This is a genomic window from Zoogloea sp. (assembly GCF_028689785.1).
In the GTDB taxonomy this organism is placed as follows: Bacteria; Pseudomonadota; Gammaproteobacteria; order Burkholderiales; family Rhodocyclaceae; genus Zoogloea.
Genome location: NZ_JAQVCN010000003.1, coordinates 55,818 through 110,968 on the forward strand (window position 1 = coordinate 55,818; position 55,151 = coordinate 110,968).

Consider the following 55,151-nt stretch of genomic DNA (forward strand, 5'->3'; position numbering starts at 1 on the left):
TATGGGGGCGCTTAGGGCGCGGACGGGGTCCTGCTCGGCCATGATGGTTTCCTCGCAAAAATCGTGTTTTTGATCCGCTCGCGGGAGGCGCCTTGTGGGTGCCGCCGCGGAGGTGTTGCAAGGCGAGTCTGGCCGCCGGGGGGTGGCAGCTCAATACTTGGATACCCTGATGGCCTGCCGGTTCCGGTGCGTTCGGGGTATGTCGGATGTCAGGTGCTCTTGTCGGTCTCCGTGATCGCGTAATATAGGGCGCTGAAAATTGTCGATTCACGCTGCGATCTACAATCTGCCGACTCTGCCTGGAGCGCGATCCTTGGAACCACACCCGCTGCCGGTCGATGAGCCGGCGTCCCGTGCCGTGCCGGAAACGGCCGACGATACGCCACGGCTCCTGGCCCGGATCGGCGCACGCCTGCGGCATTGGTGGTGGTTCAAGGGCCTCGGCACCAGTCTCTTCATGTATGTGTTCTTCCAGGCTTACCTGGAGTTGCTCCATCACCCGCTGAGACCGGTGTTCGAGATGCCTCTGACCTGGGTGGATCGACAGGTGGGCTTTCAGCCCTGGGCGCTGGCGGTATATGCCTCCCTGTGGATCTACGTGTCCCTCCCCGCGGCATTGGCCCCGGGCTTCAAGCGTCTGTTCAGCCTGGGCCTGCACATGGGGTGCCTGTGCGGGGTGGGGCTGCTCTGTTACGTTTTCTGGCCCACAGCTGTACCGCCAGCCGACGTGGACTGGGGGCTCTACCCGGGCTATTCGCTGCTCAAGGGGATCGACCCCGGGGGCAATGCTTGCCCGTCCCTGCACGTGGCGGCAGCCCTGTATTCAGCGGTCTGGCTGGGGCGTGAGCTGCGTGAGCTGCGCTGCGGCCTGGCCTGGCACTGGGGCAACTGGCTGTGGAGCGGCCTGATCGTGTTTTCGACGCTGGCAACGAAGCAGCATGTCCTGCTGGATGTGCTTGCCGGCAGTGTTCTTGCCGCGGTTGCGGCGGCCCTTTCACCCGGCCTGTGGCGCGGCAGCCACGGTGGCGGGAGGGGAAGGATTACGGTATAACCGCGCCGCCGTCCTGGCGCTGGATGCGAGGAAACGAAATGGTGGAGCCTGCACGCGGGGAAGACCCGCAGACTGCAATGGGCACGTGCGATGTGCTGGTGATTGGAGGTGGTCCGGCGGGCAGCACGGTTGCGCCGCTGCTGGCCCGCCAGGGCTACAAGGTGGTGCTGCTCGAGAAGGCCCATCACCCCCGCTTCCATATCGGTGAATCCCTGCTGCCGGCCAACATGCCGTTGCTTGAGACCCTGGGTGTGGCTGAAGAGGTCAGGGCCATCGGCATGGAAAAGTGGGGGGCGGAGTTCGTCTCCCCGTGGCATGAGCACGGCCAGGAATTCCGCTTTGCCGACGCCCTCAACAAGTCGCTGCCCATGGCCTATCAGGTCAAGCGCGCCGACTTCGATCATGTCCTGATCCGCAATGCGGCCCGCGAGGGCGTCGAGGTTATCGAAGGCTGCAAGGTGGGGGCGGTGGATTTTCAGTCGGACACGCAGGGCGCGGTGGTCCGGGCTACCCATGATGACGGGCGAGAGCAGCGCTGGCAGGCGCGCTTCGTAGTCGACGCGTCGGGTCGCGACACCTTCCTGGCCAACCGTTTCCAGATCAAGCACCGAAATCCGCGCCATAACAGTTCGGCCATGTATGCCCACTTTGCTGGCGCTCGCCGTCACCAGGGCCAGGCGGAAGGCAACATCACCATTTTCTGGTTCGACCACGGCTGGTTCTGGTTCATCCCCCTTTCCGACGGGCTGACCAGCGTGGGTGCCACCGTGTGGCCCTACTACATGAAGACCCGGGCCGGGCGGAGCCTGACCCAGTTCCTGCTTGACACCATCGCCAGCTGCCCGGCCCTGGCCGAGCGCTTGAAGGATGCGCAGATGGTCACCGACGCCGAGGCCACCGGCAACTTCTCCTACGTGTCGGAGCGTAACCACGGTTCCAACTACCTGATGCTGGGCGATGCCTTCGCCTTCATTGATCCGGTGTTCTCGTCCGGGGTGATGCTGGCCATGAACAGCGGCTTCGCCGGGGCCAAGGCGATCGACACCTGTCTGTCCCGCCCGGCCGAGGCAGGTGCTGCGCTGGCGGAGTTCGACCGGGTCGTGCGACATGGGCCCGAGGTGTTTTCCTGGTTCATCTACCGCATCACCAACCCCACCATGCGCGATATGTTCATGGGGCCGCGCAACATCTTCCGGGTCCAGGAGGCGCTGCTCTCGGTGCTCGCCGGCGATATCTACGGCAGCACCCCGATCTGGTGGCCGCTGCGCATCTTCAAGGTCATCTACTACCTGTCTTTCCTGGGCAATCTGCGCCAATCCCTCCGGGGCTGGCGCAACCGCCGGATCAACATCCGGCCCGTGGATGAAGCCGGCCTGGGGGCCGGCCAGTGACGGGCATGCAGCATGATCTGCACCGCTTTCTTTCCGGTGCCGTGCTTGCCGGCGGGCAGCCCGATCCGGCCCTGCTCGGCCTGTCCTGGATAGGGCTGGTCGAGCCCACCTGCGTGCCCCAGGGCCTGCCGTGCCAGCAATTGCATGCCCCCTGTCTGCTCGGTGAGCCCGTCGAGGCCTGGTTTGGTGCCAGGCCGGCCGAGGCCGGGGCCCTTCACGGCGTGCGCTACCGGCACGACGGCGAGCTGATGTTCGGCGTCATTGAGGTCGTGGAGGACGTCGCCGCCCTGGACTGCAGCAGCGGCCCGGGGCTGCAGCGGGCCGGCCAGCATGCCTATGAATCGGTGTTCAGGCTCCTCGCCGACGAGGGCTACCCCCATCTGTGGCGCATCTGGAACTACCTGCCTCGCATCAACGAGGAGACCGACGGCCTGGAACGCTACCGGCAGTTCAACATCGGGCGCCACCTGGCCTTCGAAGCGGCGGGGCGCCTGGTGATGGACAGCATCCCCGCGGCCAGCGCGCTGGGGGTGCAGGGCGGGCCGTTGAGCGTGGCTTTCCTGGCCGGGCGCGCACCTACCCGCTCCATCGAGAATCCGCGTCAGCTCAGCGCCTTCCGCTATCCGGCGGACTACGGCCCGTGCAGCCCGACCTTCTCCCGGGCTGCACTCGGGCGGCACGCCGACTCCGAGTGGCTGTTCGTGTCGGGGACGGCCAGCATCGTCGGTCACCAGAGTGTGCATCCCGGCGATCCGGTGGCCCAGACCCGGGAGATCGTGACCAACCTGGACGCCCTTCTGGCCGAGGCCAGCCGCTGCAGTGCCGGCCCGGCCTATCACCTGTCCGAGCTCGGCGCACGGGTGTATGTGCGCCACCCCGAGCACCTGGCCCCGGTGCAGGCCGAGCTGACCCGGGCCCTGGGGGCCGCGGCGCAGCTCGTCTATCTCCAGGCCGATGTGTGCCGTGCCGATCTGCTGGTCGAAGTCGAGGCCCAGGCCTGCCACCTACTGAGTTGAGTTTTTCATGAGATTGTTTTCATCTGCCTGCGTCGTGCTGGGGTGTGCGGCACAGCTGGTCAGTGGCGCCGCGGCCGCCGCCGACAAGCCCCTGTGGGAGGCCGGTGCCGGCCTGGGGGTAATGCATCTGCCGGCCTGGCGCGGTGCGGCGGAGTCCCGCGAGCTGGTCTTGCCGGTACCTTATTTCATCTACCACGGGCGTTACCTGCGCGCTGATCGTCAAGGCGTGCGCGGGGTGCTCTTCGATTCCGACCGCGTGGATCTGGGGGTCAGTCTCGGCGCCTCGCCGCCGGTGAGCAAAGACAGCAGTACCGCCCGAGCCGGGATGGCCGAGCTGGACGCCACCGTCGAGATCGGCCCGCAGCTCGACCTCACCCTGTGGCGCAGCCCGGACCGGGCCAGCCAGCTCAAACTGATCCTCCCGGTGCGCAGCGCCTTCACCCTGAGCAGTAGCCCCCACCATGCCGGCTGGGTGTTTTCGCCGGCCTTCAACCTGGATCTGGTCGATCCCCCCGGCCTGGCCGGCTGGCGCCTCGGCCTGCGCAGCGGCCCCATTTTTGCAACCCGCCGCCAGCACGCCTACTACTACCAGGTGAGCCCCACCGAGGCCCGGCCGGATCGCCCGGCCTACACGGCCAGCGGCGGCTACAGCGGCACCCAGGTGCTGGCTTCCCTGTCGCGGCGCTATCCGCGCCATTGGGTCGGAGCCTTTGTCCGCTACGATATGCTGCAGCACGCGGCCTTCGACGACAGCCCGCTGGTGGCCCGTGACCACTACCTGGCCGCGGGTGTGGCGGTGGCGTGGATCTTCGGTGAGTCGAGCGAGCGGGTGAATGTCGATGACTAGTCCGCTGGCCCGCTGTGGCAAGCTGCTGTGGACCGCCTACGAGTATGTGGCGATGGTGCTGGGGCTGGGGGCGCTGGCGCTGATCTGCCTGGTGTGGCTGCCGTTTGCGCTGCTCTGCAGCGTGCTGCCGCGCCGCCTGGGCAGCTTTGTCGGGCGGCTGGCCATCATGATCGGCTTTCGCCTGTACCTGCATTTCCTGACCGTGTTCTGTGCCTGCCGCTTCGATCTGAAGGCACTGGACGCCCTGCGCCAGGGGCCTTCCCTAGTGGTGGTGGCCAATCACCCGTCACTGCTGGACGTGGTGCTGATCGCCTCGCGCCTGCCCAATGCGGTGTGCATCATGAAGGCTGCGCTGATGGACAACATCCTCCTGGGAGCCGCGGCCCGGCTGGCCCGCTACATCCACAATGACAAGCCGGTGCGGATGGTCCGCCGGGCAACCCGGGAGCTGCACGCCGGTGCGCACCTGGTGATCTTTCCTGAGGGGTCGCGCACTTCGAACTTCCCCTTTGACGGCTGTACCAGCGCGGCAAGCCTCATTGCCCGGCATGCGCAGACTCCTGTTCAGACCCTGTTCATCGACTTCAGCTCTCCCTATCTGGGCAAAGCCTGGCCCCTGTTCCGCAAGCCTGAGCTGCCCCTGCGTTTCGGCATCCGGCTGGGGCGGCGTTTCGACCCGCCGACGCGGGTGCTGGCCTTTACCGCCGAACTGGGCGACTACTACCGCAGCAGCCTGAGCCAGCCTCCGGCGGCCAGCGCAGGCACAGCCCGCACTCCCGAAGAAAGCACGGCATCGTGATGCAAGCCTCCTCGTCCCACCTGGTCATGATCCCCAGCTACAACCCCGGCCCGAAGGTCGACGTCACCGTCCGGGAGGCCCGTGCCTGCTGGAATCCGGTGTGGGTGGTGATCGACGGCAGCACTGACGGCAGCGCGGCCCGCCTGCACGCCATGGCCGCGGCCGACCCCGGCCTGCGCATCATTGAACTGCCCGAGAACCGGGGCAAGGGGGCGGCGGTGCTGGAGGGGCTGCGGGCCGCTGCGGCCGCGGGCTTCACCCACGTGCTGACGATGGATTCCGACGGCCAGCATCCGGCGCACTGCATTCCCGAGTTCATGCAGGTCTCAGCCCGCAATCCGGGGTGCATGGTGCTGGGCAAACCGGTGTTCGATGCCGCGGCGCCTCAATTGCGGGTAAAGGGGCGGGAGATCTCCAACTGGTGGGCTAACCTGGAAACCTTGTGGATGGGCATCGGTGACTCCCTGTTCGGCTTCCGGGTCTACCCCGTAGCGCCGCTGGAGCGGATCATGGCCCGTCAGCGTTGGATGCGGCGCTTCGACTTCGACCCCGAGGCGGTGGTGCGCCTCGCCTGGGCCGGAGTGCGCCCGATCAATCTGCCCGCTCCGGTGCGCTACTTCCGCAGCGACGAGGGCGGGGTGTCCCACTTCCGCTATTTTCGTGACAACCGCTTGCTCACCTGGATGCACACCCGGCTGTTCATCGGCTTTCTGCTGCGCTTGCCGCGCCTGGCCGTACGCCGCCTGAGTGGCCGGTGAGCGGCCCGTCGGGCTCTGTCTCAGCGGCCGGCCAGGCCCATGCGGGGTAGCCAGAGGCGCAGCCCCGGCGTGGTGACCACGGTGCTGACGATGGCCATCAGCACCAGCATGGTGAACATGTCCTGGGAGATCACGCCCAGGTCGTAGCCCACGTTGATGACGATCAGCTCCATCAGGGCCCGGGTGTTCATCATGATGCCCAGCACGCTGGAAGCCGCATGATCGAGCCCGCAGCTGCGGGCCGCCACATAGGTGCCACCGAACTTGCCCAGGGTGGCCAGGGCGATGGTCAGCAGGCACCAGCCCCACAGCACGAGGCTGTCCAGCCCGCCGATGTTGGTGCGCAGGCCGGTGTAGGTGAAGAAGATGGGCAGGAAGAACACGGTCACGAAGTGGCCGATGCGCTCCTTCCAGGCCTCCACCAGCTCCGGCTCGTCGTGTACCAGCACCCCCATCACGAAGCCCCCGAAGATGGCGAAGATGCCGAGCTTGTAAGTGATCATCGCGCACAGGAAGATGGCCGCCAGCAGCAGACCCATCAGGTGCGGAGAGAGGTGGCCGTCATGGCGGGTACGCCGTATCGCCCATTTGATGAGGGGGCGGATGAGAAACCAGGCCGCCAACATGAACACCATCACCAGCACGACTTTCAGGGTGAAGTCGGCCGGGTTGAAATGGGACAGGGTCAGCGTGGTCACCAGGGCCAGCAGCAACCACCCCACCACGTCATTGACGGCGGCAGCGCTGATGGCGATCACGCCGATGGGGCGGCGGGTAAGCTCGAACTCGATCATGATCCGCCCGAGAATGGGGAGGGCGGTGATCGAGAAGGCCGTGGCGATGAACAGCCCGGATGCCACGCGGTTGGCCTGGGGTGACAGCTCCGGTGCGACCAGCCAGCCAAAACCCAGACCCAGGATGAAGGGCGCCACCAGCCCGGCGAAAGCGACCCGGCGCACCGTCTTGCGGTGCTGGCGTTCCGACAGGTGGGAGAAATCGAACTCGATCCCGATCTGGAACATCAGCAGGATCAGGCCGACCTGGGACAGGATCTGCATGGGCTCCGGAGGGCCGGAGCGGAAGACGTGGTCGAAGATGTCGGGAAACAGCAACCCGAAAAGCGACGGCCCCAGCAGGATGCCGATGATGATCTCGCCAACGGCAGATGACTGCCCCACCCGGCGTGCGGCAATGCTGCCGATACGGCCCGCCAGCACGATCACGGTGAGCTGCAGGAGGGCGAAGAAAAGGACGGCCTCGGCCTTATGGACCGACACCTGGCCGGCCAGTTGGGAGGTGGTGCTCACGCGGGGCTCCTGTTGTTGCGTGTCATGCCGGGCCTGGTGAGCCCATGCAGCGGTGATCGGATGGGGGCGTGCTCAGACCATGCCACCATTGACCGAGATGATCTGCCCGGTGATGTAGGTGGCCTGCTCCGAGGCCAGGAAGGCCACGAGATCGGCGACCTCTTCGGGTCTGCCGGCCCGCTTCATGGGGACCAGGCGCTCGATGCTGGCCTGATCGAAGCTGCCTTCTATCATCCCCGTGGCGATGATGCCGGGTGCCACCGCGTTGACGGTGATGCCCCGGCTGGCCAGCTCAAGGGCGAGGGACTTGGTGGCGGCGTGCAGGGCACCCTTGGCCGCGGCGTAGTTGACCTGCCCCCGGTTGCCCACCAGGCCCGCCACCGAGGTGATGGTGATGATGCGGCCCCAGCGGCCGCGGATCATCGGCATGGTGAGGGGCTGGGTGACGTTGTAGAAGCCGTTGAGGTTCACATCCATCACCTGCTGCCACTTTTCCGGGCTCATGCCGGGAAACACGGCATCGGCATGGAGGCCGGCATTGTTCACCAGAATGGAGACCGGGCCGGCTTCGAGCATGGCATTGACTGCGGCGGCGGTGGCGGCTGCGTCGGTGAGGTCGAAGCACACGACCTCGGCCGAGCCGCCCGCCGCCTGGATGTCCGCCTGCACGGCGGCGGCGCGCTCGGGGTTGCGGTTGGCGTGGATCAGCACATGGTGGCCGTCTGCACCCAGCCGCCGGGCGATGGCCGCCCCGATGCCGCCGCTGGCGCCGGTGACGAGGGCGCGCCTCATGACAGGGCCCCGGCGTCGAGGATCACCGCCGCGCGGCCGTCCAGCACCGGCGTGTCACCGCTGCTGAGGGTGAAGCGGTAGAGCACCTGGGTGGCATCGCCGGACAGGCGTTCGGCGGCGATCTGCAGCGCGCCGGGCAGATCGTCCAGCCGGGGGACATGGAACTGCACCTGGCGGACGCTGGCCAGGTAGCCCTGGCGTGGGGGCGTTGCCTGTTCAGCCAGCAGGCCGCCATGTACGGCCATGGCCTGGGCGGCGTACTCGATGCCTGCGGCCACGCCCAACTGTCCGGCACTGCGCAGCGGGTTGTTCGCCTGCCGGTGGCTGACGGCGGTGCAGCGGATGTGGGTGGCGTCCCACTCAAGCACGGTGTCGAGCAGGCTCATGTCGCCCTGGTGCGGAATGCGGGCAGCGATGGCGTGGCGGTCTAGCATGGGGTCAGGCGGATGTGGAGGCTGAGAGGGCTGAGGTATTCGACGGCGAACTCGCCACCGCTGCCCGAGGCCAGGGCTTGCAGCAGGGGCAGGCCGCGCAGGGCCGGGATGGTGGTGCGCAGGGTTTCCAGGGAGGGCGTGCCCAGCGTGGTGACAGGGCCGTCACCGAGGTGGATGTCCACCCGCGCCACGCTGCGGGGGCCGGCCTGGGGGCTGAGGGCCAGGCCGATGCCGGCGGCGTCTGGGATGGGACGCAGGCTGGCGATGGGCTCCGGGTACTCCGCATCGTAGGCGATCAGCACGCAGGGGGCGGCGGTGGCGTGGATCTGCACCAGGGCCTCAAGCAGGCCGGCGGCAAAGCTGGCGTCGTAGGCGGCCAGGGACTGGCTGGCCGCCATGGCGCCGGTGGCAATGCTCCAATAGCCCGCCGGGGTGTTGTGCAGGGAGTTGTGGAAACGCGTCGGCGACACCCGTTGATCGCTGGAAGCCAGGGTTTCGCACAGGGCATGGCAGTTGTGGCCGTCGGCCGTGGAGGCGGCGAAGACCGCCGCCACGCTGGATGGGTCGAGGCCGGCCTGTTCCAGGGCGGCCAGGCCGCTGGCCAGGGCTACGCGTACCACACGGCTGGCGCGGCGGCGTTCGTTGGCCGGCAGCACCATGGGCGCCGGCAGCACGGTGGGGGCTGGCACGTGGGGCTCCCGGCCGGCCAGCACGGCCCGACCATGGGTCCAGTCGGGCAGGCCGGGGGCGAGCAGACCGATGCCGTCAATCCATGCACTCAGAGACATGTCGGTGCTCATCCTGCCCTCCCGAGGATTACGCTGCAGTTGCTGCCACCGAAGCCGAAGGAGTTGCTCATGACATGGCGCAGAGGGGCGCCGCGCGAAGTCAGCACATAGTCGATGGGGATGGACGGGTCCGGGCTGCGGGTATGCACGCTGCCCGGCAGCAGGCCGTCGGCCATGGCCACGGCACTGATGCTGATTTCCAGGGCTCCTGCGGCGCCCAGGGTGTGTCCGGTAATGCCCTTGGTGGAACTGGCCGCTACCCGGCTGCCGAACAGGCCGGCCACGGCACAGCCCTCGGCAGCGTCGTTGTTGTGCGTTGCAGTGCCATGGAGGTTGATGTAGTCGATGTCGGCGGGGCTCAGGCCGGCCCGGGCCAGTGCGCCTTCCATGGCCATCCGGGCGCCTAGGCCTTCCGGATGGGGGGAGGACATGTGGTAGGCGTCGCTGGATTCGCCGTAGCCCAGTAGCAGCACTGCATCGGCATCGAGGCTGTCGGTGGTGCGCTCCAGCAGGCCGAAGGCTGCGGCCTCACCGATGGATATGCCGGAGCGGGCGGCGTCGTAGGGGCGGCAGGGCTCGGCGGAGGTGAGCTCAAGGGAGGCGAAACCGTGCAGGGTGGTGAAGCACAGGCTGTCGACACCCCCGACCACCGCAGCGTCGATCAGGCCCGCGTGGATCAGCCGGGCCGCGGTGGCATAGGCCTTGGCGGAGGATGAACAGGCTGTGGATACAACACAGGCCGGGCCTTCGATGGCCAGCCAGTGCCGTACGAAATCGGCCAGGGAATAGGTGCTGTGGGTGCCCGGGTAGTTCAGCCCGGCGGGCAGCGGGCCGCCTTCGGGCGGGCGCTGGCGGTAGGCCAGCTCGGTGCTGAGGATGCCCGAGGTGCTGGTGCCCAGCACGACCCCCACGCGCCGGGCGCCGTGGCGGGCGATGCGGCTGCGAACGGCGTCCTCGAAGCCGTCGGCGGCCAGGCCGCGTCGGGCGAGCCGGTTGTTGCGGCAGTCGAAGCCGGCCATGACGGAAGTGAGTGCCGTGTCGTCGAGCCCTGGGACCTCGCCGATCCAGGTATCGATGCCGAGCCCTTCGATGCGGTGGGGGCGCAGGCCGCTGCTGCCGTTGCGGAGAGCTGCGCGCAGAGGTGCCAGGCCATCGCCTGCACAGCAGCTTACGGTGTGATGGGCAAGGTGGAGTGGTGTCACGGTGCGGTCTTTTCGGGCGGTTTCGGGAGTCTACCAGAGGGGCCCGTAGACCGATTCATCCCGTTTCATGACGCAGGCGTCAGAGCGGGCGGGCGTGAAGCAGAACGTTGGCAAAGCCTGCTCCGACCATCGGCCATGGTTCGGTGCGGAAGCCCACTTCGTTCAGCAGGGCCTGCCACGCGGTCATCGGGCGGCAGTGCAGGCGTGGCCAGGCGCCGCCCTGGGCCCGGACCACCAGACTGTCGACGATGCGGGATAGGTGGTGGGGTAGCCCGGCGGCTCCGTCGCCGACCCGCAGCAGCAGCCTGCCGCCCGTCGGCAGGCTGCGGTGGATGCGTCGCAGCAGCTGTTCCTGGGCACTGGCGGGGAGGTAGTGGAGCACGTCGAAGAGAGTGATCACGTCGGCCTCGGGCAACACGCAGTCGCACAGGTCGCCCAGTTCGAGATGGACTGGAAAGTCGCAGCCGGCCAGGGCCTGCCGAGCGTGCCCGATGGCGGCTGCATGCATGTCGAGCCCATGATAGGCGCTGATCCGCGGCGGGGCGGCCTGCGCCGCCGGCCAGTCCGGGCCGGCGTGGAGGGTGTTGGCGGCGTGCAGCCAGCTGGCCAGCAGGCCCTGCCCGCAGCCCAGGTCCAGGTAACGGCCGTCGGCCGGGAGCAGGCCCGGGCCCAGCAGGGCCGCAAAGAGGGGGTCGCCGCCGAGCTTGCCCCGGGCGAAATGCCAGGCCCATGGGCCGGCTGGGCGGTAGGGCGCGCTGGCCTGGTGTACCAGCCTGCGCTGGATGCTGCGGCTCACAGGCACACCGGGCGCAGGCCGGCCGCGCGGATGCGGTCGAGGAGGGCCGGCAGCACCTCCAGAATCACTGCCTGGCCGGCGGGAGTGCGGGCCGCATTGCCGTCATGGAGGAGCAGGATGTCGCCTCCGGCGAGACCCCGGGTGAGCCGCGCCAGCACGTTGGCCGGGTCGCCGTTGCGGGTGTCGTAGGCGCGGCGGGTCCAGCTGGCCAACTGCAGGTCGAGGCGTGTCAGCACCAGGTCGAGGAAGGGGTTGCGCAGGCCGGCAGGGGCCCGGAAGTAACGGGGGCGCCGCCCGGTCAGGGCGGCGAGGCTGGCCTGGGCCGCTGCCACTTCCCGGGCCATGGCGCCAGGGCCGAGGGTGGAGAAGCGCTTCCAGTGGTGTTCGCTGTGGTTCTCGATGGTGTGGCCGCGGGCGATGATGTCGCGCACCAGGCCCGGATGGGCGGTGGCGCGCTGGCCGATGCAGAAGAAGCTGGCCCGGGCGCCGGCGGCGTCGAGTTGGTCCAGCACCCGGGGGGTGATCTCCGGGTCGGGGCCGTCGTCTATGCTGATGACTACCTCGCCACGGGCTGCTGCATCGGCGGGCAGGCGGGTCAGGTTGGGGCCGAGCAGGGTGCTGCGGGGCAGCAGGCCGGCCGCTGTCAGGAGCACATGATTGGCAGCCAGGGCACCGGCTGCGGTGGGCCAGCTGCCGGGCTCGAACAGCATGCCGGCGAGGGCGCCCGCATGCACGAGGGCGCTCGCTTGCAAGGTCGGGCTGGGCCGCCAGTTGCGCATTTCAGCGGGAGATCCGGCGCGCCAGCATGGCGGAGAGGACCAGGGTGAGTACCGCACCGGGCCCTACGGTGATGCCGATCGCCTGCAGCACCGGCACGGGCGAGAAGGCCAGGATGCCGAAGCCGATCACTGTCGCCAGGTTGGCGAGGAGCAGCGAGGCCAGGGTGCGGGGGTCGTCACCCGGGTTGCGGTCGGCCTGGTTGAAGAACAGCGCGTAGTTGGTGCCCACTGCGACGATCAGCAGCATGCCCACCAGGTGCAGCAGGGTCAGGGTGTGGCCGGTGGCGACAAGGCCGGCCATGACGATGAGCTCGGCGGTGACCACCGGGACCATCACCCGCAGCAGGCGCATGGGCTCCCGCAGCACCACGCCCATCAGCACGATGATGGCGAGGATGCCGGCCAGGGACAGCAGGATGGCCTCGTCGAGGTAGGTCCGGTAGAGGTTGTTTGATTCACCGAAGATGTCGACGAAGAGGGCGTCGCTGCCGCTCAGGGCCGCTTCTACCCGCGCGCTCTGGAAGGGGGCATCGCCCTCCGGGGTGCGCAGGGGGATCAGCACGGTCCAGCCCTGCGGGCGTTCGAGCAGGAGCGAGTCCACGGCCAGCGCCAGCGTGGAGCCGCGCAGGGTTTCGGGGGTGAGAAGGGGCTGGCTGCGGGCCGTGTCCACGTCGTCCAGGAAGGCGTTCAGGCGGTCGGCGCGGAGGGGCAGGTCGGCGAGGGCGGTTTGCAGGTTGCGGGCCAGGGTGTCCCGTTCCGGGAGGGCGTTGCGGCGGGCCTGCTGGGTTGCGGTGCTGGGCAGGAAGCGTGCGGGGCTCTCGAAGCCGCTGAGCACGCCATCCGCCACCAGCGCCTTGAGGCGTTCCCCGACAGACTCGGCGCGCTCCAGGGCGGCTTCACGGTTGGCGGCCTTGAGCACCACCAGATAGCGCAGGTTGGGGGCCCCGAGGTCGGCGCGCAGGCTTTGGTCTAGGGCCTGGTCAGCGGCGGAGACGGGGCTGAGGCCAGACAGACTGGCGCTCCACACGTGATCCTTGTTGGCAAACAGGATGAAAGCTGCCGCCAGCCCCAGCACCGGCACCACCAGACGCAGCCGGGAGAGCCAGGCCCAGAAGCCCGCCAGGGCCCGGCCGATGGGGGCGATGTCATGGATGCGCAGCCGGGCCGGGCGCAGGTGCGGCAGCACGAAGCGCGTCACCATGGCCGCGGTGATGAGCCCGGCGATGGAGTACAGGCCGAGCTGGGCGAGGCCGGGGAAGCCGGAAAACAGCAGGGAGGCGAAGCCGAAGATGGAGGTGAGCACGCCGAGCCGGATGGTCGGCCAGAAGCGCTTCATCCAGCCACCGTCCTCGTCGTCGTCGGACTGTACGAAATAGTAGATGGAGTAATCGACGGCTTCGCCGATCAGGGTGGTGCCGAAGCCGATGGTGAGCCCGTGTACGTTGCCGAAGCCCAGGGCCACGGCGGCGATGCCGGCGAGAGCGCCGCTGGCCACCGGCAGCAGGCCGAGGAAGACGGCGGTGAAGGAGCGGTAGATGAGCAGCAGCAGCAGGATCACCGCAGTGGTGCCCAGGGTGCTCAGGCGCACCGCCTCGGATTCGATGGCGGCCCGGGAGTTGACTGCAAAGACCGCCGCGCCGGATACCAGCATGCGGGCGTCGGACAGCTTCGCGTCACTGGACAGGGCGGCGAATTCGGAGCGGATCCGGGCGATGGCGAGGGCTTGCGCGTCGGTGTCGGAGCCCGATGCACGGGTCTGCAGCATCAGGATGGCCCGCTGTCCATCGCGGGACACCCACACGCCGTTTTCGCTGGCGGGGCTGCCGCTGGTGTCGAGGCTGCCGATCAGCTCGACCAGCTCGCCGGTGGGGTCGCGACCCAGCAAGCCCTTGAGCATCATCCCCATTGGCGAGGCCAGGAGGTTGATGCTCTCGCCGATGGCGGCGTGGAGCCCTTCTGGGGTGAAGCGCTCGGGGCGAACCGACGGGCTGAGGAGGTAGCGGTGGGTGAACAGCAGCTCCCGGTCGCGGGCCAGGGTGGCTGCGTCGCCATTGCGCACGGAGAGGAACAAGCCCCCGTCTTCCAGGCGTTTGGCCAGGCCACGGGAGAGTTCGGCACGGGCTGCCGGCGTGCTGCCTTCGATGCCCACCAGCAGCAGCCGGGACAACACGCCCTCGGTGAGCTGGTCCACCAGCAGCTGCTGGGCCGGCGTCGGGCTGCGCGGCAGGAAGGCCGACATGTCGGCGGTGTAGTGGGCGCGCAGGGCCACACTGGCGCACAGGGCCAGGCCAAGCAGCCAGAGCAGGACGGGCAGGGCGCGGAGGCGCTTCATCGGGCGTCCACGGGGTCGATGGACATGACCGAGCGGTCTCCGTCGGCCTGCAGGTACTCGATGCTGCGGACTTGCTGGCGGCTGCCGCTGATGGTGATGCGGGTGACCAGCTCGGCGATGCGCGGGTTGCTGGGGGAGAGGTTGAGGGTCCAGTTGTCCCGCTGGCCCGACAGGTGCAGGGCGTAGTTCTGCTCCAGCGCGGCGCGATTGCCCGACAGGGTGCCGCGGATGCTGGCCACGAAGGCCAGCACTTCCGGCTGCTCGCGCAGGCGCAGGGTGATTTTCTGTTTGCCCCGCTCCAGGCTGATCTCATCCTTGTCCAGCACCATCAGTTCAAGACGTGGCGTGAGGGTGCGCTTTTCGAGGTAATCCGGTGCCACGTAGCGCATTTCGCCCGATGAGACGACCGGCTTGTCGAGGAGGGCGATGTACTTGCGTTCGGTGAACAGGGCCTTCCCGCCCTGGTTGCGGGCGAGTTCGGTCATCAGCTGGGGCAGGTCCCATGCGGCGAAGGCCGGCATGGTGGCGAGTGTCAGGAGGCAGGCGGCGAGGCGCAGAGCAGACTTCATGGGGCTGGACGATCGGAGCGGGCACGGGGATCGCTCCAGAAATCGAAGAAGTTGAACCAGTTGTAGGGGGCCCTGCGGCAGTGGTTTTCGAGCAGGGCGGCGTAGCTTTCCTGGGCCCGGGCGATGGCGGCGGCGCGCTCGCGGGGCTCCACGCCGGTGAAATCGGCCAGGGGGGAGAGCTCCACCCGGTAGCGTCTGCCACCCTGCCAGGTGCCGCTCATGAAGAGCACCGGCCGTTGCAGCAGCGCGGCGAGGCGGAAGGGGCCGTTGGGGAAGGGCGCCGGGCTACCCAGAAAGGGCAGGTTCCGGACGCCGCTCTCGCCGGGGTTGCGGTCGGCCAGCACGCCGACCAGCTGCCCGCTGTCGAGCCGGTCGCGTAGCTGCAGCATGGAGTCGAGCTGGCCGAGGGGGAGGATGTCCTGGCTGGCGGCGGGGTTGATGGCGGCCAGCACCTGGTTGATCTTGCGGGCGTTCTCGGCGTGCATGAGCATGCAGACCCGCTGGGTGGCATGGCGATGGCCGACGGCGCGGAGTACCTCGAAACTGCCCAGGTGGGCGCCGAACAGGAGGGTGCCGCGGCCGGTGGCCATGTGCGCCTCCACGTGCTCCAGGCCGTGTACCTCGACGTCGAACAGATCGAAGCGGCCGTTCAGGAAATAGACGCGGTCGTGGATGCTGGTGGCGAAGGTGAGGATGTGGCGGTAACGCTCGGCCAGACGGGGGGGGCGCCCGAGAATGCGTTGCAGATAGGCCCGGGAGGCCCGCCCGGCCTTCGGCGAGAAGAGCAGGAAGTAGGCGGCGATGCCGTGCAGCACCGTGCGGCTGAGCTGGCGCCCCAGGGTAAGGGACAGCCACACCATGAAGCGCATGACCGGCACGCTGCTGCGCTCCGCCTGGCGGGCCCAGCTTGCAGCGGCTGCGGCGGACGGGGGCGGACGACTCACGTCTGCTGCCCGAGGGTAAGGCTGCCGGAGGCGACCACCCGGTCATCAGTGCGGACTTCGAAAGCCAGGGCCTTCGCGCTGGCTGGCGCGTAGTTGAAGACGAGCTGGGTGCCCGGGCCGACAGGCTCGAAGAACTTGGCGTTGCCCAGGCCGCGGATGACGCAGCCGGCCGGCAGCAGCCCGTCGGTCAGCTGGATGGCCTGATCGATCAGTACCACGCCGGGCAGGATGGGCCGGCCGGGGAAATGCCCGGGAAACGCGGAGTGCGCGGCGGGCACGCGCCAGTGACGTTCGCGTGTGCTGGCAGGGGTGTCGGCGGTGCCGGTGCCGGCCGTCGTGCCGGGCAGCAGGGCCAGCAGGTCGGCGCGGGGCAGCTTGCTGGCGGCGTTGCGGGGCAGGCGCTCGACGAACACCAGCGGGCGCGGCAGGAAAGCGGTGTCGATGCGGCTGCGCAGGGCGGCGAGCAGGCTCTGGCGGGTGTGCCCGGGTGCCACCACGCAGGCGCACAGGCGGGTGGCGTGGTCGTCGGGCTCGGCGTCGGGCATGAAGAACACCCCGTCGGTCACGCCCGGCACATCCAGGAGCTGCTGGTTGAGGTAGGCAAGAGAGGTGCGTTTGCCGGCGATGTTCACCTGGTCGGCGTTGCGGCCGTGGAGCAGGAAATGACGTTCGTCCACGAGTTCGATCACGTCGCCGATGGGGACCGTTCCTTCCACATGACCGCCCTGGGCCGCATGGCCGGTTTCGGTGGCGCACAGGGTGACTTCACCGAGGAGCTGCCAGGCACGGGTCTGGGTGGAGCGGCGGCTGGCCAGCTGGCCGGTCTCCGTGCAGCCGTAGATCTCCAGCAAGGGGGCGCCGCAGGCGGCCTCGGCACGGGCGGCGAGCTCTTCGGAAAGGGGGGCGGTGGCGGACAGGAGGAAGTCCACCGGCGGCAGCCTCAGGCCGGCCTCCAGCAGGGTGCGCAGATGGAAGGGGGTGGTGACGAGGGCGCGGGGGGCCGGAACGGCGTCGAGGGCCGCGCTGATGTCTGCCGGGTAGAAGGGGCGCCCGGACCAGCAGGCGGCGCCACCGTGCAGGCAGATCAGCACGGTGGATTCGAAGCCGTACATGTGCTGGGGTGGCACTGTGCCGACGAGGGTGCAGCCGCGGGCACCGAGGCGCTCGGACTCGGACAGGGCGTTGATCACCAGGCTGCCCCAGGTTTTGCGATGAACCAGGGCCGTGCCGGTGGAGCCGGAGGTGAATACATGGGCCACGACCTGGTCTGCGGGGATTTCCGGCACTGCCAGGATGCCCTCGACGGGCGCCCGAGCAGGGGGGAAGGGAATGCCCGGCAGATCGATGTCGTCCAGGCTGGTGTCATGCAGGCAGAACAGGTCCGGGGCGTCGTGGCGCAGGCGGGTGACGGTATTTGGCGTCAGGCTGGAGGGCAACAGGCTGACTTTGCCGCAGACGATGGCGGCGGCCAGGCCTACCAGGAAGTGGTAGCGATTGTGGCAGATGTTGAGTACGTGCTGGCCCTCGGGGAGCTGCCCGGCGAGCTGGCGTACGTCAGCGAGAAACTGGTTGCGCGTGACCGGGCCGGCGGGCAGCCAGGCGATGATGCTGTCGGGGGCGGGGAGGTCGGTCAGCAGACAGGAGGCTTGCCTCATCAGGAGATCCGGGGGGGCAGGTCGGGGTCGGTGAGTGGCGGTGGGGGTGTGCGGCTGGCGGTCACGTAGGCCTTCACCGAGGCGATGATCCCGTGACGCTCTTCCGGCGGCAGGCGCTTGCGCCGAACCAGCCCTTCAACGATGAACATGAGAGCCAGTGAGGGCAGGTAGAACAGGTTGGTGAAGGCCGACCACAGGGCGACCGGTGCCAGCAGGTAGAGGAGCATCGACGTACTGGCGCTGGCGACGAAGAACACCGTCCAGGCCACCGTGACCTGGCGCGTGTAGCGGATGACCGTGGGGCTTGGCGACGGATGCAGCACCATGGCAAAGGTGGTGCACGCGGGGGTGCGGCCACCTAGCAGGCTGTGACCGAAATAGCTGGCCAGGGCCAGGTTGGTACCCAGGTACTGGAGCAGGTAGAGGTGGGTCAGATTGTTGCGCACCAGGGGCCAGACCAGCAGGCCGCAGCCGACGCCGGCGAGGCCGCCCAGCAGCGCGGCGGTCAGGCCGAGGCGCCGGTGCAGCAGTTCGATGAGCAGGATGCTTGCCGGCAGCAGGGTGAGCAGGGCCACCCAGGGGGCCGCATCCGGGGAGGCGCTGACGTAATGGGCCAGCACGTCGTAGGCAAGGATCGCGCCCCCTGCCAGTAGCGCGGTTGCGAGAGGGCCGGGCCGTCTCGTCATGCGGCCCTGGAGGCGGCAACGTAGTCCGCCAGGCTGCGCAGGGAGCGGAAGATGTGCGTGTTGTCTTCGTCGTCGGCACGCAGCTGGATGCCGTACTGCTTGGAGATGACGAGGGCAACTTCGAGGATGTCGATGGAGTCGAGCCCGAGGCCCTCGCCAAACAGGGAGCCGTCGGGATCGATCTCGGACGGGGACATCTCGAGATTGAGAGCGGAGACGATGATCCCGGCGATTTCGGCGACAAAGGCGGGCGTGGCGCCCGGCGTGTTCTCTGAAGGCGTGGTGCTCATGGTGTGGGGTGCGCTTGCAAACGGAAAGTCGTGAAGAGGAAACCGCGCCGATGCTCAGGCCGGATCGGCCTTGCGGAAGGCCAGCACGGCATTGCATCCGCCAAAGGCGAAAGAGTTGGACAGGGCGACCCGTGCATCTGTCCCCCGGAGTGCGCCGCCGGTGATGTGGCGCACGCCTTCGCAGGCGGGGTCGATGGTGTCGAGGTGGGCGGTGGGCGGCAGGGCATCTTCGGCCAGGGCCAACACCGTGGTGACGGCCTCGATGGCGCCGGCGGCGCCCATCAGGTGGCCGTGCATGGACTTGGTGGCACTTACCGGGAGCTGGGCTGCCCGGTCGCCGAACAGGGCGCGCAGGCTGTCCACCTCGATGGCATCGCCTTCGATGGTGGCCGTGCCATGGGCGTTGATGTAGTCGACGTCATCGGGGGTGAGGCCGGCGTCTTCCAGGGCAAGGCGCATGGCGCGGACCTGGCCGTCCCGGTCGGGGCGGACGAGATGGGAGTGGTCGCTGCAGGTGCCGTAGCCCACCACTTCGGCGAGGATGGTGGCGCCGCGGGCGCGGGCATGCTCCCACTCCTCAAGAATCAGGGTGGCTGCGCCTTCGCCGAGCACCAGACCGCTGCGGCCGGGGTGGAAGGGGCGGCAGCTGGAGGGGGCGGTGTCGGCGTCGCCCTGGGCGACCACGCGCAGGGCGTCCCAGGCTTTCATGACGGCGTAGGCCAGGGGCACGTCGGAGCCGCCAGTCACCATCAGGCGGGCCTCGCCGTTGCGGATGCGCTTGTAGCCTTCGCCGATGGCCGCAGCGGCGGAGGCACAGGCCGCCACGTAGGTGAGGCTGGAATTGCCCAGGCCGAGCTGGATCGAGATATGGGAAGCGGCGGCGTTGCTCATGCCCAGCACCACGGCCAGGGGCGGCAGGCGGTCGCGCCCGTTTTGCCACATCTCCCGGTAACCCCGTTCCCAGGTACTGGTGCTGCCGAGGGCCGAGCCCCAGGACACGCCGTAGTCATGCCGGCCTTCCTTGTCGCGGGGCAGGCCGGCGTCGCGCCAGGCTTCGAAACAGGCCGTCAGGGCCATCTGGACGGAGCGGTCGGTGGTGCTGGCCAGGGCCTTGCCGATATGGGCCTCCGGGCTGAAACCCGCGCAGTGGATGGCGGGTTGGGTGACCGGCCGGGGGGGCTGGTCGATGGTGTGCAGCTGGATGAAGGATTCGCCGTCCACCAGACGGCCGAACATCTGCCGCGCGTCGATGCCCGAAGGGGCAACCACGCCAAGGCCCGTGACGGCTACGCGGTGGGGGACTGCCATGGCTCAGGCCTGCTTGGCTTTCTGTGCTTCGACGACGAACTCGTCGACGATGCTGACGAGCTCGCCGATGTTCTTCGGCGAGCGCACATCCCGCTCAAAAACCACGTTGTACTTCTCTTCGCATTCGAAGATCAGTTCGACCAGCATCAGGGAGTCGATCTGGAGTTCTTCCAGGGTCGCTTCCGGTTGGATTCTCGCGGGGTCGATTTCAAGACGATCGACGAGGAATTCACGGATGACGGTCAGAGTGTCCATGGCAGATAGCGGCTTCGGGATGAGGATGGGCATCCCGGGTCATGCGTGCCGGGGATGGTGTTTGCCCTTGATTTTAACATGGATGTTCTGGACTCAAGCCGCCCTTGCGCCACGGCCGGGATTTTCCGCCGGCAACTCATTTGGCATGAATTGGCTAGAAGTAATGCTGCCAGCCCAGGCTCAGGCGGCGCTCGGTGCGGTCGGTGTCGGACAGCCCGATGCGGGTCCATTCGTAGCCGGCGACAAGGTTGTCGCGGGGGCTGAGGCGGGTGCGCAGGTGGCTGCGGGCCATGCTGCGGTCGAGGCGGCCATCGTTGAACCACTGGCGGCCAGCTTCGAGCTGCAGGCGGGTGTCGGTGCCCACGTCCCATAGCAGGCCGGCCAGGGGCCCGCTGCCGATGGCCCAGTTTTTCTGCAGCTGGCCATGGCCAAGGAGCTGGTTTTCAAGAAAGACGTAGCCAAGCAGGCCCTTCCATTCCCAGGCTGCGCCGGGGCCGCCGGCGAGGGTGGGGCCGCTGGCCCGGCTGGCGCCGAGGGTGCGCTCCCAGCCAAAGCGGACTTTCCAGGACAGGGGCTGGGTCCAGCTCAGGCGCGGGGCGACGGAGACGATATCCACCGGCAGGAAACGGTCGAGCCGCCAGCCCTGCCCCTCGCGCTGGCTGGCGCCGAGGTCGAGGAAGCGGATCTGGGCGCCCCGGGCGTAGCCGGTTTCCGGGTCCAGGAGATCGTGGTAGGCCGGGCGGAGGTCGAGGAAGAGGGCGTTGGTGCCGCCCAGCCGGCCTGCGGCCAGGCCGACGCGGCCAGAGGCGTGGCCGCTTTCGGGGTGGGTGGGCTCAGGGACCGTGCCGGTGTCGATGGCGGGCAGCTGGCTGCGGGTGGTCTGGATTGTTTTCAGGCGGGCCAGGGCGTCGTCCTGGTCGAGCTTGCCGGCATGGCCGCGGAAGGACACCAGCCGGTCGGCGAACTCAAGCTGTTCAATGGCTTGTGGGGTGCGCCCCAGGCTTTGCGGGGGGCGCCGGCCCTCGGCGACGGCGATGGCGGCATCCAGGCCGGCCGGGTCGAGGCGGCTGGCCCGGTGCGCCAGCTCGGTGCCGGTGGAGGGGCGGAAGCTGATGTCGCTGACCAGCCCCTGCCTGGCGACTACGCCCTTCACGGTGTCCACGGGGATGGCCGTCCAGAAGAATTGCTGCGACACCCGCAGGCCGGGGCGGGCCACGTCGAGGAGGCGCAGGATCATGTAGGAGCAGTTCTCATCGAAGAACCAGTAATCGAAGCGGGTGGCGCCGATTTCCCAGGCATGGCGCAGGAGTTGGCGGGTTTCGTCCGGGTTGAGGTTGAGGCGGTATTCCCACACATCGCGGCTTTCCATGTCGCCGTATTCGCGCACCTTGGCGTAGTAGGGCGAGCTGGACAGGGTGCCGGGATAACGCCCGGTGAGGCCCTTGAGGGCGAAGGTGAGGCCGTCGGTGGGGTCGGCCTTGGCGGCGTAGTTGATGGTGTAGGCGAGCAGGCGGGTGGCTTCGGTCTGCCCGGGGGGGTCGATGCGCAGCAGGGTGTGGCCGAACATGGAGGCCGGGCTGTTCACGTAGGCGGACGGAAAAACCAGGGTGACGCCACCGGGCCTGATCTCCGCCACCCATTTTTCCAGGCGCGGGCAGGGTTGTTCGGGCAGCTGGGCCGGGCTCAGGGCGAGGCGCTGGCGCAGCCAGTGGTGGCGTGCCGGAAAGCGGCACTGGGGGTGATCGTCGGGGTCTGCGGGGCGGGCCGGTTCGAACAGGCGGGCCAGGGTGGCGTCGAGCTCTGCCGCCGGGTTGCGAGCGCCATCCGGGGCGTTGAAGAAGCCCGGGTCGTCGGCCAGGCTGCGCAGGTGCCCGGTGAAGGGATAGGGCTCGTACTGGAGCAGGTCGGCCCAGGCCGGGTCTGCGGCGAGGCTGGCCTCGCGGGCTGCAGCGCGGGCGTCGGCCAGCGTGTCGGCCCAGGTAGGGGCAGTGGCCAGGTTCAGGCTCAGGGCGGTGCCGAGGGCGATCAGGATCTTCATCAGTGGGCAGGCGCCGACATGAAAAAGCCCTGTGCGGGCACAGGGCTTGGCGTGGCGCGGGTCGGGGGTGACCCGCAGCCGCGGAGGCTTATACCGCGTCGGCGTACTTGGCCAGACGGGCGTCGGACTGCAGGGCAGCCTTCAGTTGGGTGGCGATGGCCTCGGCGGAGTCGACGGAGGCGAAGATCTCGGCGTGACGGGCTTTGGTCAGGCTGACGAAGGCGGCTTTGTCCTGGGCGTCGATCTTCAGCAGGGCAGCCAGGGCGTCCAGGGTTTCACCCTGGCCGGAGGCGGCGTCGCGGGCCAGCTGCGATTTATTGCCATCGATGAACAGGGCGGTCTTCCAGGCAGAAGTGACGACGCCGTCTTGCGAACAGCCGAGGGTGCCCGAGGTGATGCCGAAGGTCTGGTTGCCGAAGAGGCTGTTGGTGGTGACGGCGAGGACCTGGGGAGCAAGGCCCCGCTGACCTTCAAAGACCTTGGAGCCGAGGCCGCAGGAGCCGACGTTGTTGGCGGCGGCGAAGGCCGTCACGGGCAGGAATACGACCAGCGGAAACAGCAGTTTTTTCATGGCGCTTACCCTCAGTCTGTGTTTGTTGGTTTGTGCATCAGCGGATGATGCCGTAGGGATGGTAGCGCATTCCCTGCCAGGGGCAAGGGGGCGGGGTGTGGCGACCGTTGTTTCGCCGCAAATCTCCGTCCGTGGCGTTTCAGAAGAGATCCACGGCCCCGGCATGGACGTCGGTCTGGCGCACCGAGTCGAAACGGATTTCCTCGGCTGAGCGGGTGGAGGCCTGCAGCAGCTGGGTCAGGATGGCGTTGCGGCGCTGGATGCGGGCCAGGCCATCGCGCTCTTCCACGTCCCGGTGCACATCGAAGAAGCCGTGGGTGTACTGGCCCATGAAGTCGGTGTGCTGACGCAGCTTGCCCAGGAGCTGGCTGACGATGTCCTCGAACTGCATTGACAGGACGCCCTGCATGACCAGGCGGTGGATGGCCGCCGACACTTCGTTGATGCGCCGGGACTGATCGGCGGCGCGGGCGGTCAGCTCCTGCAGCTCCTGGCCCATGGCGGTGACGCTGGCCTGGGAGGCTTCGGCCTTGCTCACGTCGGTGGAGGCGGTGACATCCACGGCGCTGCCGACGTCGTTGATGGCGGTATGGATTTCGGCCAGCAGAGCGTCGATTTGTTCGCTGAATTTCTCGGTGCGCTGGGCCAGCTTGCGGACTTCGTCGGCCACCACGGCAAAGCCGCGCCCGGCCTCGCCGGCCCGGGCCGCCTCGATGGCGGCATTGAGGGCCAGCAGCTCGGTCTGGCTGTTGATCTGGTTGACCTCGGTCATCAGGCGGCTCACTGCGTCGACCTTGCCGCGCATGGTGGTAAAGCGCTCGGCGATGTCGGTGCCGCTGGCCTTGAGCTGCTGCACGGTATTGACGAAGGCGTCGATGGTTTCGCGGGTTTCGGCAGCGAAGCGGGTCAGCCCGCTGTTGCGGGCTGCACTATCCTGGGCGCTGGCCAGGGCCAGGAGCTCGTCGGCCAGGTGGCGGAGGGAGTCGGATTGCTGGGTGTTGCTGCCGGTGAGGCTGCGATTGAGGTCGGACAGGGCGTTGGAGAAGACTTCCTGAATCTGGCCGAGGGACTCCTGCAGGCGCTGGTACTGGTGTTCGCTGCTGCCGGCGATGCGTTCGCACAGGGCGTCGTACTCATGCACGCTGCTGTCGATCCTTTCGCGCTGCAGTTGCTGGTTGCGCCGGGCCCGGGCCCGGGCGCGATGGCTGATGGTGGTTGCGGCGAGCAGGGACAGGATGGTGCCGATGCCCAGAGTGTAGGCCAGCCATGCGGGGCCGCCAAACGCGGTGGCGGCGATGCCTGCCAGGGACAGGCCGATGCCGGACAAGATGGCGACATCGTCGGCGCGAATGTTCGTGGCGTGCATGGCTGGAATGGTCATGGGCAAGTCAAGTTCAAATTCTTATCGGCTGAGCGTTGGGCGACTTGATGATCGGGTATGGCAAAAATCACCCATCGCCAGTGACTAACAGGCTTGCGTTGCGAGCACTTTTCCGGGGTTCATCAGGTTCAAGGGGTCGAGGGCAGTCTTCAGCGCGGCCATCACGGCGACGCCGTCACCGTGTTCGGCGAGCAGGAAGTCCCGTTTGCCGATGCCGATGCCGTGCTCACCGGTGCAGGTTCCATCCAGGGCCAGCGCGCATTCCACGATGCGCCGGCCGAGTTCTTCGGCAGCATGCACCTGGGCCGGGTCGTCCGGGGTGGTGAGGATCACCACATGGAAGTTGCCGTCGCCCACATGGCCCACCACCGGCGCGGTCAGGCCGCTTTCGGCGATGGCCGCCTGGGCGCCGGCGATGGCCTCGGCAAGGCGCGAGATGGGGACGCAGACGTCGGTGGAGATGCCCCGGCTGCCCGGTTTGAGGGCCAGGCTGGCGTAGAGCACGTCGTGACGGGCCTGCCACAGGCGGCTGCGGTCTTCCGGGTGGGTTGCCCACTCGAAGCCTTCGCCGCCGTTGTCAGCGGCGATCTCCTGGACGGTGCGGGCCTGTTCCTCGACACCGTTGGGCGAGCCGTGGAACTCGAAGAACAGCATCGGCGATTCGCGCAGGCTGGTCTTGCTGTAGCGGTTCACCGCGTGCACGGTGAGGGCGTCGAGAAGTTCGATGCGCGCGACCGGTACGCCCAACTGGATGGTCTGGATCACCGTCTGCACGGCGCTGGCCACGTCGGGGAATGAGCAGGTGGCGCTGGAAATGGCCTCGGGCAGCGGGTGCAGGCGCACCGTGACTTCGGTGATGACGCCCAGAGTGCCTTCCGAGCCGACGAACAGGCGGGTCAGGTCGTAGCCCGCAGCCGACTTGCGGGCACGGCCGCCGGTACGGATGACCCGCCCGTCGGCCAGCACCACTTCCAGAGCCAGCACATTCTCGCGCATGGTGCCGTAGCGCACGGCGTTGGTGCCCGAGGCGCGGGTGGCCGTCATGCCGCCCAGGGAGGCGTCGGCGCCGGGGTCGATGGGAAAGAACAGGCCGCTGCCATGCAGGGCGGCGTTGAGCGCCTTGCGGGTTACGCCGGGCTGCACCACGGCGTCCATGTCCTCGTTGTGGATGGCCAGCACCTGGTTCATCTCGGACATGTCCAGGCTGATGCCGCCACGGGTGGCCAGGATGTGGCCCTCCAGGGAGCTGCCCACGCCGAAGGGGATCAGCGGTACCCGGTGTTCCCGGCACAGATTTACCACTTCCACCACCTCGGCGGTGCTGTGGGGCCACACCACGCCGTCCGGCAGGGCATCGGGGAAGTGGGATTCGTCGTGGCCATGATGGGCGCGCACGGCTTCGGCGGTGGAGAAACGCTTGCCGAAGCGTTCGGTGAGCTGCTGGACAAGGGGGGCGGGCAGGGCAGGCATGGTGTCTTTCCGGTTCTGACGGGCGAAACCCGAATCTTGCCACCGGCGTGCGCCGGGCAGGAGCAGGGTAAACTCCGGCGCGAGCAGATTCCGCCGGTTTGCCGGCCTTTTTCTACCCGGAGCCCCTTCATGAGCAAACAGATCATCGCCACATCCAGCGCCCCCGCCGCCATCGGCACCTACTCCCAGGCCGTCAAGGCCGGCAACACCGTTTACCTGTCCGGCCAGATCGGCCTCGATCCGGTCAGCATGCAACTGGAGGAGGGGTTCGAAGCCCAGACCGTGCGGGTTTTCGAGAACCTCAAGGCTGTTGCTGAGGCTGCTGGCGGCTCCCTGGCCGACGCGGTCAAGCTCAACATCTACCTTACCGACCTGGCCAACTTTGCCAAGGTTAATGAAGTCATGGCCCGTTACTTCTCCGAGCCCTACCCGGCCCGGGCCGCCGTGGGCGTGAAGGAGCTGCCCCGCGGTGCCGTCGTCGAAGCCGACGCCGTCCTGGTCATCGGTTAACCGCCCATGCCCGTGCCGGTCGAGCCTGCTGCCGCACCCCCGGCCGCACCGCGCAAGCCCGCGCAGCGCGGCTGGCCGGGTGTCGGGCCGCAGCTCGCCGAGCGCCTGGCCAAGCTCGACATCTTCGCGCCGGCCGACCTGATCCTGCACCTGCCCCTGCGCTATGAGGATGAAACCCGCCTGACCCGGCTGGCCGATGCCCGCCCGGGCGTGCCGGTGCAGTGCGAGGTGGAGGTGCAGTCCTGCGAGATCACCCACGGCGGGCGCCGCCAGCTGGTGGTGCGGGCCACCGACGCCAGCGGTGAGGTGATGTTGCGCTTCGTGCATTTCTACCCCAATCAGCAGAAGCAGATGGCCGCAGGCGCGCGCCTGCGCATCTTTGGCGAGCTGCGTGACGGGTTTTTCGGGGCCGAGATGATCCATCCGCGGGTGCGTCCGGTGGCCGCCGGCGAGCCGTTGCCGGAGAGCCTCACCCCCATCTACCCGACCACCGCCGGCATGGCCCAGTCGGCCCTGCGCAAGCTGATCGGCGGCGCCCTGCGCCACAACCCGGTGCATGACGACCTGCCCGAAACCCTGCGCCAGCGTCTGCATCTGCCGTCGCTGCCGGATGCCTTGCGCCTGCTGCATGCGCCGCCGCCGTCGGTATCGGCCCTGGACATGGAAGACCGGGGCCACCCGGCCTGGCAGCGCATCAAGCTGGATGAGCTCCTTGCCCAGCAGATTTCCCTGCGTCGGGCCTATGCCGCCCGCCGGGCCAAGAATGCGCCGGCCCTGCCCCTGCACGACACCCTGACCCGCAGCCTGCTGGAGCAACTGCCCTTTGCGCTGACCGGGGCCCAGAGCCGCGCCTTTGCCGAGATCGCCCGCGACCTGGCCTCGCCCCATCCCATGCAGCGCCTGCTGCAGGGCGACGTGGGCAGCGGCAAGACCTGCGTGGCCGCGCTGGCCATGCTGCAGGCCGCCGAGAACGGCCGCCAGGCGGTGCTGATGGCGCCCACCGAGATTCTCGCCGAACAGCACTACCGCAAGCTATCCGACTGGCTGGCGCCCCTGGGCATCGAAGTGGCCTGGTTGTCCGGCAGTCGGCGCAAGAAGGAGCGGGAGGCCACCGTGGCCCGCCTTGCCGGTGGCCAGGTGCTGCTGGCGGTAGGCACCCACGCCCTGATCGAAGACCCGGTGGCCCTGCCCCTGCTGGCCCTGGCGGTGGTGGATGAGCAGCACCGCTTCGGCGTGCGCCAGCGCTTGGCCCTGCGGGAGAAGGGCCAGGCCGGTGAGTCGCCCCACATGCTGATGATGTCGGCCACCCCCATCCCGCGTACCCTGGCCATGAGCTATTACGCCGACCTGGATGTGTCGGTGCTCGACGAGCTGCCGCCAGGGCGCACCCCCATCGTCACCAAGCTGATCAAGGACGAGCGCCGCGACGAGGTGATCCAGCGGGTGCGCGACGCCTGCCTGCAGGGCCGCCAGGCCTATTGGGTGTGTCCGCTGATCGAGGAGTCCGAGGCGCTGCAGCTGAAGACCGCCGAGGAGAGCTTCGAGATGCTCTCGGCGGCGCTGCCAGAGCTGACGATCGGGCTGGTGCATGGGCGTCTGAAGAACGATCAGAAGTCCGCCACCATGGCCGCCTTCATCGCCAACCAAGTGCAGGTGCTGGTGGCCACCACCGTCATCGAGGTGGGCGTGGATGTGCCCAATGCCAGCCTGATGGTGATCGAGCACGCCGAGCGCTTCGGTCTGGCCCAGCTGCATCAGCTACGCGGGCGGGTTGGCCGCGGCGTGCATGAGTCCGTGTGCATCCTGCTCTTTGCCCAGCCCCTGTCCCAAACCGGGCGGGAGCGCCTGAAGGCGATCTACGAGCACACCGATGGTTTCGTCATCGCCCGGGAGGATCTGCGCATCCGCGGCCCCGGGGAGTTCATCGGCGCCCGCCAGAGCGGTGTTCCCTTGTTGCGCTATGCCGATCTGGAGGCCGATGCGCCCCTGGTCGAGCTTGCCCGCGATCTGGCCGAGTCCACCCTGCGCGATGCCCCCCAGCTTGCGGATGAGGTTACCCGGCGGTGGTTCGGCGGGCGTGCCTCCCTCCTCAAGGCTTGATCGCGCCTTGCGTCAATCGGGGCGTCGGTGGTGGCGCACAGAATGCAGAGGGAGCGACCTTGCCCCGGTGATAGGCCGACAGATTCGTCCTACATGCCAATCCGCTTTTTCGGACAGTTCGGCCAGTGGTCGGGCCGTATTCTGGAATCAGCAGTACGAACCGGAAACGCGGTTTTCCGGGCCAGACAGAACATCTCAAGGAGTCCGAAAATGAAAACCAACGTCGCCACTCTCGCTCTTGCCGGCCTGCTTGCCTTCACTGCCGCAGGCTGCGCGGTTACTCGCGAGCAGTCCACGGTCGGTCAGTATGTTGACGACACCACCATCACGACCCGCGTCAAAACCAAATTTGCGGAGGATTCCACGGTAAGTGCCATGGCGATCAACGTCGAAACGCTGAAGGGGGTTGTCCAGCTTTCCGGCTTCGCGAAGAGCAGTGCCGAGCGGAACAAGGCTGAAGAGCTGGCCCGCGGAACTCCGGGTGTGAGTTCGGTCCGCAATGACATTCTGGTCCGTCCATAAGGCGGATTGTGCCAAGGCAGAAGAAGGGGTGGCTCGCCACCCCTTTTTTTTCATGGGTGCGCCCAGCATGGGCGCACTCCTGCGGGTGTAAGTCCCGCCGTAAGTTGATCACAGCGAACGAAGTGAAGCGCAACTGTCCCTGCACACTGCGACGGCCTTCCTCCGGGACGCCGTCCGGGGCGTCAGGGCGACGCGCCGGACACCCCGTGGACGAACTCCAGCAGTTCATCCATCTGGAAGGATTTGTCGAAAAACGCCTCGGCCCCGAGGGCTAGGCAGCGGGCGCGAACAACCGGATGGGCGTGGTTCGAGAAAACCACTGCGCGGGTCGGCCCTGACTTGCCCTGCGTGCTCTGGATGGCGCTCAATACTCTCAGCCCGGTTCCCTCGCGGAGTTCGAGGTCCACGATGGCGAGCTGGGGGCGGGCCGCCTGGATCAGGGTGATGGCATCGGCTTCGCTGGCTGCCGATCCCACGATGCGGATGCCGTCGATCCCTTCCAGCATCCCTGTGAGCAGTGCCAGGAGGGAGGGATTGTCTTCGACGATGACCGTAGTGATCGGTGGCTTGGATGACGACATGGTTTGGAACACTTGAACGTGGCGGGATCGGCGACGCCGCGTTGGTCGGTCGGAGGCGACTACCAGGGCGGATATCGTTACATCTTCTTTCAGCTTAAAGCTTGAACCGTTCAGTGTCTGTCGGCCATCTCCTACAGTCTGCATCGGGTTCGGCCCACATCTCGGCGTTCGGCAGGCTCCTATCATGAGTTCATGGCCGTCTCGTCCGGGGATGGCATCTCTTTATGGGGGCAGTGATATGTACGGCTATCTTCTCAGTTTCTTCAAGTCTGGACGTGGGCGCTCGAACGTCGAGTTTCCGAGGGACGCACAGGTGGGCATGCTGGGCTACGAATCTGCTCTCCCCTTCCTGTCGGGGCATCTTCCCTTGGCCTCGCGTCATTGAATCATGTCCGCCATGGCGCGCCCTCCGCTTGATACCCGCCCTCCATGGGTGGTCGTGATCAATGCGGCCTCGGGGCGTCAGGAGGGTGAAGCGATTGCCGGCCTTATTCGCGATGCCCTCGGTAAGGCGGGCATTCAGGGCAGCATTCGGCTGGTTTCCCACGCCGAGGAGATTCCGGGCATTGCCGAACAGGCCGCGCGTCAGGCCAGGGAGCGCAATGGTGTTCTGGTGGGGGTTGGGGGGGACGGAACGCTCAGTGCGGTGGCTGCTGCGGCCATCAGGGCGGGAGCTGTGTTTTCCGCGGTGCCGGGCGGCACCTTCAACTACTTCGGGCGCAGCCACGGCTTCCCTGAAGAGCCCCGGGTGGCCATTCAAGCGATACTGCAAGGCGAGCTTCGCCCGATTCAGGTCGGGCAGGTTAACGGGCACATCTTTCTGGTGAACGCCAGCTTCGGGCTCTATCCCCAATTGCTGGAGGACAGGGAAGCATTCAAGCGGCAATGGGGGCGCAGCCGCCCGGCAGCATGGGGCGCGGCACTGCTCACGCTCTTCGGGCAACACCGGTTTCATCGCCTGCATCTGAAGGCTGGCGGGCAGGAGCAGTCCATGCTGGCGTCTACGGTATTCGTCGGAAACAACCGCCTTCAGCTCGAACACGTGGGTGTGCCCGAAGCGCCGCTTGTCGATGACGGGCTGCTACTGGGCATGATCCTGCGCCCGCTCGGGCGGCTGGGCCTGCTCCGGCTTGCCGTGCAGGGGGCAATGGGCCGCTTGGGTGATGCCGACGAGGTCGAGCGTGTGGCGTTCCGGCACCTGGAGGTGGCGCCCGGGGGCTGGTGGCGACGCAAGACAGTGAAAGTTGCGCTGGATGGCGAGCAGTTTCGGATGCGCAGCCCGCTCGTTTTTGATGTCTCACCCAGGCCCCTGTGGCTGCTTGCGCCATGCCGCCTGACGGGGGGGGCGCAAGCGTGAGCCTTGTTCTGCAGGTTTCCGACACCCATTTCGGTACGGAGCGAGCCGAGGTTGTGGAGGCCCTGGTGGGGCTTGTCGCCCAGCTCAAACCCGATCTGATCGTGCTGTCGGGTGATCTGACCCAGCGGGCACGTGAATCGGAGTTCGCCGCGTATCGGGCATTTGTGGCGCGCCTGCTGCAGGCACCGTGTCTGGCGGTGCCCGGCAACCATGACATTCCGCTGTTCGACCTCGCGACCCGTCTGACCCGGCCATTTCGTGCGTATGCGGCCAGTTGTGGTGAGCGGCTGGAGCCCTCCTGCAGTCTTCCCGATCTGTTCATCACCGGTGTCAATAGTGTCCGCCCCTGGCGGCACAAGCAGGGCTGTCTGACGGCAGCGCAGGTTGCAGCGGTAGCGGAGCGTCTCCGCCGTGCCGGGCCTGCAGTGATGCGGGTTGTGGTGGTCCATCATCCGCTTGACGTGAGTGATGGGCTGGCCCCGGGCGATATCGTCCGGGGCGCGGTGGACGCCGTGTCGGCATGGGCCAGTGCGGGTGCCGATCTGGTGATGTCGGGCCATGTGCACCAGCCCTTGTGCCGTGCCCTGGCCGTTCGATATGGCCCCAGCGCGGGGCGGTGCTGGGTGGCGGTGGCGGGCACGGCGGTGTCGGGGCGCACACGGCGGGGGTGGCCCAACTCGGTGAACGTGCTGCGCATCGAGCGCTTTCAAGGCGTCGAGCGACGGGTGCTTGAGCAGCGGGACTTCGATCCGAGGTGTGGGGCCTTCAGACTCGGGGCCACCTTTGAACTGCCGTGACGTCCTCTGCTCATCGCGATTCGATGATGGCGATATGCCGACGGCAGTGTTGCAGGTAGCCCCGTTCGTGGTTGGCAAGCGCGTCAACGATGGCTTGCCATAGCCAGGAGGGCGCATCCACCTGGGTACTGCGGGATTGCTGCAAACGGCCCCGCCATTGCTTGCGTTCATCCGCGGACATCTGCCGCGCATGGGATTCGCCGAGCACCCACCCCAGGTAGGCGGCAAGCGCATTCATGGCCGTGGGCGGAAGGTGGTCCGGCTCGATCTTGAGATCTTCCGGTGCCAGCTCCCGAAGCACCATGGGGCGGTCGAGGATGCGCAGGGCACGCATCCGGTTCCCCAGGCCCGGTGACAAGGCCCGTGCTGCGGCCACCACGCGCTCGGCATTATCGCGCGGCATGCCTGCACCATCGCTGCGGGGCGCGGCGGCGGGCGGCGCGTCCTTGATATCCAGCATTGCGAGTCTGGCGTTACCTTTGGCGTCGTTGATGGCGAGGAGTACCGCATAGCGCGGACGGCCCAGGCTACTGCATCCCTTGACCCAATAGGCCGCGTCGGCCAAGGTCACTGTCTCGTCGGGGGTCGCGATGCCGAGTTGGTCTGCCAGCGACTCCAGCGCTGAAGCGGGCAAGGCATGGGTGATGGCGCGCTCCTCCTGCCTGGACAAGGGCCAGAAGCGCGTACCGTGCGGAATCCTCGGTTTGGTATGGGAGAGGTAATCGCGGACAAGTTGCTTCCAGGTTCGGCCGATCGCCCGCTTGAGCAGGGTTTTGATTGCGTCCGGGGCTTCAACGGGGGTAGGGCGGGGCTTGAAGGCTTTCGTGTAGCCGTTGAGCAGCAGGTCCACTACCCGCACGCTCACTGCGCCGGGCAGGTTGGCGCTGCGGCAGGCACTTGCGAGGGACAAGCCGAGACGGATGAGATCGTGGGCAGGATTGCCGATCACGGCCTGATCCAGATCGCGGATGAGCACGCCAACCCGGCCGTCGCCGTCCACCACCGGGCCCAGATTGCCCACGTGACAGTCTCCGCAGATCCAGATGCTCGGCCCTTCCGGAAGGGTGCGCTGCGTGTCCGCCTGGAGCCATTCGTAAAAGCGCTCGGTGTTTCCGCGCACATAGGCGTGGGCCGAGCGCGCCATTTTGCGGCGCCGTCTTCTTGTCAGAATGGCGGCTCGATCACTGGGCCTTGAGGGTGTGGTGCGCCGAGCCATGGCTTGCCTCCAGGGCGGAAGGGGTTCGGGAGATCATGTGGTGAAAGCGGGTGTGCCGGGTGAATGGGCGTCTGATGATGAAATCATCATCACCCCGACGTCCGGCCCGGGTCCGTCGTTCGACACTGATTGTGGCGTAGGCGGACTCCTACCGCCGCCGCGATGCGCCTAGGTTTCCGACAGGGGGAGGACTCCCGGGGTGGGCGTGTAGGACGATTCCTGCATCAATGTCAGACGGGGAAGACGGGCGGCATGCGGGCCGTCCGATAAAATGGGCACGATTAATCCTGGAGAATAGCTATGTTGCGTCTGGCCATCGTGGATGATCACAAGATCGTGCGGGCGGGGTTCCGGGAAATGCTCGCGGATGAATTGGGGATTCGGGTCGAATTCGAAGCCGCCAGCGGTGAGGAGGCCCTGCAGCGTTTGCGCGACACGCCCTGCGATGTGCTGATGCTTGATCTGTCCTTGCCCGGGCAAAGCGGTGTCGATGTGCTGCGCGCGGTGCGCCAGCGTTATGAATCCCTCAAAGTGTTGGTGCTCAGTGGCTTCCCGGAAGAGCGTTATGCGCTTCCCATGATCCGCAATGGGGCCAACGGCTACCTGTGCAAGGATTGCGAGCGCGATGAACTGATCAAGGCCATCCGCACGGTTGCCCAGGGGCGGCGCTATGTTTCGGCGCGGACAGCCGAACTCATGGCCGATGACCTGGCGGGTGCTGGTGCAGCATTGCCGCACGAGAGCCTGTCCGAACGGGAGTTGCAGGTCTTTCTCAGGCTGGCCAAAGGTGAGTCGGTTTCCGGCATTGCCGAGGTGCTCAATCTCAGTGTCAAAACGGTGAGCACCTATCGTTCGCGCCTGCTTGAGAAGATCGAGGTGACGAGCAACGCGGAACTTGCCGCCTACGCCTTACGCCATGGGCTCATGGTGGATTGATTCTGGTTGTGGGGGCGCACTCAGGAAGGGCATGCGGGCGTCGATGCGTGTGCCTGACCCAGGTGCGGAGGCCATGGTGAATCGGCCGCCGAACATTTGAACCCGATGTTTCATGCCCGCCAGACCGTGCCGATTCAGCTTGGGGCTGGTGGTGTCAAAACCGCAGCCATCGTCGGAAATCCATAAATGGATTTCTCCGCCCTGCGCCTCCAGGCCCAGCTCCAGCTGACTGGCCTTGGCATATTTCCGGATGTTGGTCACGGCTTCCTGGGCAATCCGGAACAGGGCGAGGCCCTGCTGTTCGGGGCACTGGATGTCCTGATCAGGCAGTTTGAGCGTGATGGAATATTCGCTGCCCAGATCGTCGATCATTGCGCGCAGGGCTTCCACGAGGCCAAGCCCCTGAAGCAGAGGCGGCCGCAGATCATCAATGATGCGCCGCTTCAGGGTGATGCCGGAGCCGATGGTGTCGATGAGACGGCGAAAGCGGGTCTGGATATCCGGGCTGATGTCCTGGCCCAGGCTGCGCAGCAGCCAGCTCGTATCCATTTTGGCCGCCGTCAGGAGCGCCCCGAGCTCGTCGTGCATCTCCCGAGCCAGACGCGCCTTCTCGGCCTCACGGGCGTCGGTGAGGTAGCTGGCGAGGTCTGACAGTTCCTGCGTGCGCTGGACGACCGTCGATTCGAGCACGTCATTCTCGTGTGCAAGCAATTCGGCAATGCGTGCGCGCAGAGCGGCTTGGCGCTGCTGAACGGCGAACAGTGCGATGATCAGGCCCAGCGCACCCAGAGCCAGAATCGTGATGGTCTGCTGGGTATCGTTCAGACGCTTTGCCGTCTCCGTGACCAGATGCTGGTTGCGCTCCTCCAGGCGTTCGCGCAGGCGGGCAATCGAAACGCGGATCTGGTCCATGTAGATTTTGCCGATGCCGCTTTGGCCGGGAGGAATGACGGAACTCACCCCGCCTTCCCGTACGGCTTTCGCCAGGATCTGGCGCTTGGCGTCGATGAGCCCGATGAGCATTTCGAATTCGCTGCGGTCGGTGCTGCCTTCCGGAAAGTCGCGGTTGATGGCGTCAAGAAGCCCTTGGATGGTGCGTTCGCTGGACTCGTAGGGCTCAAGATAGGCGGGATTGAGTTCGGTGAGCAGATAGCCGCGAACGCTGGTCTCCGCATCGAGCACCAGCACCAGCAGGGAGTTGAGGCGGTCGATCTGGGTCTTGAATGCCTGAGTGTTGCGCATGGCTTCGCTGGCGAACTCGGAGTGGAGTCGGCCGAAGACAAGGAGCGTGGACACGACCACGCAGCCCGTCACAATGAGCAGGATGGACCAGAAGCGATGGGGGACGAGCCGGCTGAGCTGTTGGCGGATCGAGAACTTGTCGGCATCCATGGGCGTGGTTTCAGGCGAGCTTCCGTCACCGGGAGAGGGGTTGCCAGGCTGGCAAGCGTGTTGGCCCGGGGCAATGGCGAATATCCTACCCCGGGTGAGGCACCGGGCGGGCACGAGTTCGAAGTTGCATGCCCGCTCCGCAGGAGGCGTGGGTCAGGTTTTCCCGCGCAAGGCGTTGATCACGAAGCTGACCACCGCAAGGACGAGAAAAACGAAGAACAGGATCTTGGCAATTTCGACTGCGCCCGCTGCGATGCCACCAAATCCGAACACGGCTGCAACCAGGGCGATGATGAAAAACACTACGGCGTAGTGAAGCATGACGTTCTCCTTGAAAAGACAGTCGTCAGCGCGGGCTTTCGTTGGATTGATTTGCAACGGCCCGGCGCACCTTGTCGAGCTTGCGCCCAATGCGCAGTTTGCGGATGTCGGTTTCGTCGTCGATCCATTCATTCCAGCCGGCGGCTGTTTCGGAGCGGCGCCCGAAGCGGGTTGTACGGGTTGGAAACGCGATCTGGACTCGCTTCATGGTCTGCTCCTGCGATGGGCTGGATTCCTAAGTCTCGGCTCGGGTTGCCGAATTCCGTTGTCGCTTCTGCACGATTCAACTCTATGCGTGCCGGGCTTCCTTGCGAGCCGGCGAGAGCCGAAAGCTGTGTGGGATTTGTCTGACGCCTGGGATCAGTGCGGCAAACCGACCGCTTGGTCACGTAGGGCACGGGCAAGATCCTGCAAGGCGGTGCGCAGTCCTTCTTCGATTACCGGGTGGTAGAAGGGGCAGGCCAGTGCGTCGCTGACCGTGTCTCCGCGCTGGATGGACCAGGCGAGCAGGTGCGCCAGATGTTCCACGTCAGGCCCGAAAAGCTCGGCTCCCCGCAATCGGCCGTCTGCCCGATCACCATAGATGCGAATGACCCCCTGGTTGCGCCCCATCACCCGGGCGCGGCCCTGGTCGGCAAAGGACGCCTCGCCCCAGGCAAATGCTGCGCCGCTGTTGGTCAGTTCGGTGTGGCTCGCCCCTGCCATGGCCATTTGCGGCTCGGTGAAGACGATGTTCAAAGGGGTGCGGCGGGCTTCCGTGTGAACATCGGGATAGCGGCCGGCGTTGCTGCCGGCAATGCGGCCAGCGTCCGCGGCCTCGTGGAGAAGGGGGCGATCATTGTTTGCGTCGCCCGCGATGAACACGGAGGTATCCCCGACCTGGCAGGTGTTGCGGTTGAATCGGGGTATGCCTTTGTCGTCGAGCGGAATGCCCGCCTTGTCCAGGTCTAGCCCGGAAAGGGCGGGCCGTCTGCCTGCCGCTGCCAGCAGGTAATCGAATTGCTCCCGTTGTGTGCCTCGGCGTTCATCGTGCCATTCCACGACCACTCCTGCGCCTTCACGATGTGCTTCGAGGTTGGCGGCATTGCCACTGTAGGGCAAGGTGGTCTGTAGCCATGCCTTGACGGCGGATTGCATTGCCGGGTCGGTCAAGGGGCCGGCCCGGCCACCCCGTCCGAACAGGCGGACCCGCACCCCCAGGCGATGCAGCGCCTGGGCCAGCTCGAGACCGACCACGCCAGTTCCTAGCACCGCCACGGAGTCGGGTAGCGTCGTCCAGTCGAAGACATCGTCGTTCACGATCAGACGGTCGCCCAGACGCTCCCGCCAGCCTTCCGGGATGTTTGGCGTTGCGCCCGTGGCGAGGACGATGCGGGCCGCATTGACGCGCAGATCGTCGTTCACGCAAAGCACGCCGGGTGCCAGGAATCGAGCCCGGCCCTGGAGCCGGTGCGCTTCGGGCCAACCGTCCACCGTATCGAGCACAAAGCCTACGAAACGGTCGTGTTCGCGCCGCACCCGCGCCATGACCGCGGCGCCGTCGATCCTGCGACCGGCCACTTCAATGCCAAATCCGGCGCTGCCGTCGATTGCGTGTGCGGTGGAGGCCGCGGCGATCAGGAGTTTGCTTGGCATGCAACCCACCCGTGCGCAGGTCGTTCCGTAAGGGCCCTGTTCGATCACCACCAGCCTGTCGGTATGGGCACGTGCAGCCTTGTAGGCGCTCATGCCGGCAGAGCCCGCTCCGACAATGGCCACGTCCACTTCGATGCTCTTCATGCTGTGTGCTCCTTCAAGGGGTTGGGCGAGGCCTCTTGCCTTTGCACGTACAAGACGCAGGCGCCGTAAAGGAATATCTGAGCCGAGGCATAACACCACACCAGAATTGCGGCGAAAGAGCCGGCCGCGCCATAGGCGGAGGTGACGCCCGCGTGGGTGACGTAGGCTGCGATCAGGTAGCGGCCCAGCGCGAACAGCACGGTGATGACGAGTGCGGCGGGGATTGCATCGCGCCAGCCGATGCCGTCGGGGGCGAGCCTGGACAGCAGAGTCGCAAACAGGAGGGTGCTGAATGCATTCACGACGAAGAGATTGATGAACCCGGCCATCAGCTCGAATCCGGGAAGATCCGCGCCCACCCACGCCACCGCAGCACGCAGGGCGGCTTCGGCCAGCATGGTGACGCCGAGCAGGAAGCCGATGCCGAGGGCGAGGGCCAATCCGTTCAGGCGGCCGGTGATCATCGCCTTGGCCGCGGAGCCGGATGCCGGGCGTGTGCCCCAGATCGAAGCCAGCGCGGCCTTGAGTTCGAGGAAGGTGACGCTGGCTCCCAGGAGTGTGCTCCCCATCGCCACCCAGGCCGCCATGCCACTTGACTGCAAGCGTTCGACGGCATGTCGCATCATCGCGATGATCACCCGTGCCTCTTCCACGCCGAGCACCCGTTCCAGGTATTCGGCGATCGTGTTCTGTGCCGATTCCGTCCCCAGCAGTACAGCGATGCCGGCGGTGATCACCACGAGCAGGGGGGCAAGCGAAAAGACCGTGTAAAAGGCGAGTGCCGCGCCATGGCGGGGGGCATCCCGTTCAATGAACACACGGGCGGCAGGCCATAAGCAGCCGGCTAAGGCGGAGAGCTTTGGCGACGATTGAACCCTGAGAGATGCGAGTTGGACCTTCTGATTGTCCCGATCCATGCTGGAATCACCGGGTGAAGATGCCGGCGCGGAATGCGTTGGCGGCCACCTTGAAGCGTGACGGGGAGCCTGGAGGCCCGCCATCGGGATTTGCCGAAAGCGATGTAGGACTTGTCCTGCGTCACCGGGCGTGTGCGGGAAGTCCTACACCGTCTCCCGCGGCTGTCCGACAGGCAACGGGGGGGCTTCGGTTGGAATGCGGTGTATGTGGAAGAGACGCGCCCGGTGTGCAGCCTTGTGTTGGCCCGCGAAGCTACCCGTCTGGCTCTCTTCACGGCTCAAAATCGATATTGGCCACGAGGTCGGGCATGTTCTGGATCAGTTCCGACGGGTTGAGACTGGTGAAGGCCGCCAGGAGATCCTCGTCGGCGCTGACCGAATAGCCCATGGACCATTTATGGAAACGTCTGGGCCCGGGGAAGGGGGCCGCAAGCAACTCGGCATAGTCGTCGTGACGAGGATCGAGCCGGAGCTTATCCACGAGGCGGCGAACCGCTTCCTCGGGCCCTTCCAGGTACTGGAAAAAGCGCCAGCCATCGAACACGAGAATGCCCGTGATTCCGGCCAGGCGGTTATTGCACCGTGACACCTGAACGATCTCGTTGACGCGGGTCAGGCTGATCTCGGGGCGGATGCAACTGGTGTAGGCGTACTGAAAAAGCGTTTCCATGTTGAAGGTGCGTGCAGTGGGTCCGCCGCGAATCTACCCCGAGAAGGGCGTCGTCACCACGTCAAATGACATTGCGCGATGGGCGAAATAGGGATGCATTTCAAGAGTGTCCAGTAACTGAACAATTCATGCCGCTGGGGAGGTGGATGTCATGACAGATACGTCCTGTTCCGATTGTCCGTTGCGAGCCCAAGGCGGATTTACCCAAGTCAGTGCAGAAGAGCTGGCTTTCATCGAGCGATTCCGCCGCCGGGAAAACAAGCTGGAGGCGGGGGCGGCGATCCTGCGTGAAGGGGAATCCTCGGAGTTGCTGTTCACCTTGCGCGCCGGGTGGGCATTTCGCTACCGAAGCCTTCCTGATGGGCGTCGGCAGATCCTCAGTTTTCTCTTGCCGGGGGATTTCATCGGCCTTCAGGCCGAATTGTCCGGACAGGTGCCCCATGGGGTCGAAACCCTTACGCCGGTGCGGCTGTGCGTCTTTCCGCGCAATGAGCTTTGGGATCTTTATCGGGGATTTCCCGGGCTTGCCTATGACCTCACCTGGCTCAGCGCACACGAAGAGCTGATCGTGGACGAGAACCTGCTTTCCGTCGGCCGGCGAAGCGCCATGGAGCGCATTGCAATGCTGCTCGTGCATCTTTACAAGCGTGCCCGAAGCGTTGGGGAGGGCGATGAGGGCGGGGTCAATTTTCCGCTCAATCAGCAGCACATTGCCGACGCACTGGGGCTGTCCCTGGTGCACACGAACAAATCGCTCCGTCGCCTGCAGGCCTACGGGCTGCACGAAATGTCGGCCAATCGCCTGCGCATCCTCCGGGTCGAGGCGCTGCAACGCCTCGCCGAATACTACGCCCTGCCACTGCGGGGGCGCCCTCTCATCTGAGCACTTCGATGGTAATCAAGCATGAAAACCTTTCGCTGCACCCAATGCAATCACCCGGTCTATTTCGAGAATACCCACTGCGCCGCCTGCGGCGCGGCCTTGGGATATCTTCCTTCGCTGCTTGCCATGGGGGCCTTCGTGCCGACGCCCGAAGGGCCATGGACGCCGCTGGGTGGCGACGACGGCCATCAATGGCGGCCGTGCGCGAATTACAGCGCTGAGAACGTCTGCAACTGGATGGTTCCCGCCGACGACCCTGTCGAGCTGTGTTCCTGTTGCAGGCAAACGGAAGTGATCCCCGCCCTGGATCAGGGCGATAACCGTTTGTACTGGGCGCGGCTGGAGGCGGCGAAGCGCCGTCTGTATTACTCCCTCGACACCCTTGGGCTGGCTCGGCCGGGGTTGGCCGAAGACCCGGAGCGTGGGTTGCGCTTTCAGTTTCTCGACTCGATCGAGGGCAAAGAACCGGCACTCACGGGGCATGACGAGGGATGCATCACCGTCAATATCGCCGAGGCCGACGATGCCGAACGGGAGGCGCGGCGCACGGCGATGGGCGAGCCATATCGCAGCCTGCTCGGACACTTCAGGCACGAGATCGGCCATTATTACTGGGACGCGCTCGTTGCCAACGGCGCGTGCTTGCCGGCGTTCCGTGCGCTCTTCGGAGACGAACGCGCCGATTATTCCGAAGCCCTCGCCGTTCATTACAAAAACGGCCCGGCGCCCGATTGGCCCGATCATTTCATCAGCGCCTACGCGACGTCCCATCCCTGGGAGGATTGGGCCGAAACCTGGGCGCATTACCTGCATGTGATCGATGCGCTCGATACGGCGGAGCATTGGGGGCTGCACCTTGATGGACAGGCGGGTGGCCCCGCGGGTGCCGACCCCGCCGCCGCGTTCGCGATGCCTTTTCGCGAGCGCTTGACGTGCGGCTGGTTGCCTCTCGCCCGTTTTCTCAACAGCATGAGCCGCAGCCTTGGCCACGGCGACAGCTATCCCTTCGTGTTGCCTGACCCGGTGCTGGACAAGCTCGTTTTCGTCGATGAGGTTGTCTCGAGGGCACGTGGTCTTGACTGGCAGGCCTGGCCCCAGGCCGCGCCGGGTTGAAACCGAAATATCCATCTGGCGTCACTGCGATTGGCAAATACGGCCTGCTCCATGCAGGCCGTATTTGCATCTGCTTCGCCGACATGCCCGTAAGCGCATTCTCACATTCCATTCGGATGTGGCCGACTGCCCCGCCGCCGGGCCGCGGATAAAGTAGAACCATGCAGAAACAACTGCATCCCGGCAAAGCAAGCGGCCCCAGGCCTCACGCTCGCCGGCCAACCCAAAAGGAGAAAAATCATGAACCGCGACATCATTGAAGGCAACTGGAAGCAACTCAAGGGCAAGCTCAAGGAGCAATGGGGCAAGCTCACCGACGACGACCTGGATGTGATCGAAGGCAAGCGTGAAGTCCTCGCGGGCAAGATCCAGGAGCGCTACGGCGTCACCAAGGATGAGGCCGAAAAGCATGTGAAGGATTGGGAAAAGAACATCAAGGTCTGATCGTTTGATGAACTGAATCCGAAAACCACTCAGGAGAAACCGCCATGCTGCATTACGCCCTTGTGTTCTTCGTGATCGCGCTGATTGCCGCCGTATTCGGCTTTGGCGGGATTGCAGCCGGTGCGGTGGGGATTGCAAAGACCCTGTTCTTCGTCTTTCTCATCCTCGCCGTTGTCAGCTTTATCTTCAATTCGGCGGGTGGCAAGGGATAGCACGCCGACCATGGAAGAAAGGCCATGAGCGATTAATCGGATGATCGCTCGTTTCAACCGGGGGACAGGCTGTCATGGCCTGTCCCCTGATTTCGTCCACCGGCGATTCCGGCAGCTCCTTCGGCACCGCACTGCGGATGCGTGATTTCAGCGCGGAGCTGCTTTGCGGGGGCTGACGCCGAGCGTGGTGGAGCAGGGTGAGTGTTCGGCGCCGCCTGTTTCGATGAGCGGCAGCAGCGCGAGGGGCGGCGCAATCAGGCCCAGCGCCACGGCGCCCGCGATCCGGGAGCCCACGGGGAGCGGCTCGGGCCGCACCACCGGCTCGGCAAAGCTGCCGCCGAGGTAGAGCGGGCCGCGCAAGGCCAGGAGGCTGGTGTCCTTGGCTTCGGTGCGCAGATGCAGGTCGAGGGTTTCGTCGCGCAGGCTGATCTGACCTTTTCCGCGCACCCGCGTCCGTGCCGTGTCGAGGATGAGGGTGCGGGGTTTGAGTACGCCATTGGTGGCTTCCATGTCGGCGATGATGCAGCGGATGTCCTCGCGCTGGCCACCGGAGAGCCAGCTGACCAAGGAATTCGCCACATCCAGGTTGGCCAGGCGGACGAGCAGGCGGTCGGTGCTGCCGCCCGTCATCGCCAGCCCGAGCGTGCCGTTGGCGCTGGCCAGCAATTCGGCGACGGATTGCCCGCGCATGGCGAGCGTCGCATGCCCGCCGAGCACGCCGGAGGTGAAGCGGCGCGAGTTTGTGTCGGGCAGGAGTTCGCGCAGTTGCAGGCGCGTGGCGCGCATGTCCAGTTTTGCGCTGGCGGGTTGCTTGCGGGTGTCCAGTTCCAGTTTGCCGTCGGTCACGCCCTTGGCGAGGCCGAGCTTGAGGGGAGAAAGGCTCACCTGGCGGTCAACAATCGTGAGCCGGCCCTGGGCCGAGTCAAGGGGCAGCCCGGTATTGCGGAAATCGTCGATGACGAAATCCAGATCCACATTGGCCGCCGCAATTTTCTCAAAGCCGAGCGGGCGCGAGGGCAGGACCTTGCCCGGGCGTGGTGCGATCGCCTGCCCGCCGTTCGTGCGTGCTCCGATGAAGCCGGACAGGTCGGCGAGATCGAGGCGTCCAGAGCGCAGCTTTCCAGCAAGCCCCTGGGGTGTGGTGCTGCGATCAATGCCCAGGTGCCCGCTTACGTCGCTTGACCCCACCTTCCCGTCAAGGTCCTGGAACTGCCAGCTTGCCCCGGTTCTCACCAGGCGGCCGGCAATGCGATAGGGCGGCGTGGCAGGGAGCGGAACGCCGGTCAAGGGGAACAAGCCCGCCAGGCTTTGCCCCGACAGGGTGAAGCGGATGTCGAGCCCGTCCATCTGCGTAAGCTCAGCGGCATTGCCGCTCACGCTGAAACGGGTTGGCCCGATGCTGCCACGGGCGTCCACCGAGTAAGGCTGGTTGCCATACAGAAGCCCCTGCACCACATCGGCCTTCCCCGAAATATCGACCACCTCGCCTGCCCAGCGGCCCGCGACGGTGACATTCAGGCGCTCCTTGTCTTGCTCGGAGGTGATGCGAAGTTTGAGATCAACCTTGCGAGCCGGAAGGCGCAGGCCGAGTGTGCCATCGCGGATGCGGATCTTTCCGTAGCGCACCGTGAGCGGAGCCTCGTCGCCCTGCCGGCCGAACAGCCAATTACCCTTGCCGGCGGCATCTTCCTCCAGCTGGACATCGGCGCGATCCAGGTCCACGCCATCGAGCACCCAGGCGCCTTTCAAGCTTTCGCTCAGGTTCAGCGTGATCTGAAGCCTGCCCACCCTGGCCAGGTGAGGAGCCTTGCCGCCCGGTACGTTGGCCAGTTCGATCTCCTCCGCACTGAGGCTGGGATGGCGGCTCCACAGATGGACGGAAAGGGGGCCGTTGATGCGGATCTGGCGTTCCAGATGGCCGCTGATCAGGTATTCGAGGGGGCGGCGCAGCACATTCCAGTCGAAAAGGGCGGCGCCAAGACCGATCACGGCCAGGGCTGCAGCGGCCTGGCGGAGACGTCTGTGGCGGTGAGTTGAAGGGGTTTGCGTCGGCATGCGTGCTTACGGAGTGAAAAACCTGCCTGCATCTTAGGCGTGACCGGCGGGTTGCGGTGTCGGCAGCGGACGAGCGGCCTGTAAGACATATCCGGCACGAATGCCGCCCGGCGCAACGCCGCGGCTGCACGAGGGCCCCGGCACGGGGGCTCGCCGCCCTGTCGGTGGCGAGTCTGATCCGACAGGGCCGACGGTCGATTCCTACAGGCCTTTCCGTTCTTGTCGGACAGATCGCGTCCAGGGCGACGAATACATTGGAGCCATGGAAACGCAAACGCAGTGTCTGAATGCCGCTGCGATTCCTGATTCAACTTCAATCGAAAATCAGAGGAGAACATCATGAAGAAGTCCGCCAAATCGATTCTTGTTGCCAGCATGCTGGCCCTTGCCACCGCGACCTCGGCCTACGCGGTCGAAAAGGCCCACGAGAAGTCTTCTGTGTCCCAATACGTGGATGACGCCTCGATCACTGCGAACATCAAGGCAAAGCACGCGGAAGACAAGGCGGTACGCGTCACCGCCATCGGCGTGGAAACCAAGAATGGCGTGGTGCAGTTGTCCGGCTTCACTCCGTCGGCAACCGAGAAGATGCGTGCTGAAGAGATCGCCAAGTCGGTCGAAGGCGTGAAGTCGGTCAAGAACGACATCATCGTGCGCGCCAAGTGAGCGCCCCACGGCTTTGTCCGGCGTGAGCTGCACTGATCCGGACAGGCCGTTCCTTTGAAATCAATTTCGAGATCAATTCGGGAGACGACCATGAATGCCATCGAGACCACCCCCACCACGCCGAACGCTTCGACCACGCCGGGCAGCATCCGGCAGGTTGCCTCCGATCTTCAGGAGAGTGCTCGGGCAGCCATTCCCGGCGTGCGTCGCCAGCTGGATGCCACGGCGGAAGTTACCCGTGATGCCGCTGCCTCCGTCATCGACAACCTGCGCTGTGCGGCCCGGGACGCGGCTGAGGTTCTGCGACGCGACGCCCACCATTCCAAGCATGTGGCAGAGCAGTACATCGGCAGCAACCCCTGGCGTTCGGCGGCGATCATCGGTGCCGCCGGCCTCCTGGTTGGCGCCTTGCTCAGCCGCCGCCGTTAAGGCATCCGAGCGATCTCCGGGGGCCGGCCCTGATAGCAAAGCAAGCGGGCCGGGCATGCCCCCTCGAATTCGGGAGCAATTCAATGAAGATGAATATCTTTCCCCTCGGCATGGCCGTGCTGATCGGCCTGAGTGCCTGCGCGGGTATGTCGGAAACGCAGCGCAATGCCGGCATGGGTGCAATGGGCGGCGCCGTCGGTGGCGCCCTGATCGGCAAGGCCACCGGCAGCGACAAGGTGGGTCGTGATGCGGCCATCGGCGCAGGGCTTGGCGCCCTGGGCGGTTATGTGTGGTCCCAGCGCATGGAGGCGCAGCGTCAGGCCATGAGCCAGGCCACCTCGGGTACCGGTGTCGAAGTGACCCGCACCTCCGACGACCAGCTCAAGCTGGAGATTCCCAGCGACATTTCGTTTGACGTGGGGCGCAGCGAGATCAAGCCGGAGATGCGCCCGATCCTCACACGTTTCGCTCAGACCCTGAAGGACAGTCCGGCCGCGACGATCCGCATCATTGGGCATACCGACAGCACTGGCGAGGACCATGTGAATCGCCCGCTCTCGCTCGGGCGCGCCATGAGTGCCCGCGATTTTCTTGTGGACCGGGGTGTGTCCGCGGCGCGTATCGGCGTGGCGGGACGAGGCGAGCAAGAGCCCGTCGCCTCCAACGCGACGGAAGCCGGCCGGGCCAAGAACCGCCGCATCGAGATTTTCGTGGGCGAGCCGGGTGGCGCCTGAGTCCGTTGAAATGTGGAGGAGCAGACATGCGTGGATCCAACCAACACTGCTGTGATCTCGTACCGGTGCAGCCTGGGACGTGGGGCTGGACGGCGACGGTAACGTTCATTGCCGCCTTGCTGCTGTGCTTCGGGGCGCTCTTTTCGAATCTCGTATTCGGGCATGAGGACACGGGCTGCCCGGAGAACATGGCCCGTCTGCAACGCATGATCGGCCCCGCAGCCTGGTACGCATTCGATGAGTGCTTACTCCCCGCGCCCGCCGTGGCCAGCTGAGCATCCTGCGGGCTCACCTCGGTCGGAAAGGGGCGTGGGCTTTACGAAATGCACGGCCTTCTCCGCATCATCCTCACCGCCGAGCCCTTGGGCTTACCCTCTGCAGTCGTCCCCAAGGGGCCGGGGCTGCGTGTGAGCAGACTGGCAGGCAAGAAGATGCTCATGGCGAGGATGAGGTGAGGTCGCTGTCCGAAAGCTCCGATTCAGAAAGAAATGACATGGATGCCCCCCAAAAGCAGCCACTTCGGGTGGTGCTGGTAGAAGACTCCGCGGTTCTGCGGGATATTCTGTCGGCAATCCTCGGCGGCATCAGCACGCTCGAGATCGTCGGGGCTGCAGACAGCGAAGCAGCTGCCCTGGCCCTTCTTGCCCAAGTCCGCCCTGATCTGCTCATCGTCGATCTGGAGCTTAAGGCGGGCACCGGCCTTGGAATCCTGGCCACGATCCACGCCATGCCGGAGCACTTCGGCTCGCCGCGGGCGGTAGTGTTTTCAAACCATTCCCATCTGGCGCTCAGGGCACGCTGCAGGGCGCTCGGGGTGGCGGCATTCTTCGACAAGTCCTTTCAAATGGATGAGTTGCTCAGCTACATGGATGGGGTAGCGGGGCAGGGCACGCCCCTTGCCGTTTGAGCTGCGCCGCGTGATCGTGGTGGGCGGGGCTTGCACGGGCCGACTGGCCGATTTGCTTGAGTAAGCTCGGCCTGAGCTGGGCCGCGCCAGGTCCGGGCCTTGTCCGCTCCCGGCATCTGCAGGCAGTGCGGGCGGTGCCCCACCTCCTTCCTACAGCGCGAGCGGGGGCCGTACAATACGGCCCGCCCGCTTCAACCCCCGCATTCCATGACCCTCGCCCACTTTCCGGGCCGCGACCCTTTTCGCATTGCTGCCTGGCAAGCCCCCCGGCCGATGCGCGGCTGGCTGACCGACGACAGCTCGCTGACCGCCCGTATCCGATCCCGCTGCGGGCACTTCTCGCTGCAGGTGGTGAGCCAGGGCAAGGGGCGGGTGATGCCCGACGAGCGGGCTGCGCTGGGCGTCCGTCACCACGGCGATCTGTGGATCCGCGAGGTCTTGCTGATCGCCGATGGCGCACCGGTAGTGTTCGCCCGCTCGCTGGTGCCGGAGACCGGCATCCCGGCTGTCTGGCACCTCTTGCACGGGCTGGGTGGGCGGCCCCTGGCCAATGTGCTGTTCAACGATCCCCGGGTACGGCGCTCGCCCTTGGAGGCGGCTCGCCTGGATGCCCGCGATTCACGCTGGCATCATGCCGCAAGGGCCACCGGCGAACCTACCCTGCCGTCCCTGTGGGCTCGCCGTTCGGCCTTCAAGCGGGGCGGAGCGCCCCTCCTGATCACCGAAGTCTTCCTGCCCGCCATCCGGAACCTGGCCCCATGAGTACCCTGAGTCTTCCCCAGCGCCTCGACGAATACAAAAAGCTGATGCGCCTCGACAAGCCCATCGGCATCCTGCTGCTGCTGTGGCCTACCCTGTGGGCCCTGTGGGTGGCGGGGGCGGGGCGGCCGGCTTTGGGCGTGGTGATGATCTTTGTGGTCGGCACGGTGTTGATGCGCTCGGCCGGCTGTGTGATCAACGACTACGCCGACAAGGATTTCGACGGCCACGTGGAGCGCACCCGCAACCGGCCATTGGCGGCGCAGCGGGTGAGCACCCGGGAGGCCCTGCTGCTGGCGGCCGGGCTGGCGCTGCTGTCTTTCCTGCTGGTGCTGCCCCTGAATGGCCTGACCGTCGCCCTCAGCGTGCCGGCGGTGTTCCTGGCCGGCAGCTACCCCTTCACCAAGCGCTTCCTGGCCATCCCCCAGGCCTACCTGGGCATCGCCTTCGGCTTCGGCATCCCCATGGCCTTCGCTGCCTTGCAGGGCGAAGTGCCGCTGGAGGCCTGGGTGATGCTGCTGGCCAACGTGTTCTGGGCAGTGGCCTATGACACGGAGTACGCCATGGTGGATCGCCCGGATGACCTGAAGATCGGCATCAAGACCTCGGCCATCACCTTTGGGCGCTTCGACGTGGCGGCCGTTATGGCCTGCTATGGCCTGACGCTGCTCCTGCTCGGCTGGGTGGGGTTGGCGACCGGCGGAGGGATGTTCTTTCTGACCGGGCTGGCGGTGGCCGCCGGCATCATGGCCTATCACTACACCCTGATCCGCGGGCGTGAGCGCCCCAAGTGCTTCAAGGCCTTCCTTCACAACAACTGGGTGGGGGCGGTGATATTTGCTGGGTGGGTGGTGGACTACCTGCTCAGGCCGGCTGCGTGAGGCAGTCCCGGGTCAGCGCTTGCGTGCCCGGGCATTGTGCATCAGGGGTTCCAGCAGGGCGACGGTGCGTGCCGTGGCGCCCCGGTGGCTGCGGGCGAAGTTGCGCCCCGCCGCGCCCATGGCCTTGCGTTGCACCGGATTGTTGATGATCTCCAGGGCCAGGCCGAGTCCGTGTTCCAGGTTGTCGGCCCGTTGGGCGGCCCCGGCCTCGATGGCCTGCTCGCACACCGCCTTGAAGTTGAAGGTGTGCGGCCCCACCACCACCGGGCAGCCCACGGCGCTGGCTTCGATGGGGTTCTGGCCGCCGAGCTTCTCCCACGAGCCGCCGATCAGGGCGGTGTCGGCGGCGGCGTAATAGGCATACATCTCGCCCATCGAGTCCCCCAGCCAGACTTGCGTGTCCGCCATCACCGGGGTGTCTGCGGAGCGGCGCTGCAGTTTGAGCCCGCTCCGGCTCACCAGTCTGGCAACCTCGTCGAAGCGTTGAGGGTGGCGTGGCACCAGCACGAGCAATACCTCCGGCGGGCAGTGGCGGGCGAAGGCTTCGAGCAGGGGGCCTTCCTCGCCTTCGCGGGTGCTGGCGGCAAGCAGGGTCTGGCGTGGGCCGATGCGGTTGCGGAACTCGTTGCCCAGCGTCAGCAGCGCTTCCGGGGGCGTGATGTCGAACTTGATGTTGCCGGTGACCTCCAGCAGGCGGGCGCCCAGGGTGCTCAGGCGGCGGCCGTCGGCGTCGGTCTGGGCGCCGATGGCCGACAGGTGGGCGAAGGCATCCCGGGCCAGGCTGCCGGCGCGCCGGTAGCCCCGGGCGGAGCGCTCCGACAGCCGTGCATTGACCATGGCCAGCGGCGTGCCGGTGCGGCGGCAGCCCTCCACCAGATTGGGCCACAGTTCGGTTTCCATCAGCACCCCGATACGTGGGCGGAAGTGGCGCAGGAAGCGCGCCACGGCCCAGGGAAAATCGTAGGGCAGATAGACGCTCTGCACCCGCGGGGCCAGCTCACCAAAGATCTCGGCGGCGGTGGCCCGACCGGTGGGGGTCATGTGAGTCAACAGCAGGCTGCAGTCGGGGTGGGCGTCGAGCAGTGCGTGCACCAGCGGCGCGCTGGCCCGGGTCTCGCCCACCGATACGGCGTGCAGCCAGATGAGGGGGCCGGCCATGGAGGTGGGGTAACGCCCGAAGCGCTCCCCCACGTGCTGCAGGTACTCGGGTTGGCGGCGCGCACGCCAGGCCAGGCGCAGACCGATCAGCGGTGTGGCCAGATACCAGAGTGCGGTGTACAGAAATCGGAGGATCAAGGGGGGCGCCGAGGGCTTGCTGGAGCGCGAAAGTATAACGGTCGTTACAGACGACACGTTCGCGGAGGGGAGCCGATTTACCCTGACATGCTCCCGTGAGAAAATGCTGGGCTGCTGATGGCGTAGCCGGGCATCTTTGCACTCCGGTCCCGCCTTGCCTGCTTTCCACAACTTCGAGTACCCCGCGATCATGAAAATTCTCGTTACCGGCGCTGCCGGATTCATCGGCATGCACACCAGCCAGCTCTTGCTGGCGCGAGGCGATCAGGTGGTCGGTCTCGACAACCTCAATGATTACTACGACGTCCAGCTCAAGCACGACCGGCTGGCCCGCCTGACCCCCCACGAGAACTTCCGCTTCGTGAAGATGGACGTGGCCGACAACGACGGCATGGCCAGGCTGTTTGCCGAAGAGAAGTTCGACAAGGTGATCCACCTGGCCGCCCAGGCCGGCGTGCGCTACTCCCTGGTCAATCCCCAGGCCTATGTGGAAAGCAACCTGGTGGGCTTCATGAACATCCTGGAAGGCTGCCGTCACAGCAAGGTCAAGCACCTGGTCTATGCCTCCAGCTCCAGCGTGTATGGCGGCAACACCCGCATGCCCTTCTCGGAGCACGACAGTGTCGATCACCCGGTGAGCATGTACGCGGCCACCAAGAAGGCCAACGAGCTGATGGCCCACACCTACAGCCACCTGTTTGGTCTGCCCACCACCGGCCTGCGCTTCTTCACCGTGTATGGCCCGTGGGGCCGTCCCGACATGGCTCTGTTCCTGTTCACCAAGGCCATCCTTGAGGGCAAGCCCATCGACGTGTTCAACCACGGCAAGATGAAGCGTGACTTCACCTACGTGGACGACATCGTTCAGGGCGTCATCAAGACCCTCGACCACACCGCCGAGCCCGATGCTGCCTACAACGCCGATCAGCCCAACCCCAGCACCAGCAACGTGCCTTACCGGGTGTTCAACATCGGCAATAACAACCCGGTGGAGTTGATGGCCTTTGTCGAGGCCATCGAGAACGCCCTGGGCAAGCAGGCCGAGAAGAACTTCCTGCCCCTGCAGGACGGCGACGTGCCGGCCACCTACGCCAACACCGATGCCCTCAACGCCTGGACCGGCTTCGTGCCGGCCACCCCGGTGCCCGTGGGCATCGGCCGCTTCGTCGAGTGGTATCGCGGCTACTACGGCAAGTAACGTGCTTGCTGAGGGCCCTGTCCTCGGCTGCCGTTTGCTGTGGGGCCCGTCGTGGATCGGTTAAACTACGAACTGATTCACGATCGGGTTCTTTGGAATGCGGAAAATTGGGTATCGCTTCGGCTTGTTGCTGGGCTTGGGCCTTTTGGCGAGTTGTCCTGGTGTTGCGTTTTCCCAGCGGGTTGAATGGGAAACGCTCAATGCCGATGTGGCCCGGCTGGACAATCAGGGGCGTTACAGTCAGGCACGGATCCTGGCGTCGCGTGCGCTGGACGTGGCTGCGCGGAATTACCCCGCCACAGACCCGCGAGTTGCCACATCCCTGAGCAATCTTGCGGCGATCCACTATCGGGAAGGTGATTATTCACGCTCCCTGTCCCTGTACCGGCAAGCACTGGCGATTCAAAAAGAACAGCCGACCCGCAATTCTGCCGAGATCGCCGTGCTTTTGAACAGCATTGGCGCGGTTTTGCTTGAAACCGGGCGTTATTCGGAGGCGACAGATTCCCTTGAGGATGCCCTCTTCCTGCGCGAGAAGTTGCGTGGAGATGTGCGCCTGGACGGCGTTGCCAGTGTGTTACATAACCTTGGTGGGGTGAGCAAGGCTCAGGGCTCTTTCGCTGCGGCCAACAGCCTGTTTGGCAAAGCCGAGAAAATCCGTGTCCAGTTGTACGGAGAATCGAGCCTCAAGGTGATCGATACCCGCCTGTCCCTGGCCGACATGTATCGGCAGCAGGGGCGTTATTCGATCGCCAAGTTGTTCCTCAACGATGCGGTGGTTGATCTCGACAAGCTGGTTGGGCCAAGCCATCCTGATACGCTAAGTGCGCGGGCTGATCTGGCCAGTGTCGAAATGGAGTCTGGCAACTTGTTGGTTGCCGAACGGCTGTTCAACTCCGTGCAGAAGGGCCTGGAGGAGCGGCTTGGGGTTGAGCACCCGCGGGTTGCGGTCCTCCGCGGTTTCATGGGGGAACTCCAGCGGGAGCTCGGGAATCACGAAGCTGCTGAGAAACTGCTGGTCTCCTCGTTTGATACGCTCAGCCGGGTGCTCGGGGGGGCGCATCCGACTACCGCTCTGGCTCAGGAGCGTTTGGCTCGTCTTCGCCTGGAGCAAGGGAGGCTCAATGAGGCTGCAGGGCTGGCGAGGGCCGCATCACTTACCCGGCGCGAAACGCTTGGTGAACGTCACCCCGCGTTGGCGGCATCCTATGTTTTGAGTGGCAAGCTTGCCTTGGCTCAGGGTTTGCCGGCTGCAGACATCGACGATGATGCCGAGCGAGCGTTGGCGATTGTTCGTTTTGCCTTTGAGGGAGACCACCCGCTGGCCCTGGAAGCTTTTCGTTTGAAGGCTCGTGCTGCGATGTCGACGGGTGATCATGCAGATGCAGCCCGGCGCTACACCGAAATGCTGCCTCTGGCCGAGCGCCTGTATGTGCCGGACTCGCTGCCGATCGCCAGGTTGCATCTAGGGAGAGGGGAGGCGCTGCTGGCGCAGGGGGACGAGGCCAATGCGGTAAGCGATATCACCCGCGCTCTGAACGTTTACAAAAATGTGCTGGGTTCTGACAGTCCGTTGCTGGAGGAGCCCCTGCTGCTCGCTGCGCAGATCAAGAAACGGGAGCTGCAGGAGGAGTCCCTGCGCAATCTGCTGAGCCTCAGGGAGAAACGTTACGGTGTCGAGAGTGGAAAGGCTTTCGATGCCGCAGAGCGGCTTGCGGACTTTCTCGTCAGCGAGCGCCGTTATGTGGAAGCGCGTCCGATTTACCTTCGCCTGTTGAAGGCATGGCAACCTTTGCTGCTTGATCAGTTCGCCGTATACGGAGAGCGGTACAGGCGGCTTATTGATGTGCTGAAGGCTAACGGAGACTATGCCGAGGCACAGACCGCTCTGGTTGCCTTGTTGCCTGCCGCAACGAAGACGCTCGGCGAGGAAAGTCCTTTTGTGCTGGATCTGCATTATTTGCGGCCTGAACTCCTTGCTCTTGAGAAGCGTTACGCCGAAGCGGAGGCCGCATACACATCCCTGCTCAGTTGGCGTGAGCAGAAGCTCGGCACTTCGACGCTGCCTGTGATCGGCTTGCTTGCCAACAACCTGGCGGAGGTGTGCCGACTGCAGGGCGCATACGATCGGGCCAATGCCAACTACCGCAAGGCCTTGTCGGCCTACTCAGCGTCGTTGAATGAGGTCCACCCGTTCGTTGCCACTGTTGAGCGAAACTTTGGCCTCTCCCTGTTTCAGCAGAAGCGCTTCCGGGAGGCGCAAAGTCACTTCAAAGCGGCTCTCCAGATTCAGGAAATGGCGGTTCCCCCAATCCCTGTCGAGATCGGGCTTACGTTGCAGCTTCTGACCGAGACAGCGATTGCTGAGAAGGAATACGTGGTTGCCGAGGAGTATCTTGCCAAGGCATACCTGGTTTCCAGGAAGCTCGAGGATCGGGCACTGCTGAAGAGTCTGGCGAACGTCTTCGATACGCTGGCTGGTGCCAAGGATGCGGGGGATGCTTCCAGCGTAAAGCGTCTGCGCGACCGGGCGGCCGAGCTTAGGGCTCGTAGTGGAAAGTGATGGGAGAGGCCAGGGTTGGGGCCAGGCTTGGTGTCACCATGATGAAACACGATGAGCATTCAGGGCGGTGTCATGGCAGTTGACAGTGAAGTGCAGTCTGATAGGCGCATCGGGCAGTTGCTCGTGGCTGCGAGCAAGCTTTCGCAGCGGGATCTCGATCACGCTCTGGCCGCCCAGAAACAGATGACGGATCTGTTGGGGCGCGTGCTGGTGCGGCTTGGCGTGGTGTCTGAGCGTGATGTGGCCGACGCTCTGGTTGAGCAGCTGGGTATTCCGCTGGTGACCTCCGATGCTTTCCCGGAAGAGGTCGTCCAGGTGCCCGGCGTGTCGTCTGACTACTTCAAGGCCCACAGGGTTTTACCACTGTCCTGTGACGGGGCTGTTCTCCGGGTCATGATGGGGGTGCCGCAGGATCTTTTTCGCCGTAAGGCCCTGGCGCTTGCCTCCGGATTGGAGGTGGTGCCGTTTCTTGGCCTGGAGTCCGAGATTGAGGGTGCTCTTGATCGACTGTATTCCGCCCAGGACGTTGAGGATCCGGATGCAGGAGACGATGAAGCTTTCTCCGGCGGGCAGGCGGGTAGCGAGTTTGTCGAGCACCTCAAGGATCTTGCCTCCGAAGCGCCCATCATCCGGCTTGTGAATCATGCGGTATCCAGGGTCATTGATCTGCGCGCTTCGGACATTCACATTGAGCCGTACGAGGATGTCTTGCATATCCGCTACCGAGTGGATGGCGTCCTGGTGCAGTCCGAGGCCCATCCTCCTGAGCTGGCGGCTGCCATCACTTCGCGAATCAAGTTGCTGGCGCACCTAAATATTGCCGAGCGTCGCTTGCCGCAGGACGGACGGATCAAGACACGAGTCAAGGGGCGGGAGCTGGATCTGCGGGTGTCCACTCTTCCCACGGTTCATGGCGAGAGCGTGGTGATGCGGGTGCTTGATCGATCAAGCATTCGTTTGAGCCTGGAGGACATGGGGTTTTCGCGGGATACGCTGGATGGTTACAAGGCCATGCTTGATAAGCCCCATGGAATCCTTTTGGTGACCGGGCCGACGGGTTCAGGCAAGACGACCACACTGTATGCATCCTTGGCCAAGCTGGATGCAGTGTCGATGAAAATCCTCACTGTCGAGGATCCCGTCGAGTATCAGCTGGACCGGGTCAATCAGGTGCATGTTCAGCCGCAGATCGGCCTGACGTTTGCTCACGCCTTGCGTTCGATCCTGCGGCAGGATCCGGACATCATCATGATTGGGGAAATGCGCGATTCGGAGACCGCCCAGATAGCGGTTCAGTCGGCATTGACGGGGCACCTGGTGCTGTCGACCTTGCATACCAACACTGCCGCGGGCGCGATTGTGCGTCTTGAAGACATGGGGGTGGAGCGGTATCTCATCACTTCTTCGGTCAACGGGGTGTTGGCCCAGCGCCTTGTCAGGACGCTTTGTACCAGTTGCCGGCGGGAAGTGCCTGTGACGGAGGAGGTGTGGGTGCGTTCGGGTCTGGTCCGGTTTGCACCGGAGGGCGAGCGGAAGCTCTACTCTGCACCGGGGTGTCCGGCTTGCAATCACTCGGGGTACAGGGGGCGCACCTCCATCCACGAACTGTTCATTCTCGATGGCGATGCGCACGATGCAATCTTGAGTGGGGCTGACGCAACAACCCTTCACAACGTCGCCCGCAAGGGAGGCATGCTGACGCTCTACGAGGACGGATTGAGGAAGGTGCTGCAAGGGGTAACGTCCCTCGAAGAGTTGATGCGCGCGACACACGATCAGATCAATGCCTGAGTTTCAGTACCTGGCTTCGAATCGTGAGGGAGCGTCAGTTTCCGGGAGTCTTGACGCAGAGTCTCTTGCTGCTGCCGAGGCTCGCTTACGCGCGATGGGGCTCGTCCCTATCAAGGTCCGTGCAGGAAGCAAAGCTCGAGTACCTGCGCTGTCGCAGGGTGCTGCGGCAGGAAATTCATGGCCTTCACGCCTGGGCACTCGCCGGGACAAAGGGGTCGGCCCGGAGGATGTGGCAAGCCTCACGAGTGAGCTTGCCGTCATGCTCAAGGCCGGGCTCCCCCTTGATCGTGCTGTACGCGTGATGGTTCAGATGGGGGGGCGCCCCGCGGTTGTTGAAGTCCTTGAGCAGATGCTTGCTTCCATCAAGGGGGGCAAGAGCTTCAGTGTTGCGTTGAGCGCCCATCATGCCCTTTTCGGGGATTTCTACATCAATATGGTGCGTTCAGGCGAGGTCAGCGGGCAGTTGGCAGAAGTGCTGGCTCGACTGTCCGAGCACTTGGAGCGAGTCAAGGAGCTGCGCCAGAGTGTGGTATCGGCGTTGATATATCCATCGATCCTCCTCACTGTGGCGATCTTGTCCGTTTTCATGATGTTGGGCTTTGTTGTCCCACAGTTTGAAACACTTTTCTCCGAGATGGGGGATGCACTGCCGCTTCCGACTCG

General features: G+C 65.8%; 57 protein-coding genes (2 of these 57 cut by a window edge). 27 read left to right on the forward strand and 30 right to left on the reverse strand.

Annotated features, from left to right (window positions below; translation table 11 throughout):
• On the reverse strand, positions 1-42 hold the start of the coding sequence (locus PHI64_RS02440) for an indolepyruvate ferredoxin oxidoreductase family protein (protein ID WP_299878027.1). The gene continues 3,546 nt to the left of window position 1, outside the view; 42 of the gene's 3,588 nt are visible here — the first part of the coding sequence; the start codon lies at positions 40-42; the stop codon falls past the left edge of the window.
• Positions 43-313: 271 nt separating this feature from the next.
• On the opposite strand from PHI64_RS02440, the gene PHI64_RS02445 reads away from it, so the two are divergent.
• The 6 genes from PHI64_RS02445 (at position 314) to PHI64_RS02470 (ending at position 5,862) form a co-directional block, all read left to right on the forward strand.
• A complete protein-coding gene (locus tag PHI64_RS02445) occupies positions 314-1,051 on the forward strand; it encodes a phosphatase PAP2 family protein (RefSeq protein ID WP_299878030.1) in 738 nt (245 codons plus the stop codon).
• A 77-nt stretch (positions 1,052-1,128) separates the two neighbouring features.
• Complete coding sequence (locus tag PHI64_RS02450; protein ID WP_299878033.1) at positions 1,129-2,442, forward strand: NAD(P)/FAD-dependent oxidoreductase; 1,314 nt, start codon at positions 1,129-1,131, stop codon at positions 2,440-2,442.
• Between the two features lie 5 nt (positions 2,443-2,447).
• On the forward strand, positions 2,448-3,458 hold the full coding sequence (locus PHI64_RS02455) for a hypothetical protein (RefSeq protein WP_299878036.1): 1,011 nt from the start codon (positions 2,448-2,450) through the stop codon (positions 3,456-3,458).
• Positions 3,459-3,465: 7 nt separating this feature from the next.
• Positions 3,466-4,305, forward strand: a complete 840-nt coding sequence (locus PHI64_RS02460; protein ID WP_299878039.1) for a MipA/OmpV family protein — start codon at positions 3,466-3,468, stop codon at positions 4,303-4,305.
• On the forward strand, positions 4,292-5,104 hold the full coding sequence (locus tag PHI64_RS02465) for a 1-acyl-sn-glycerol-3-phosphate acyltransferase (protein WP_299878042.1): 813 nt from the start codon (positions 4,292-4,294) through the stop codon (positions 5,102-5,104). The genes PHI64_RS02460 and PHI64_RS02465 overlap by 14 nt, the downstream gene beginning before the upstream one ends.
• The gene (locus tag PHI64_RS02470) at positions 5,104-5,862 is read left to right on the forward strand and encodes a glycosyltransferase family 2 protein (protein ID WP_299878431.1); all 759 of its coding nucleotides are present in this window, start codon (positions 5,104-5,106) and stop codon (positions 5,860-5,862) included. Before PHI64_RS02465 ends, PHI64_RS02470 begins: the two co-directional genes overlap by 1 nt.
• A 20-nt stretch (positions 5,863-5,882) precedes the next feature.
• Here the strand turns inward: PHI64_RS02470 and PHI64_RS02475 are convergent, their stop codons facing one another.
• From PHI64_RS02475 to PHI64_RS02565, 19 genes are all read right to left on the reverse strand, one after another.
• A complete protein-coding gene (locus PHI64_RS02475) occupies positions 5,883-7,169 on the reverse strand; it encodes a cation:proton antiporter (protein WP_299878045.1) in 1,287 nt (428 codons plus the stop codon).
• 72 nt (positions 7,170-7,241) lie between these two features.
• Complete coding sequence (gene fabG / locus PHI64_RS02480; RefSeq protein WP_299878048.1) at positions 7,242-7,961, reverse strand: 3-oxoacyl-ACP reductase FabG; 720 nt, start codon at positions 7,959-7,961, stop codon at positions 7,242-7,244.
• Complete coding sequence (locus tag PHI64_RS02485; RefSeq protein WP_299878051.1) at positions 7,958-8,395, reverse strand: hotdog family protein; 438 nt, start codon at positions 8,393-8,395, stop codon at positions 7,958-7,960. Before PHI64_RS02485 ends, fabG begins: the two co-directional genes overlap by 4 nt.
• Entirely contained in the window at positions 8,389-9,195 is an 807-nt protein-coding gene (locus tag PHI64_RS02490; protein WP_299878053.1) for a beta-ketoacyl synthase chain length factor, read from the reverse strand. The genes PHI64_RS02485 and PHI64_RS02490 overlap by 7 nt, the downstream gene beginning before the upstream one ends.
• Complete coding sequence (locus PHI64_RS02495; RefSeq protein ID WP_299878056.1) at positions 9,192-10,385, reverse strand: beta-ketoacyl-[acyl-carrier-protein] synthase family protein; 1,194 nt, start codon at positions 10,383-10,385, stop codon at positions 9,192-9,194. The genes PHI64_RS02490 and PHI64_RS02495 overlap by 4 nt, the downstream gene beginning before the upstream one ends.
• Positions 10,386-10,464: 79 nt before the next feature.
• Positions 10,465-11,181 carry a class I SAM-dependent methyltransferase gene (locus tag PHI64_RS02500; protein ID WP_299878058.1) on the reverse strand — a complete coding sequence of 239 codons (717 nt, stop codon included), beginning with the start codon at positions 11,179-11,181 and terminating at the stop codon, positions 10,465-10,467.
• Positions 11,178-11,960, reverse strand: a complete 783-nt coding sequence (locus tag PHI64_RS02505; protein WP_299878061.1) for a polysaccharide deacetylase family protein — start codon at positions 11,958-11,960, stop codon at positions 11,178-11,180. The genes PHI64_RS02500 and PHI64_RS02505 overlap by 4 nt, the downstream gene beginning before the upstream one ends.
• Position 11,961: 1 nt before the next feature.
• The gene (locus PHI64_RS02510; protein WP_299878064.1) at positions 11,962-14,292 is read right to left on the reverse strand and encodes an MMPL family transporter; all 2,331 of its coding nucleotides are present in this window, start codon (positions 14,290-14,292) and stop codon (positions 11,962-11,964) included.
• Positions 14,289-14,861, reverse strand: a complete 573-nt coding sequence (locus PHI64_RS02515; protein WP_299878067.1) for a LolA-related protein — start codon at positions 14,859-14,861, stop codon at positions 14,289-14,291. The genes PHI64_RS02510 and PHI64_RS02515 overlap by 4 nt, the downstream gene beginning before the upstream one ends.
• Entirely contained in the window at positions 14,858-15,805 is a 948-nt protein-coding gene (locus tag PHI64_RS02520; RefSeq protein ID WP_299878070.1) for an acyl-CoA synthetase, read from the reverse strand. The genes PHI64_RS02515 and PHI64_RS02520 overlap by 4 nt, the downstream gene beginning before the upstream one ends.
• The gene (locus PHI64_RS02525; protein ID WP_299878075.1) at positions 15,802-17,460 is read right to left on the reverse strand and encodes an AMP-binding protein; all 1,659 of its coding nucleotides are present in this window, start codon (positions 17,458-17,460) and stop codon (positions 15,802-15,804) included. Before PHI64_RS02525 ends, PHI64_RS02520 begins: the two co-directional genes overlap by 4 nt.
• On the reverse strand, positions 17,460-18,146 hold the full coding sequence (locus tag PHI64_RS02530; RefSeq protein WP_299878078.1) for a hypothetical protein: 687 nt from the start codon (positions 18,144-18,146) through the stop codon (positions 17,460-17,462). The genes PHI64_RS02525 and PHI64_RS02530 overlap by 1 nt, the downstream gene beginning before the upstream one ends.
• The gene (locus PHI64_RS02535; RefSeq protein WP_299878081.1) at positions 18,143-18,436 is read right to left on the reverse strand and encodes a phosphopantetheine-binding protein; all 294 of its coding nucleotides are present in this window, start codon (positions 18,434-18,436) and stop codon (positions 18,143-18,145) included. The genes PHI64_RS02530 and PHI64_RS02535 overlap by 4 nt, the downstream gene beginning before the upstream one ends.
• Before the next feature lie 54 nt (positions 18,437-18,490).
• Complete coding sequence (locus tag PHI64_RS02540) at positions 18,491-19,744, reverse strand: beta-ketoacyl synthase (protein WP_299878084.1); 1,254 nt, start codon at positions 19,742-19,744, stop codon at positions 18,491-18,493.
• A 3-nt stretch (positions 19,745-19,747) separates the two neighbouring features.
• Positions 19,748-19,999: an acyl carrier protein gene (locus PHI64_RS02545; protein WP_296567257.1), complete on the reverse strand. Its 252-nt coding sequence runs from the start codon at positions 19,997-19,999 to the stop codon at positions 19,748-19,750.
• A 154-nt stretch (positions 20,000-20,153) separates the two neighbouring features.
• Positions 20,154-22,037 (reverse strand): DUF4105 domain-containing protein, encoded by a 1,884-nt coding sequence (locus PHI64_RS02550; RefSeq protein WP_299878088.1) that lies wholly within the window; start codon positions 22,035-22,037, stop codon positions 20,154-20,156.
• 88 nt (positions 22,038-22,125) lie between these two features.
• A complete protein-coding gene (locus tag PHI64_RS02555; RefSeq protein WP_299878091.1) occupies positions 22,126-22,608 on the reverse strand; it encodes a DUF3015 family protein in 483 nt (160 codons plus the stop codon).
• A 139-nt stretch (positions 22,609-22,747) separates the two neighbouring features.
• Complete coding sequence (locus tag PHI64_RS02560) at positions 22,748-23,989, reverse strand: methyl-accepting chemotaxis protein (protein WP_299878094.1); 1,242 nt, start codon at positions 23,987-23,989, stop codon at positions 22,748-22,750.
• 84 nt (positions 23,990-24,073) lie between these two features.
• On the reverse strand, positions 24,074-25,459 hold the full coding sequence (locus tag PHI64_RS02565) for an FAD-linked oxidase C-terminal domain-containing protein (RefSeq protein WP_299878096.1): 1,386 nt from the start codon (positions 25,457-25,459) through the stop codon (positions 24,074-24,076).
• 129 nt (positions 25,460-25,588) lie between these two features.
• Here PHI64_RS02565 and PHI64_RS02570 point away from each other — a divergent pair, with 129 nt between their 5' ends.
• The 3 genes from PHI64_RS02570 to PHI64_RS02580 all read left to right on the forward strand — a co-directional run bounded on the left by PHI64_RS02570 (position 25,589) and on the right by PHI64_RS02580 (position 28,591).
• Entirely contained in the window at positions 25,589-25,969 is a 381-nt protein-coding gene (locus PHI64_RS02570) for a RidA family protein (RefSeq protein WP_299878101.1), read from the forward strand.
• 6 nt (positions 25,970-25,975) lie between these two features.
• Positions 25,976-28,069, forward strand: a complete 2,094-nt coding sequence (gene recG / locus PHI64_RS02575) for an ATP-dependent DNA helicase RecG (RefSeq protein ID WP_299878104.1) — start codon at positions 25,976-25,978, stop codon at positions 28,067-28,069.
• 210 nt (positions 28,070-28,279) lie between these two features.
• Positions 28,280-28,591, forward strand: a complete 312-nt coding sequence (locus tag PHI64_RS02580) for a BON domain-containing protein (protein ID WP_299878107.1) — start codon at positions 28,280-28,282, stop codon at positions 28,589-28,591.
• 182 nt (positions 28,592-28,773) lie between these two features.
• Here PHI64_RS02580 and PHI64_RS02585 read toward each other — a convergent pair whose 3' ends face one another.
• On the reverse strand, positions 28,774-29,172 hold the full coding sequence (locus tag PHI64_RS02585) for a response regulator transcription factor (protein ID WP_299878110.1): 399 nt from the start codon (positions 29,170-29,172) through the stop codon (positions 28,774-28,776).
• A gap of 397 nt (positions 29,173-29,569) precedes the next feature.
• Here PHI64_RS02585 and PHI64_RS02590 point away from each other — a divergent pair, with 397 nt between their 5' ends.
• Complete coding sequence (locus tag PHI64_RS02590; protein ID WP_299878113.1) at positions 29,570-30,529, forward strand: diacylglycerol kinase family protein; 960 nt, start codon at positions 29,570-29,572, stop codon at positions 30,527-30,529.
• Complete coding sequence (locus PHI64_RS02595) at positions 30,526-31,326, forward strand: metallophosphoesterase (protein WP_299878116.1); 801 nt, start codon at positions 30,526-30,528, stop codon at positions 31,324-31,326. Before PHI64_RS02590 ends, PHI64_RS02595 begins: the two co-directional genes overlap by 4 nt.
• A gap of 10 nt (positions 31,327-31,336) precedes the next feature.
• Here the strand turns inward: PHI64_RS02595 and PHI64_RS02600 are convergent, their stop codons facing one another.
• On the reverse strand, positions 31,337-32,542 hold the full coding sequence (locus tag PHI64_RS02600) for a DUF2252 family protein (protein ID WP_299878120.1): 1,206 nt from the start codon (positions 32,540-32,542) through the stop codon (positions 31,337-31,339).
• Positions 32,543-32,842: 300 nt separating this feature from the next.
• Between PHI64_RS02600 and PHI64_RS02605 the strand changes: the two genes are divergently transcribed.
• Entirely contained in the window at positions 32,843-33,478 is a 636-nt protein-coding gene (locus tag PHI64_RS02605; protein ID WP_299878122.1) for a response regulator transcription factor, read from the forward strand.
• Here PHI64_RS02605 and PHI64_RS02610 read toward each other — a convergent pair.
• The 6 genes from PHI64_RS02610 to PHI64_RS02635 all read right to left on the reverse strand — a co-directional run bounded on the left by PHI64_RS02610 (position 33,452) and on the right by PHI64_RS02635 (position 38,557).
• Positions 33,452-34,870: a CHASE3 domain-containing protein gene (locus PHI64_RS02610; protein ID WP_299878125.1), complete on the reverse strand. Its 1,419-nt coding sequence runs from the start codon at positions 34,868-34,870 to the stop codon at positions 33,452-33,454. The genes PHI64_RS02605 and PHI64_RS02610 overlap by 27 nt on opposite strands.
• Before the next feature lie 153 nt (positions 34,871-35,023).
• Positions 35,024-35,191 (reverse strand): DUF1328 domain-containing protein, encoded by a 168-nt coding sequence (locus PHI64_RS02615; RefSeq protein ID WP_299878128.1) that lies wholly within the window; start codon positions 35,189-35,191, stop codon positions 35,024-35,026.
• Between the two features lie 25 nt (positions 35,192-35,216).
• Positions 35,217-35,399, reverse strand: coding sequence for a hypothetical protein (locus PHI64_RS02620; RefSeq protein ID WP_299878131.1), 183 nt, complete (start codon positions 35,397-35,399; stop codon positions 35,217-35,219).
• 152 nt (positions 35,400-35,551) lie between these two features.
• The gene (locus tag PHI64_RS02625) at positions 35,552-36,970 is read right to left on the reverse strand and encodes a dihydrolipoyl dehydrogenase (protein WP_299878134.1); all 1,419 of its coding nucleotides are present in this window, start codon (positions 36,968-36,970) and stop codon (positions 35,552-35,554) included.
• Positions 36,967-37,887 (reverse strand): YihY/virulence factor BrkB family protein, encoded by a 921-nt coding sequence (locus tag PHI64_RS02630; protein ID WP_299878136.1) that lies wholly within the window; start codon positions 37,885-37,887, stop codon positions 36,967-36,969. The genes PHI64_RS02625 and PHI64_RS02630 overlap by 4 nt, the downstream gene beginning before the upstream one ends.
• 271 nt (positions 37,888-38,158) lie before the next feature.
• Positions 38,159-38,557, reverse strand: coding sequence for a BLUF domain-containing protein (locus tag PHI64_RS02635; protein ID WP_299878139.1), 399 nt, complete (start codon positions 38,555-38,557; stop codon positions 38,159-38,161).
• Between the two features lie 151 nt (positions 38,558-38,708).
• Here PHI64_RS02635 and PHI64_RS02640 point away from each other — a divergent pair, with 151 nt between their 5' ends.
• The 4 genes from PHI64_RS02640 (at position 38,709) to PHI64_RS02655 (ending at position 41,209) form a co-directional block, all read left to right on the forward strand.
• On the forward strand, positions 38,709-39,440 hold the full coding sequence (locus PHI64_RS02640) for a Crp/Fnr family transcriptional regulator (protein WP_299878142.1): 732 nt from the start codon (positions 38,709-38,711) through the stop codon (positions 39,438-39,440).
• 21 nt (positions 39,441-39,461) lie between these two features.
• On the forward strand, positions 39,462-40,553 hold the full coding sequence (locus PHI64_RS02645; RefSeq protein WP_299878145.1) for a putative zinc-binding peptidase: 1,092 nt from the start codon (positions 39,462-39,464) through the stop codon (positions 40,551-40,553).
• 240 nt (positions 40,554-40,793) lie between these two features.
• Entirely contained in the window at positions 40,794-40,997 is a 204-nt protein-coding gene (locus tag PHI64_RS02650; protein WP_299878147.1) for a CsbD family protein, read from the forward strand.
• A gap of 44 nt (positions 40,998-41,041) precedes the next feature.
• Entirely contained in the window at positions 41,042-41,209 is a 168-nt protein-coding gene (locus PHI64_RS02655) for a DUF1328 domain-containing protein (protein WP_299878149.1), read from the forward strand.
• Positions 41,210-41,356: 147 nt separating this feature from the next.
• Here PHI64_RS02655 and PHI64_RS02660 read toward each other — a convergent pair whose 3' ends face one another.
• Positions 41,357-43,264, reverse strand: coding sequence for an AsmA family protein (locus PHI64_RS02660; RefSeq protein WP_299878152.1), 1,908 nt, complete (start codon positions 43,262-43,264; stop codon positions 41,357-41,359).
• Between the two features lie 339 nt (positions 43,265-43,603).
• On the opposite strand from PHI64_RS02660, the gene PHI64_RS02665 reads away from it, so the two are divergent.
• From PHI64_RS02665 to ubiA, 7 genes are all read left to right on the forward strand, one after another.
• Entirely contained in the window at positions 43,604-43,930 is a 327-nt protein-coding gene (locus tag PHI64_RS02665) for a BON domain-containing protein (protein ID WP_299878155.1), read from the forward strand.
• Between the two features lie 90 nt (positions 43,931-44,020).
• Positions 44,021-44,359, forward strand: coding sequence for a hypothetical protein (locus PHI64_RS02670; protein ID WP_299878158.1), 339 nt, complete (start codon positions 44,021-44,023; stop codon positions 44,357-44,359).
• An 83-nt stretch (positions 44,360-44,442) separates the two neighbouring features.
• A complete protein-coding gene (locus PHI64_RS02675) occupies positions 44,443-45,093 on the forward strand; it encodes an OmpA family protein (RefSeq protein WP_366945116.1) in 651 nt (216 codons plus the stop codon).
• Positions 45,094-45,119: 26 nt separating this feature from the next.
• Positions 45,120-45,368, forward strand: coding sequence for a hypothetical protein (locus PHI64_RS02680; protein WP_299878161.1), 249 nt, complete (start codon positions 45,120-45,122; stop codon positions 45,366-45,368).
• A gap of 218 nt (positions 45,369-45,586) precedes the next feature.
• Positions 45,587-46,000: a response regulator gene (locus PHI64_RS02685; RefSeq protein ID WP_299878164.1), complete on the forward strand. Its 414-nt coding sequence runs from the start codon at positions 45,587-45,589 to the stop codon at positions 45,998-46,000.
• A 207-nt stretch (positions 46,001-46,207) separates the two neighbouring features.
• Positions 46,208-46,762, forward strand: coding sequence for a chorismate lyase (locus tag PHI64_RS02690; protein WP_299878167.1), 555 nt, complete (start codon positions 46,208-46,210; stop codon positions 46,760-46,762).
• Positions 46,759-47,640 carry a 4-hydroxybenzoate octaprenyltransferase gene (ubiA, locus tag PHI64_RS02695; RefSeq protein ID WP_299878170.1) on the forward strand — a complete coding sequence of 294 codons (882 nt, stop codon included), beginning with the start codon at positions 46,759-46,761 and terminating at the stop codon, positions 47,638-47,640. The genes PHI64_RS02690 and ubiA overlap by 4 nt, the downstream gene beginning before the upstream one ends.
• Positions 47,641-47,652: 12 nt before the next feature.
• On the opposite strand, the gene waaA is transcribed toward ubiA, so the two are convergent.
• Positions 47,653-48,936 (reverse strand): lipid IV(A) 3-deoxy-D-manno-octulosonic acid transferase, encoded by a 1,284-nt coding sequence (waaA, locus tag PHI64_RS02700; protein WP_299878173.1) that lies wholly within the window; start codon positions 48,934-48,936, stop codon positions 47,653-47,655.
• Positions 48,937-49,126: 190 nt separating this feature from the next.
• Between waaA and PHI64_RS02705 the strand changes: the two genes are divergently transcribed.
• The 4 genes from PHI64_RS02705 to PHI64_RS02720 all read left to right on the forward strand — a co-directional run.
• Complete coding sequence (locus PHI64_RS02705) at positions 49,127-50,134, forward strand: NAD-dependent epimerase (RefSeq protein WP_299878176.1); 1,008 nt, start codon at positions 49,127-49,129, stop codon at positions 50,132-50,134.
• 97 nt (positions 50,135-50,231) lie between these two features.
• The gene (locus tag PHI64_RS02710; RefSeq protein WP_299878179.1) at positions 50,232-52,697 is read left to right on the forward strand and encodes a tetratricopeptide repeat protein; all 2,466 of its coding nucleotides are present in this window, start codon (positions 50,232-50,234) and stop codon (positions 52,695-52,697) included.
• A 51-nt stretch (positions 52,698-52,748) separates the two neighbouring features.
• Complete coding sequence (locus tag PHI64_RS02715; protein ID WP_299878182.1) at positions 52,749-54,488, forward strand: ATPase, T2SS/T4P/T4SS family; 1,740 nt, start codon at positions 52,749-52,751, stop codon at positions 54,486-54,488.
• Positions 54,489-54,717: 229 nt separating this feature from the next.
• Positions 54,718-55,151 carry the 5' portion of a type II secretion system F family protein gene (locus PHI64_RS02720; RefSeq protein ID WP_299878185.1) on the forward strand. It continues 583 nt past the right edge of the window, so the window shows 434 of its 1,017 coding nt (coding positions 1-434); its start codon is at positions 54,718-54,720; the stop codon falls past the right edge of the window.

Coding starts and splice junctions, on each gene's coding strand:
- PHI64_RS02450 (WP_299878033.1), top strand. CDS start 1,129: ATGGGCACGTGCGATGTGCTGGTGATTGGAGGTGGTCCGGCGGGCAGC.
- PHI64_RS02455 (WP_299878036.1), top strand. CDS start 2,448: ATGCAGCATGATCTGCACCGCTTTCTTTCCGGTGCCGTGCTTGCCGGC.
- PHI64_RS02460 (WP_299878039.1), top strand. CDS start 3,466: ATGAGATTGTTTTCATCTGCCTGCGTCGTGCTGGGGTGTGCGGCACAG.
- PHI64_RS02465 (WP_299878042.1), top strand. CDS start 4,292: ATGTCGATGACTAGTCCGCTGGCCCGCTGTGGCAAGCTGCTGTGGACC.
- PHI64_RS02470 (WP_299878431.1), top strand. CDS start 5,104: ATGCAAGCCTCCTCGTCCCACCTGGTCATGATCCCCAGCTACAACCCC.
- fabG (WP_299878048.1), bottom strand. CDS start 7,961: ATGAGGCGCGCCCTCGTCACCGGCGCCAGCGGCGGCATCGGGGCGGCC.
- PHI64_RS02485 (WP_299878051.1), bottom strand. CDS start 8,395: ATGCTAGACCGCCACGCCATCGCTGCCCGCATTCCGCACCAGGGCGAC.
- PHI64_RS02490 (WP_299878053.1), bottom strand. CDS start 9,195: ATGAGCACCGACATGTCTCTGAGTGCATGGATTGACGGCATCGGTCTG.
- PHI64_RS02505 (WP_299878061.1), bottom strand. CDS start 11,960: ATGCGCAACTGGCGGCCCAGCCCGACCTTGCAAGCGAGCGCCCTCGTG.
- PHI64_RS02510 (WP_299878064.1), bottom strand. CDS start 14,292: ATGAAGCGCCTCCGCGCCCTGCCCGTCCTGCTCTGGCTGCTTGGCCTG.
- PHI64_RS02515 (WP_299878067.1), bottom strand. CDS start 14,861: ATGAAGTCTGCTCTGCGCCTCGCCGCCTGCCTCCTGACACTCGCCACC.
- PHI64_RS02525 (WP_299878075.1), bottom strand. CDS start 17,460: ATGAGGCAAGCCTCCTGTCTGCTGACCGACCTCCCCGCCCCCGACAGC.
- PHI64_RS02530 (WP_299878078.1), bottom strand. CDS start 18,146: ATGACGAGACGGCCCGGCCCTCTCGCAACCGCGCTACTGGCAGGGGGC.
- PHI64_RS02535 (WP_299878081.1), bottom strand. CDS start 18,436: ATGAGCACCACGCCTTCAGAGAACACGCCGGGCGCCACGCCCGCCTTT.
- PHI64_RS02540 (WP_299878084.1), bottom strand. CDS start 19,744: ATGGCAGTCCCCCACCGCGTAGCCGTCACGGGCCTTGGCGTGGTTGCC.
- PHI64_RS02545 (WP_296567257.1), bottom strand. CDS start 19,999: ATGGACACTCTGACCGTCATCCGTGAATTCCTCGTCGATCGTCTTGAA.
- PHI64_RS02550 (WP_299878088.1), bottom strand. CDS start 22,037: ATGAAGATCCTGATCGCCCTCGGCACCGCCCTGAGCCTGAACCTGGCC.
- PHI64_RS02555 (WP_299878091.1), bottom strand. CDS start 22,608: ATGAAAAAACTGCTGTTTCCGCTGGTCGTATTCCTGCCCGTGACGGCC.
- PHI64_RS02560 (WP_299878094.1), bottom strand. CDS start 23,989: ATGACCATTCCAGCCATGCACGCCACGAACATTCGCGCCGACGATGTC.
- PHI64_RS02565 (WP_299878096.1), bottom strand. CDS start 25,459: ATGCCTGCCCTGCCCGCCCCCCTTGTCCAGCAGCTCACCGAACGCTTC.
- PHI64_RS02570 (WP_299878101.1), top strand. CDS start 25,589: ATGAGCAAACAGATCATCGCCACATCCAGCGCCCCCGCCGCCATCGGC.
- recG (WP_299878104.1), top strand. CDS start 25,976: ATGCCCGTGCCGGTCGAGCCTGCTGCCGCACCCCCGGCCGCACCGCGC.
- PHI64_RS02580 (WP_299878107.1), top strand. CDS start 28,280: ATGAAAACCAACGTCGCCACTCTCGCTCTTGCCGGCCTGCTTGCCTTC.
- PHI64_RS02585 (WP_299878110.1), bottom strand. CDS start 29,172: ATGTCGTCATCCAAGCCACCGATCACTACGGTCATCGTCGAAGACAAT.
- PHI64_RS02590 (WP_299878113.1), top strand. CDS start 29,570: ATGGCGCGCCCTCCGCTTGATACCCGCCCTCCATGGGTGGTCGTGATC.
- PHI64_RS02600 (WP_299878120.1), bottom strand. CDS start 32,542: ATGGCTCGGCGCACCACACCCTCAAGGCCCAGTGATCGAGCCGCCATT.
- PHI64_RS02605 (WP_299878122.1), top strand. CDS start 32,843: ATGTTGCGTCTGGCCATCGTGGATGATCACAAGATCGTGCGGGCGGGG.
- PHI64_RS02610 (WP_299878125.1), bottom strand. CDS start 34,870: ATGGATGCCGACAAGTTCTCGATCCGCCAACAGCTCAGCCGGCTCGTC.
- PHI64_RS02615 (WP_299878128.1), bottom strand. CDS start 35,191: ATGCTTCACTACGCCGTAGTGTTTTTCATCATCGCCCTGGTTGCAGCC.
- PHI64_RS02620 (WP_299878131.1), bottom strand. CDS start 35,399: ATGAAGCGAGTCCAGATCGCGTTTCCAACCCGTACAACCCGCTTCGGG.
- PHI64_RS02625 (WP_299878134.1), bottom strand. CDS start 36,970: ATGAAGAGCATCGAAGTGGACGTGGCCATTGTCGGAGCGGGCTCTGCC.
- PHI64_RS02630 (WP_299878136.1), bottom strand. CDS start 37,887: ATGGATCGGGACAATCAGAAGGTCCAACTCGCATCTCTCAGGGTTCAA.
- PHI64_RS02635 (WP_299878139.1), bottom strand. CDS start 38,557: ATGGAAACGCTTTTTCAGTACGCCTACACCAGTTGCATCCGCCCCGAG.
- PHI64_RS02640 (WP_299878142.1), top strand. CDS start 38,709: ATGACAGATACGTCCTGTTCCGATTGTCCGTTGCGAGCCCAAGGCGGA.
- PHI64_RS02645 (WP_299878145.1), top strand. CDS start 39,462: ATGAAAACCTTTCGCTGCACCCAATGCAATCACCCGGTCTATTTCGAG.
- PHI64_RS02650 (WP_299878147.1), top strand. CDS start 40,794: ATGAACCGCGACATCATTGAAGGCAACTGGAAGCAACTCAAGGGCAAG.
- PHI64_RS02655 (WP_299878149.1), top strand. CDS start 41,042: ATGCTGCATTACGCCCTTGTGTTCTTCGTGATCGCGCTGATTGCCGCC.
- PHI64_RS02660 (WP_299878152.1), bottom strand. CDS start 43,264: ATGCCGACGCAAACCCCTTCAACTCACCGCCACAGACGTCTCCGCCAG.
- PHI64_RS02665 (WP_299878155.1), top strand. CDS start 43,604: ATGAAGAAGTCCGCCAAATCGATTCTTGTTGCCAGCATGCTGGCCCTT.
- PHI64_RS02670 (WP_299878158.1), top strand. CDS start 44,021: ATGAATGCCATCGAGACCACCCCCACCACGCCGAACGCTTCGACCACG.
- PHI64_RS02675 (WP_366945116.1), top strand. CDS start 44,443: ATGAAGATGAATATCTTTCCCCTCGGCATGGCCGTGCTGATCGGCCTG.
- PHI64_RS02680 (WP_299878161.1), top strand. CDS start 45,120: ATGCGTGGATCCAACCAACACTGCTGTGATCTCGTACCGGTGCAGCCT.
- PHI64_RS02685 (WP_299878164.1), top strand. CDS start 45,587: ATGGATGCCCCCCAAAAGCAGCCACTTCGGGTGGTGCTGGTAGAAGAC.
- PHI64_RS02690 (WP_299878167.1), top strand. CDS start 46,208: ATGACCCTCGCCCACTTTCCGGGCCGCGACCCTTTTCGCATTGCTGCC.
- ubiA (WP_299878170.1), top strand. CDS start 46,759: ATGAGTACCCTGAGTCTTCCCCAGCGCCTCGACGAATACAAAAAGCTG.
- PHI64_RS02705 (WP_299878176.1), top strand. CDS start 49,127: ATGAAAATTCTCGTTACCGGCGCTGCCGGATTCATCGGCATGCACACC.
- PHI64_RS02710 (WP_299878179.1), top strand. CDS start 50,232: ATGCGGAAAATTGGGTATCGCTTCGGCTTGTTGCTGGGCTTGGGCCTT.
- PHI64_RS02715 (WP_299878182.1), top strand. CDS start 52,749: ATGAGCATTCAGGGCGGTGTCATGGCAGTTGACAGTGAAGTGCAGTCT.